Annotated in this window: 39 protein-coding genes, 1 tRNA gene and 1 pseudogene (1 of these 41 running past the window's edge); 26 read left to right on the forward strand and 15 right to left on the reverse strand. The window is 65.3% G+C overall.

The genetic code is table 11. From position 1 onward, the window contains the following. From HZF05_RS17645 to HZF05_RS17655, 3 genes are all read right to left on the reverse strand, one after another. Positions 1-2,619, reverse strand: partial view of an efflux RND transporter permease subunit gene (locus HZF05_RS17645; RefSeq protein ID WP_160363095.1) — the 5' portion only. 519 nt of this gene lie to the left of the window's left edge; only the first 2,619 of its 3,138 coding nucleotides appear in the window; its start codon is at positions 2,617-2,619; its stop codon lies beyond the left edge, outside the window. An 8-nt stretch (positions 2,620-2,627) separates the two neighbouring features. Next, on the reverse strand, positions 2,628-3,716 hold the full coding sequence (locus tag HZF05_RS17650) for an efflux RND transporter periplasmic adaptor subunit (protein WP_160363096.1): 1,089 nt from the start codon (positions 3,714-3,716) through the stop codon (positions 2,628-2,630). Between the two features lie 88 nt (positions 3,717-3,804). Then, a complete protein-coding gene (locus tag HZF05_RS17655; RefSeq protein WP_160363097.1) occupies positions 3,805-4,425 on the reverse strand; it encodes a TetR/AcrR family transcriptional regulator in 621 nt (206 codons plus the stop codon). An 84-nt stretch (positions 4,426-4,509) separates the two neighbouring features. Between HZF05_RS17655 and HZF05_RS17660 the strand changes: the two genes are divergently transcribed. Then, positions 4,510-5,967 (forward strand): efflux transporter outer membrane subunit, encoded by a 1,458-nt coding sequence (locus tag HZF05_RS17660; protein ID WP_160363098.1) that lies wholly within the window; start codon positions 4,510-4,512, stop codon positions 5,965-5,967. A gap of 85 nt (positions 5,968-6,052) precedes the next feature. Here the strand turns inward: HZF05_RS17660 and HZF05_RS17665 are convergent, their stop codons facing one another. After that, positions 6,053-7,306: a hypothetical protein gene (locus tag HZF05_RS17665; RefSeq protein ID WP_181638906.1), complete on the reverse strand. Its 1,254-nt coding sequence runs from the start codon at positions 7,304-7,306 to the stop codon at positions 6,053-6,055. 110 nt (positions 7,307-7,416) lie between these two features. Beyond that, a complete protein-coding gene (locus tag HZF05_RS17670; protein WP_160363100.1) occupies positions 7,417-7,875 on the reverse strand; it encodes a S41 family peptidase in 459 nt (152 codons plus the stop codon). Positions 7,876-8,286: 411 nt separating this feature from the next. On the opposite strand from HZF05_RS17670, the gene HZF05_RS17675 reads away from it, so the two are divergent. Next, positions 8,287-10,113: a hypothetical protein gene (locus tag HZF05_RS17675; protein ID WP_160363101.1), complete on the forward strand. Its 1,827-nt coding sequence runs from the start codon at positions 8,287-8,289 to the stop codon at positions 10,111-10,113. Between the two features lie 95 nt (positions 10,114-10,208). Further along, positions 10,209-10,553 (forward strand): hypothetical protein, encoded by a 345-nt coding sequence (locus HZF05_RS17680; RefSeq protein WP_160363102.1) that lies wholly within the window; start codon positions 10,209-10,211, stop codon positions 10,551-10,553. Positions 10,554-10,628: 75 nt separating this feature from the next. Here HZF05_RS17680 and HZF05_RS17685 read toward each other — a convergent pair. Continuing rightward, a tRNA-Arg gene (locus tag HZF05_RS17685) sits at positions 10,629-10,705 on the reverse strand. Positions 10,706-10,787: 82 nt separating this feature from the next. Between HZF05_RS17685 and HZF05_RS17690 the strand changes: the two genes are divergently transcribed. After that, on the forward strand, positions 10,788-11,300 hold the full coding sequence (locus HZF05_RS17690) for a hypothetical protein (RefSeq protein WP_160363103.1): 513 nt from the start codon (positions 10,788-10,790) through the stop codon (positions 11,298-11,300). On the opposite strand, the gene HZF05_RS17695 is transcribed toward HZF05_RS17690, so the two are convergent. Next, a complete protein-coding gene (locus HZF05_RS17695; RefSeq protein WP_160363104.1) occupies positions 11,297-11,935 on the reverse strand; it encodes a response regulator transcription factor in 639 nt (212 codons plus the stop codon). The genes HZF05_RS17690 and HZF05_RS17695 overlap by 4 nt on opposite strands. 274 nt (positions 11,936-12,209) lie before the next feature. On the opposite strand from HZF05_RS17695, the gene HZF05_RS17700 reads away from it, so the two are divergent. Then, positions 12,210-12,623 carry a BLUF domain-containing protein gene (locus tag HZF05_RS17700; RefSeq protein WP_343046915.1) on the forward strand — a complete coding sequence of 138 codons (414 nt, stop codon included), beginning with the start codon at positions 12,210-12,212 and terminating at the stop codon, positions 12,621-12,623. A 29-nt stretch (positions 12,624-12,652) separates the two neighbouring features. Here HZF05_RS17700 and HZF05_RS22340 read toward each other — a convergent pair whose 3' ends face one another. Continuing rightward, the gene (locus HZF05_RS22340; protein ID WP_220129887.1) at positions 12,653-12,949 is read right to left on the reverse strand and encodes a UTRA domain-containing protein; all 297 of its coding nucleotides are present in this window, start codon (positions 12,947-12,949) and stop codon (positions 12,653-12,655) included. A gap of 42 nt (positions 12,950-12,991) precedes the next feature. Here HZF05_RS22340 and HZF05_RS17710 point away from each other — a divergent pair, with 42 nt between their 5' ends. The 5 genes from HZF05_RS17710 to HZF05_RS17730 all read left to right on the forward strand — a co-directional run bounded on the left by HZF05_RS17710 (position 12,992) and on the right by HZF05_RS17730 (position 18,463). Further along, a complete protein-coding gene (locus HZF05_RS17710) occupies positions 12,992-13,507 on the forward strand; it encodes a hypothetical protein (protein ID WP_220129888.1) in 516 nt (171 codons plus the stop codon). After that, positions 13,450-14,442 (forward strand): autotransporter domain-containing protein, encoded by a 993-nt coding sequence (locus tag HZF05_RS17715; RefSeq protein WP_160363107.1) that lies wholly within the window; start codon positions 13,450-13,452, stop codon positions 14,440-14,442. The genes HZF05_RS17710 and HZF05_RS17715 overlap by 58 nt, the downstream gene beginning before the upstream one ends. Positions 14,443-14,566: 124 nt before the next feature. Beyond that, complete coding sequence (locus HZF05_RS17720) at positions 14,567-16,192, forward strand: DUF6065 family protein (protein ID WP_160363108.1); 1,626 nt, start codon at positions 14,567-14,569, stop codon at positions 16,190-16,192. A 64-nt stretch (positions 16,193-16,256) separates the two neighbouring features. Next, on the forward strand, positions 16,257-17,840 hold the full coding sequence (locus tag HZF05_RS17725) for a SulP family inorganic anion transporter (protein WP_160363109.1): 1,584 nt from the start codon (positions 16,257-16,259) through the stop codon (positions 17,838-17,840). Between the two features lie 2 nt (positions 17,841-17,842). After that, positions 17,843-18,463: a ParB-like protein gene (locus HZF05_RS17730; protein WP_160363110.1), complete on the forward strand. Its 621-nt coding sequence runs from the start codon at positions 17,843-17,845 to the stop codon at positions 18,461-18,463. 16 nt (positions 18,464-18,479) lie between these two features. Here the strand turns inward: HZF05_RS17730 and HZF05_RS17735 are convergent, their stop codons facing one another. Next, positions 18,480-18,746, reverse strand: a complete 267-nt coding sequence (locus HZF05_RS17735; RefSeq protein WP_160363111.1) for a hypothetical protein — start codon at positions 18,744-18,746, stop codon at positions 18,480-18,482. A gap of 273 nt (positions 18,747-19,019) precedes the next feature. Here HZF05_RS17735 and HZF05_RS17740 point away from each other — a divergent pair, with 273 nt between their 5' ends. Both HZF05_RS17740 and HZF05_RS17745 read left to right on the forward strand, forming a co-directional pair. Next, positions 19,020-19,397: a hypothetical protein gene (locus HZF05_RS17740; RefSeq protein WP_160363112.1), complete on the forward strand. Its 378-nt coding sequence runs from the start codon at positions 19,020-19,022 to the stop codon at positions 19,395-19,397. Positions 19,398-19,697: 300 nt separating this feature from the next. Then, entirely contained in the window at positions 19,698-21,791 is a 2,094-nt protein-coding gene (locus HZF05_RS17745; RefSeq protein ID WP_160363113.1) for a catalase, read from the forward strand. 101 nt (positions 21,792-21,892) lie between these two features. Here the strand turns inward: HZF05_RS17745 and HZF05_RS17750 are convergent, their stop codons facing one another. After that, a complete protein-coding gene (locus tag HZF05_RS17750) occupies positions 21,893-22,423 on the reverse strand; it encodes a DUF1543 domain-containing protein (RefSeq protein ID WP_160363114.1) in 531 nt (176 codons plus the stop codon). Then, on the reverse strand, positions 22,420-24,093 hold the full coding sequence (locus HZF05_RS17755; RefSeq protein ID WP_160363115.1) for an FAD/NAD(P)-binding protein: 1,674 nt from the start codon (positions 24,091-24,093) through the stop codon (positions 22,420-22,422). Before HZF05_RS17755 ends, HZF05_RS17750 begins: the two co-directional genes overlap by 4 nt. Positions 24,094-24,329: 236 nt before the next feature. Here HZF05_RS17755 and HZF05_RS17760 point away from each other — a divergent pair, with 236 nt between their 5' ends. Together HZF05_RS17760 and HZF05_RS17765 are read left to right on the forward strand one after the other, a co-directional pair. After that, positions 24,330-24,884, forward strand: coding sequence for an inorganic diphosphatase (locus tag HZF05_RS17760; protein ID WP_160363116.1), 555 nt, complete (start codon positions 24,330-24,332; stop codon positions 24,882-24,884). After that, positions 24,881-25,219 (forward strand): low affinity iron permease family protein, encoded by a 339-nt coding sequence (locus tag HZF05_RS17765; RefSeq protein WP_160363117.1) that lies wholly within the window; start codon positions 24,881-24,883, stop codon positions 25,217-25,219. The genes HZF05_RS17760 and HZF05_RS17765 overlap by 4 nt, the downstream gene beginning before the upstream one ends. Before the next feature lie 25 nt (positions 25,220-25,244). Here HZF05_RS17765 and HZF05_RS17770 read toward each other — a convergent pair whose 3' ends face one another. After that, a complete protein-coding gene (locus tag HZF05_RS17770; protein WP_160363118.1) occupies positions 25,245-26,027 on the reverse strand; it encodes an N-formylglutamate amidohydrolase in 783 nt (260 codons plus the stop codon). On the opposite strand from HZF05_RS17770, the gene HZF05_RS17775 reads away from it, so the two are divergent. The 4 genes from HZF05_RS17775 (at position 26,026) to HZF05_RS17790 (ending at position 30,629) form a co-directional block, all read left to right on the forward strand. Next, a complete protein-coding gene (locus HZF05_RS17775) occupies positions 26,026-26,961 on the forward strand; it encodes a transglutaminase family protein (protein WP_160363119.1) in 936 nt (311 codons plus the stop codon). The genes HZF05_RS17770 and HZF05_RS17775 overlap by 2 nt on opposite strands. After that, positions 26,961-27,773, forward strand: a complete 813-nt coding sequence (locus HZF05_RS17780) for a transglutaminase-like domain-containing protein (RefSeq protein WP_160363120.1) — start codon at positions 26,961-26,963, stop codon at positions 27,771-27,773. The genes HZF05_RS17775 and HZF05_RS17780 overlap by 1 nt, the downstream gene beginning before the upstream one ends. 15 nt (positions 27,774-27,788) lie before the next feature. Beyond that, complete coding sequence (locus HZF05_RS17785; RefSeq protein ID WP_160363121.1) at positions 27,789-29,768, forward strand: M3 family metallopeptidase; 1,980 nt, start codon at positions 27,789-27,791, stop codon at positions 29,766-29,768. Positions 29,769-29,855: 87 nt separating this feature from the next. Then, the gene (locus HZF05_RS17790; protein WP_343046916.1) at positions 29,856-30,629 is read left to right on the forward strand and encodes a DedA family protein; all 774 of its coding nucleotides are present in this window, start codon (positions 29,856-29,858) and stop codon (positions 30,627-30,629) included. 59 nt (positions 30,630-30,688) lie between these two features. Here the strand turns inward: HZF05_RS17790 and HZF05_RS17795 are convergent, their stop codons facing one another. Continuing rightward, positions 30,689-31,120, reverse strand: a complete 432-nt coding sequence (locus tag HZF05_RS17795) for a DUF488 domain-containing protein (RefSeq protein WP_160363122.1) — start codon at positions 31,118-31,120, stop codon at positions 30,689-30,691. 124 nt (positions 31,121-31,244) lie between these two features. Then, positions 31,245-31,484: a hypothetical protein gene (locus HZF05_RS17800; RefSeq protein ID WP_160363123.1), complete on the reverse strand. Its 240-nt coding sequence runs from the start codon at positions 31,482-31,484 to the stop codon at positions 31,245-31,247. Between the two features lie 488 nt (positions 31,485-31,972). Between HZF05_RS17800 and HZF05_RS17805 the strand changes: the two genes are divergently transcribed. The 8 genes from HZF05_RS17805 to HZF05_RS17840 all read left to right on the forward strand — a co-directional run bounded on the left by HZF05_RS17805 (position 31,973) and on the right by HZF05_RS17840 (position 41,778). Further along, complete coding sequence (locus tag HZF05_RS17805; protein WP_160363124.1) at positions 31,973-36,037, forward strand: hypothetical protein; 4,065 nt, start codon at positions 31,973-31,975, stop codon at positions 36,035-36,037. Positions 36,038-36,093: 56 nt separating this feature from the next. Next, a complete protein-coding gene (locus HZF05_RS17810; protein ID WP_160363125.1) occupies positions 36,094-37,149 on the forward strand; it encodes a TIGR03032 family protein in 1,056 nt (351 codons plus the stop codon). 139 nt (positions 37,150-37,288) lie between these two features. Further along, positions 37,289-37,849, forward strand: coding sequence for a fasciclin domain-containing protein (locus tag HZF05_RS17815; RefSeq protein WP_181638907.1), 561 nt, complete (start codon positions 37,289-37,291; stop codon positions 37,847-37,849). A 156-nt stretch (positions 37,850-38,005) separates the two neighbouring features. Next, positions 38,006-38,413, forward strand: coding sequence for a hypothetical protein (locus tag HZF05_RS17820; RefSeq protein ID WP_181638908.1), 408 nt, complete (start codon positions 38,006-38,008; stop codon positions 38,411-38,413). A 104-nt stretch (positions 38,414-38,517) separates the two neighbouring features. Beyond that, positions 38,518-38,970 (forward strand): PA2169 family four-helix-bundle protein, encoded by a 453-nt coding sequence (locus tag HZF05_RS17825; RefSeq protein WP_160363126.1) that lies wholly within the window; start codon positions 38,518-38,520, stop codon positions 38,968-38,970. 402 nt (positions 38,971-39,372) lie between these two features. Then, positions 39,373-39,654: a sigma factor gene (locus HZF05_RS22205; protein ID WP_160363127.1), complete on the forward strand. Its 282-nt coding sequence runs from the start codon at positions 39,373-39,375 to the stop codon at positions 39,652-39,654. A 90-nt stretch (positions 39,655-39,744) separates the two neighbouring features. Further along, positions 39,745-40,386: a hypothetical protein gene (locus HZF05_RS17835; RefSeq protein WP_160363128.1), complete on the forward strand. Its 642-nt coding sequence runs from the start codon at positions 39,745-39,747 to the stop codon at positions 40,384-40,386. 6 nt (positions 40,387-40,392) lie between these two features. Beyond that, positions 40,393-41,778, forward strand: a complete 1,386-nt coding sequence (locus HZF05_RS17840; RefSeq protein WP_343046917.1) for an MFS transporter — start codon at positions 40,393-40,395, stop codon at positions 41,776-41,778. Positions 41,779-41,805: 27 nt separating this feature from the next. Here HZF05_RS17840 and HZF05_RS17845 read toward each other — a convergent pair. After that, positions 41,806-42,057: pseudogene (locus tag HZF05_RS17845) on the reverse strand (polyphosphate kinase 2); the annotation flags it as partial.

The following is a 42,057-nucleotide window of genomic DNA, read 5'->3' on the forward strand; positions in this document are numbered from 1 at the left end:
GACGGCGGCGAGCGCGACATTGGCCTTGCCCGCTTCCTCCAGTGCGGCGCCGGTCTCGATCTTGTAGCCGGGCGGCAGCGCGGCGACGATCGGCTGGATGCTCTTGATGACCTGGTTGGAAATGTCCGGCGGCTGGAACTGCTCGCCGATATCGCCACGCACCGTGATCGTCACGTAGCGATCGCGGCGGTGCATGATCGGGTCCTCCATGCGGACCACGGCGTTGCCGATCTGATCGAGCGGCACGCGCTGGCCGGCGCTTCCAGTCAGGGTGAAGGCGCCGAGCCTGGCCGGGTCGAGGCGATCGGGACCGGCGCTGCGCGCCACCACCTCGACCGATCGGATATCTTCGCGCACCTGCGTCACCGGCACGCCGGTCAGCAGGAACTGGAGCTGCTGCGCGGCGTCCTGGGACGACAGGCCGATCGCGCGCAACCGGTCCTGATCGAGCACGAAATGCACCGTCGGCACGCGCTCGCCCCAGTCCGTGTTCACCTGCCGCATCGACGTGTTCTTCAGCATCACCTGGCGGACCTGCCCGGCGATGGCGCGGACCTTGTCCTCGTTCGGCCCCATCACGCGGAAGGCGACGGGGAACGGCGAATAGGGACCGAAGACGAGCTGCGTCACGCGAATGCGGGCGGCGGGCACCAGCCCCTCGGCCACCGCCTCGCGGGCGCGATGCTTGAGCGCCTCGCGATCCTTCTCGCTGGGCGTCAGCACGACGATCTTGGCAAAGGACGGATCGGGCAGTTCGGGCGCGAAGGGCAAATAGAAGCGCGGCGGCCCCTGCCCGATGTAGCTGGTGACGATCTTCGATTCCGGCTGCTTGCGCAGCCACGCCTCGACCTTCTCCGTGGCGGCGCTGGTCGCCTCGATGCTGGTGCCCTCGGGCATTTGCACCTCGACCAGCACTTCGGGCCGATCCGAGATCGGGAAGAATTGCTGCTTCACGAAACCCATGAAGAACAGCGCGACGAAGAACAGCGAGAGGACGGCCAGCGCCACCTTCTTCTTGTTGTCGACGATCCAGGACAGGCCGGACCGGAGCCGCTCGTAGCGCGGCGTGCCGTAGATCGCCGCGTGCCCGCCCTCGATCGGCTTGAAATCGGGCAGCAGCTTGACGCCCAGATACGGCGTGAAGGCGACCGCCACGACCCACGAGGTCAACAGCGCGAAACCGACGACCCAGAAGATGTTGCCGGCATATTCGCCCGCGCTCGACTTGGCAAAACCTACCGGCATCAAGCCGATCGTCGTGACCAAAGTGCCCGCGAGCATCGGTGCCGCCGTGTGGCCCCACGCATAGGTGGCGGCGGAGACACGATCATACCCCTCCTCCATCTTCACCACGATCGTCTCGATGATGATGATCGCGTCGTCGACCAACAGGCCGAGCGAAAGGATCAGCGCGCCCAGCGTGATGCGATCGAAGTCGCGCCCCGTCGCCAACATGATGACGAACACGCCCGCCAGCGTCAGCGGCACGGCCATCGCCACCACGATGCCCGTGCGCCAGCCGAGACTGATGAGGCTCACCGCGATCACCACCGCCAAAGCCACGAAGAACTTCAGCATGAACTCGCCATAGGCTTCCTGGATGTTCACCGCCTGATCGGTGACCTTGGTGAAGCTCATGCCGAGCGGCATTTCCGAAGAGATCGCCTTCGCCTCCTTGTCCAGATCCTTGCCGAGCTGGAGGCCGTTGTAGCGCTCCTTCATGATGACGCCGAGCTCGAGCGCGGGCTGGCCCTGGTTGCGGATCAGGAAGGTGGCGGGATCCTCGTAGCCGCGCTTCACTTCGGCGATGTCCGACAGCTTCAGCGTGTGGCCCCCCGAAACGATGGGCGTGTCCTTGATCTTCTGGAGATCGTCAAACGCACCGTCGAGGCGGACCTGCACCTGCGGCCCGCGCGTGTCGATCGATCCGGCCGCCGTCAGCATGTTCTGGCTGGCGAGCGCCGCGAACACGCCGCGCGCCGACACGCCAAGTGTGGCGAGGCGTTCGTAGGAGAATTCGACGTAGATCTTCTCGGGCCGCTCGCCGATGACGTTGACCTTCTTGACGCCGGGAACGTGGAGCAGCCGCTGACGCAATTCCTCCGCCTGGCGGACCAGCAGGCGCTCCGGCTCGCCCTCACCCTTCAGCGCGTAGAGCGCGAAGGTGACGTCGCCATATTCGTCGTTGATGAAAGGCCCCTGCACGCCCTGCGGCAGCTTGAGCGCCTCGTCGCCGAGCTTCTTGCGCGCCTGATAGAATTCCTCGGGCACGGCGGCCGGCGGCGTCGGATCTTTCAGCGTGACGGTGGTGATCGCGACGCCAGGTCGCGTGTAGGTTTCCGTTCGGTCATACCAGGTGAGCTCCTGCATCCGCTTCTCGAGCGGCTCGGCGACCTGGTCCTGCATCTCCTGCGCGGTGGCACCCGGCCATGCGGTGACGAAGGTCATCTGCTTGATGGTGAAATTGGGATCCTCGGCCCGCCCCATGTGAAGGAAGGCGTACAGCCCGGCCAGCGAGATCGCGATGATGAGGAACAGGGTGACCGAGCGCTCGCGAACCGCCAGCGTGGAGAGGTTGAAGCCCCCATTCGAGCTCTTGGGGCTGTCGGGCCGGCTCATCTGCTCGCTCATTGGCCCGCGACCTGATCGGAGGCGATGCGCACAGCCTCGCCCTGGTGGAGATAGTGGGCGCCCAGCGCCACGAAGCGCTCGCCCGGACGCAGACCGTCGGTGATGATCGCGGTCTCGTCGCCAAGGCTCGCCACCCTCACCGCCCGCCAGACGACATTGAGCGGGCTTCCGCCGACCACCCAGACGCCCGGACCATGGCCGTTGTCGAAGATCGCCGCCATCGGCACGTCCATCGCGCCCGCCGACTTCGCGTCGGGCACCGAAATCGTCACCGTCGCGCCGAGCGGTGCCTGTGCCGCTGCGCCTTCGAGGACATAGCGCGCGTCATAGGTACGGGTCTGGAGATCCGCCGCGTCGGAGAGCTGGCGCAGGCGCGCCGTACCGCTCGCCGAGGAATTGAACACGGATGCCGACGCGGTGGATCCGATCGCGGGACGGATTGTCTCCGGCAGGCTGATCGTCGCCTCGCGCGGCCCGGCATGGGCGAGCCGCACGACCGTCTGCCCCGCCGCCACGACCTGCCCTGGCTCGGCCAGCGTCTCGACCACTACCCCGTCGGCATCGGCGAGGAGAACCGAATATCCCGCCTGGTTCCGTGCGACACCGGCCTGTGCCTCGGCCGCATCGAGCTCAGCCCTGGCCGAGTCCGCCGCCGCCTTCATCTGATCATAGGCCGAGGCGGACACCGCCCCCGCTGAGACGAGATCGCGATAACGCTTCTCGTCGGCCGCCGTCTGCAACGCCTTCGCGCGCGCCGCCGCGACATTGCCCGCCTGCGCCACCGTGGCGAGCGCGAGATCGGTTCGGTCGATCCGCATGAGCGGCTGGCCCCTGCGGACGGTCTGGCCTGTATCGACCAGTCGCGCGACGATCTTGCCCGGAACGCGGAAACCGAGATCGCTCTGCACGCGCGCCGAGACAATACCGGTGAACGCGCGATCGGCCCGACCGGCGCTTCCGACCGTGGCGACGCGCACGAGCTGCGCGCCAACACGGGGATCGGCAGGCGGCTTCGAACAGGCCGTCAATGCGAGGGACAAGATGCCGAAGTTGACGATCGGCGCGGCGTGACGAAGGCGTGGCATGAGTCGCTCCCGCATTGGGCTTCGCTCATCTGTCCACGAGTGACCGATATGTCAATACGTCACAGGTTACTTTGCTCCCGTCATCCCGTCAGGGTGCAAGGCTGCGGAGGACGAGGCTCGCCACCTCGTTCGCACCTTCAGGTACGGCATCCAGATTATACTGAAGCATCGCCGGATTCATAAACGGCTGAAAGACCAGCATTGTGGCTCGCACCGCTTCATCGATCGGAGTTTTCCGCTCAAACTCCCCGGAAGCACGACCCTCAAGCACGATGCTCGTGACGATCTCAGCCATCTCATCGACATAGTTTACCGAGGACGGCCAGTTTTCGGCGCAGGAATAAGCCGCGATCTCATAAATTTTCTGATCGTTAAAGGCGATTTCGGTCGTGGAAACAGCAATAGTGTTCAAAAGGCGGCGCAGCTTCTCCGTCGCCGACTTGCTTTCCGTCAAGGCGTTCCGGACATCGGTCGTCACCGACGCTAGGCACTTGGAGCAGATCGCCTCGCCGATAGCCTGCTTCGATTCGAAGAACTTGTAGATATAGGCCTTCGAAAAACCGATTGCCTTGGCCAGATCGGCCACCGTCGTCTTGCCGTAACCATACCGGCTGAAATGCTCGTCGGCGGCAGCGATGATCTGGTCGCGGATGCTATGATCGGCGGGGCCACGCTGTCCGGCCGCCGTACTGGCTGGGAGATCACTCATCCCCACCATCTAGCGCAGCGACTGTCGATTGACAACGAGTGACCCAATCATATAATAGTCACTTATCTTGGGCTTGAGATCGATATGCGCGCACCTGCTCTGGCGACGGCACTCCTGGCATTCGGTTTGATCGGGGGCTGCGCGGTCGGCCCCGATTACCATCGACCAGTCCTCGCTGCTCCCGCAGCGTTCATCGGCACCCCGGCCGTCACCGACCGGATCGCGACGACGACTGCCTCGGCAGCCGACAGCGCATGGTGGTCGGGCTTCGGCGATCCGGTTCTCACCGGCCTCGTCAACAAGGCGCTGGCACAAAATCTCGACATCGCGCAGGCCGTGGCGCGCGTGGCGCAGGCCCGGGCGGGTCTTCACGGAGCCGACGCGGCGCTCCTTCCCTCCGGCGAGGTCACGGCGTCGGCCGCAGCGCTCAGGTTATCCAAGGACACGCTCCAGGGCCAGCAGCTCAGCGCCTTAGGCGTCAGCCGCAACCAGGAGGCCTATGGGGGCGATCTCGGCGCTAGCTGGGAGATCGACCTGTTCGGCGGCCTGCGCCGCGACCGCGAGGCGGCGTTCGACGAATATCAAGGCTCGCGTGCCGGCGTCGCCGCCGCGCGCCTCTCGATCGCCGCCGAGGTTGCCGACACCTATATCGCGATCCGCGGACTGCAGGCGCGCATCGCGGTGGCGAACGAGCAGGTTGCCACTCAGCAGCAGCTCGTCGCTACGATCGGCCTGCAATACCGCAAGGGTGTCGCCGCCGAACTCCAGCTCCGCCAGGCGGAGGGGGCGCTCGCGCAGGTGAAGGGCACGGTACCCGAGCTACAGGTGGCGCTCGACGGCGCGCTCAATGCGCTCGATGTGCTGGCCGGCGAGCAACCCGGCACCGAACGCGCGCTACTCGCCGCCCCGGGCGCCATACCCGCCGCGCCGGCCATCACGGGCATCGGCAGCCCGGCCGATCTCCTGCAACGCCGGCCCGACCTGATCGTGGCAGAACGCAAGCTGGCCGCCTCGAACGCCCGGATCGGATCGGCCATCTCCGAATATTATCCGAAGATATCGCTGACCGGCCTGATCGGCTCCGCCGCAACCGGGCCGGCCAGTCTCTTCACCGGCGGCGCGTTCCAGGCGCAGGGCGCCGCGGGCCTGCGCTGGCGGCTGTTCGATTTCGGTCGCGTGGACGCCGAGATCAAGAACGCACGCGGTCGCAACGCCGAGGCGCTGGCCGCTTACCGGCTTTCGGTATTGCGCGCATCCGAGGATGTCGAGAACGCCTTCTCCGCGCTGGTGAACCGCGAGCAGCAGCAGCGCACGCTGGCCGATGGCGAAAACTCGCTCGCCCGTGCGCAGCAATCGTCCATGGCCGCCTACAAGGGCGGCGTCGTCAGCCTGATCGAGGTGCTGGATGCCGACACGCGGCTCCTCCAGACGCGCGATGCGCTTGCCCAGGCCCGCACGGAATCGGCCGAGGCAGCGGTTGCCTCCTTCCGGTCGCTTGGCGGTGGCTGGGGGAGCGTCCCAATCGATGATCACAAAAGCTAGCTGGCCGACGCGAGCGTTTGCAGACCAAAATTCGGGAACGGCTCAACGGCACGAGAATGACCGCCTTTGGGCGCGTAGTTGCCGGTTATCCTGCGGCCGCAGCATTCACGAATGCCGCTTTAAGCGAGCTGAGTTCCCGCTCTAGCTGATCGAAGCGAGCCGCAGTCTCGGCCTGGCGCGCTGTTCGATCCGCAGCAACGCGCAGCGCCTGCGCCAGCGAGGGAGCAAGGTCGGTAAGAAGCTCGCGTTCCTGACGGTCATAGAGGCTGGCGTCTGGGCGCGATCCGATCAGCAGCCAGCGTCCGTCGCTGCCAAGCGGAAGCCTTACAGGAAACAGCGCGTCGCTCCTGACCACTTCGAGGGTCCCTATCCGGTTCGGCCTCTCCGTCTGCGGCGGCATCACATCCGTCGTGGCGTCGACATTATGAACGGCTAGAATAGCCCCGTCCGCAATCACGGCGCCCCGCGCGGCGTGGAGACCGTGCGCCAGATGATCAAGGGCGGTACGCGCGACGGTCGCCGGATCCGCCGTCTCGCCAAGCTCGATCAGTAGCGGGGGCAGGTCATGACGAAGATGGATCAGGTTCTTGCGGAATCGATGCTCGACCCAGTGGCCGATGCGGTGGTGGAGCGGTGAGATCGCGACCGCCGCGAAGGCCGCGCCGAGCCCGCCGGCGAGCGCGCCCAAGCTCTCGCCGAAATAGGCCTCGCCGACGATCTCGATGATCTTCTCCGACCCTGCGAAGATCGCGAGCAGCGCCAGCGTGAGCGCGCCGTAGAGGATCGAGCGGCTGACCGCCGCCTGCGTGTCGTAGAGCCGGTAGCGCAACACCGAGAGCATGACGCCCATAGCGATGATCGTCAGCGACGCGGTGAGGCTGAGCGGCGTGAGGATCCAGCTCCGCAGCGTCACGCCAAAGCTCGCCTGGCCAGCGGGGCTGCCAAGGTATTTACTGTAAATCTGGCTCGGCCCGATCTGGATCGCGAATCCGATCACGAAACCGATCATCGCCCAGCGCCATTGCCGGCGACCGACAGGCGTCTCGCGACGGTAGCGGACGATCATAGCGATCAGGGCGAGGATGACGAAGCCGATGGTTCCATACGCGATAGCGGGCAACAGCTTGCCGGCCACGATGGTGCACGGGAAGGCAAGGATCGCCCACAACGTCCAGCGCGGCACGAAACGGCCGTTCGGGAACACGAACATCGTCGTCACCAGAGCGACGACGCCGATCGTGTTCATCACGCCGATCAGCCAGCCGGCATCGAAGCGGACCAGATAATAATAGCTGTAGGGGCTGACCGCAGCGAGGCCGAGCAACGCCATAGACAGCATCGCCGCCACCGCGTCGCGTCGCCGCGCGAACAGCAGGCAGGCGCCGACGATCAGGATGACGGGTTCGAGCAGGTTGGTCAGCGTTCCCAGCCAGGAAAGCGAGACGGGGGTCAGCCCGGTGCCGGCATGAGCGCATCGCCATGCTCGGTGCTGCGCGTCAGCGATACGATGCGCGGCTGATCTTTCCCGCGGCGAAGCAGGAGCCGGATCGGCCCGCGCGCGTCGAGCAGATGCGCCTTGATGCGCCAGTCCTGCACGTCACTGGTCGCACCTTGCGGCATGGGAATGCCATCGAAGGCGAGGATTCGGTCGCCGCGCCGCACGTCGGCGCGGCGCAGTTCATCGCCAGCAATCCTATCAATCAGCGCCCCGTCGCCAGGGTCGCGATTGATGCCGAGCGCATGCCACGAATAAGCATCACCGGCGCCATCCGCGACGCCGTACCAAGCGGCTCCCACTGCCAACCACAAGGCGATTGCCAACAGCGGCAGCCAGAGGATTGCATAGACTGTCGCCGCCGAGCCTCTGAGCGGCGGCAGCGCATCGGGTAAGCTGAACCGTCGCGCCACTGCCACCCTCTTCCTGTCCCCGCTACGCGTCCCTTCGCGCTTCGATCAGTGGCTACCGAAAGTGGGACAGGTTGAACAGCCGCGAGCGCAGGGACATGCAACACAGAGAGCGATAGACAGATCAATCACGCCGACCGGTCTGCGCACGGCGGCGACCGGCGAAAGAGCACGACTGAGAACATGAACGAACGGCGGCTTTCAGCGCTGCTCAACCCGGTTCGAAATGACCAGCATTGGGCGCCCCGCCGACTGGCTGTTTGTGAGCATACCGCTCAGCAGTGACACGGCTCTCCATCACCATCCGGCCGCGGAGTTTTGCTGTGCGCGAGGACATTTTCCGCCATCACAATCTAGCTGATTGCCTGCACGCCGACTTGGTCTAGATTTCGACGAGGCACGCGCGGGGGTGGCATGGAGTTACCGAAGGGACTGCCGCTGATCGGCGCGCGCCGGGCACGATGGATTCACGCCGCCTATTGGGTGTTGCTGGGCATCGTCCTGCTCTATGGAACACTGTGCGAGGCCGTCGAACTACTGAACAACTTCCGCGATCAGCCGGCCTCCGCTCATTACGCTTTTCTGATGAGCACGAACGAGGAAGCCCAACCTATTGTCGGCACCGCGTGGCCCGAAGCTGCCGCCGTCGGCGCGATCGAAGGCAGTCGGATCGAGGCCATCGACGGCGTGAGGATTTCTGGCGCGCTGCAGCTCGGCTCGCTTCTCGCTCGGCGATCCGGCCCGATCACTCTGCAGCTCGCCACCCCTGACGGGCATCAGACCAGCATCAGGCTCTCCCGGTTGGCCGATATCTCGGCACGGCCAATCCCCGGAATTGGCCTTACCACCTTTGGCCGGTCGCTATTTCAGCTTCGCCATCTGGTGATCGCGCTGTTCTTCCTGAGCACCTCAATTCTCCTCAAGCAGCGCCGGCCGCGCGACCCCGAGGCAATGCTGCTCGCCTTCGGCTTCCTCCTGCTGTGCTACAATCAGGTGTCCAACACGGATTTGTCGGTCGATGCCGGGATGTCATCCGGGCTTGCCATCTGGATCGACGAAAGCATCGACGTGATAGGGTTCTGGGCGATGCTGGTCGGCATCTGCGCGTTCCCCGATGGCCGCTTCGCGACGCGCTGGGCACGCCTCGCCTGGATGGTGCCGACTATCTATGTCCTCGCCAACATGGCGTCTCGATTTGCGCTTTGGCAGTCGGAGCTTTCGGCGGCCGCGCTGGATATTCCAATCTTTACGGTCATCTCGATTGCGTTGCTGTTTCGGTATCGCGCCACGCCGTCCGGTATGCAGCGCCAACAGATCAAGTGGGCGCTACTCGGCGGCGCGGTGATGGTGATGTCAGCCGCAGTGCACACAGTGGTGGCCGAACCTGCCATAGCATCCCGGCTCGCGCCCGACGCAGCCTATATGATCGGCCGTCTCGCAGAGAATGTCCTGACTGTTGCCTTCCCTGTCGGGCTGATCGTGTCGGTGCTGCGGTATCGACTGTACGACGCTGACACGGTGATCTCGCGATCGGCGGGCTATGCGGTGCTCACTGCTTCGCTGGTTGCGGTGTTCGCCTGCACGGAGCAATTGACATCCTCGCTAGGGCAGGATGTGCTTGGAAACCGGCTGGGCGATCTTGCCGGCGGGCTGGGTGCCGCAGTGGCAGCAGTGATGATCGCGCCGCTCCACAGCCGCATCGGCGCCTGGGCCGAGCGGCGCTTTCGTAAAGCCTTGCTCCATCTGCGCCATGATCTGCCGCTGCTAGTAGCAGATTTGCGCGAGACGGCGACCGTGGCCGAGCTTGGCGATGCGATTTTAAAGCGTTGCGAGCGCGCGCTGCATGCTCAAAGTGGCGCGTTATTGATCGGTGAGCATCTGATCGACCATTACGGTATCGAGGGAAACGCGGCACATGATTGGCTTAACGGTTGGGTTGCGCCGGTCGATCATCATCTTGCCATGCATCGAGACGATCCGCTTTTCCCCCTCCACCTGCCGCTCGCCGCAGACGGAGTGGGCCTGGTCGGTTGGCTTTTTCTTGGGCCACGTCCGGACGGTAGCCTTTATGGGCGCGACGAACGCACAGCGCTCGCGGAGATCGCCGACCCTATCGCCCGGGCGCTGGCCATTTCCGGGCGACGGATAGCCTATCAGGCGTCCGTAGCCGCACGGTTTGATCGGCTCGAAAAGTGGGCTGCGGCAGACCCTCGGTTCGGTAGAGAATTCGGTTCTGCGTAAAACCTCTGCGTCGGAGAGTCAGATCTGAACGGGCGCTACCGCACCGAACGCTGGCCATTCCCGGCTGGAACCTGTTCGCGCTGATCTGCGGTGAGATGAACATCGTGGAAAGTCGCAGTAAGCCAGGTTTCGTTTCAGCAAAGAGCGAGGCGAGCATCATGGCAGCCGATGTCGTGATCAATCCGACCCACGATCGGATGGGTAACGCTGGCAAGCTCGGCGCCAAGCGCCGTCTCCTCTCACGTGCCTTAGAATACCGAAATCGCGTCTATGTCAGCTGCTCGAACTGGGAGGTCTGCGGCGACAGCAAGCGTGGCGGCATCCAGAACGTCACCGACACTCTGCACACGATTTACACATCCGGCACGCCAGTTTCAGGCGCACAGATAGCCGATGGCAGCTTCGGCTTTGCCTACCGCAGTTGGAGCCTATCTCTCTAGCGATGCAGCCTGATTACTGGATCGAGAGCAGCCGCCCGTTGCAGACCACATTTTACTCTAAGCCATCGAAAACAATGGCGCGCCCGGAACGATTCGAACGTCCGACCCTCAGATTCGTAGTCTGATGCTCTATCCAGCTGAGCTACGGGCGCGTTGTGGAGGCGCTCTTAGAAGGCGATCCGGGGGAGTGCAACCCCATTGCTACGATAAAAGCACACTTCTAGACGGGGCGGCATGGATCGCACCGTTTACCCATCTTTCCGCGCGACGATCGCAGCCACCTTCGTCGCTGCGCTGGCGGGCTGTTCGGCCCCATCGGGCAGCTATCCCTCGCTGGCGCCCCGCCCGATCGAACAGGTATCGCTCGCCGAGCCCAGCCACCCCGCCCCACCGGCCACCGTCGCCGATCCCGCCGCCGTCCAGCATTATGCACCGCTGATCGAGCAGGCGCGCACGGCTGACGCGGATTTCCGGCGGGTGCTCGAAGAGGAGCGCGGGGCGCTTGGGCGCGGACGCGGTGCAGCCGAGGGCAGCGACGCGTGGGTCGCCGCGCAGGTGTCGCTTTCGCGCATCGAGACGGCGCGCGGTCCCGTCGCCAAGGCGCTCGCCGATCTGGACGTGGCGCGCAGCGGTCTCGATCCCCAGACGGACACCGGCGCGATGGTCGCGATCGGACAGGCCTTCGATCAGGTTCAGCGGATATCGGACGACGAGCAGGCCGCCGTGCGGCTGGCGACCGGCGGCTAGGCCGCAGCCTCCTCGTCATCGACGCTGGTCAGCCCCGCCAGCAGGCACAGTCGCATCAGCCCGGGCAGACTGTCCGTGTCGAGCTTGCGCATCACGTTGGCGCGATGCATCTCCACGGTACGGATCCCGATGCCGATGACGCCGCCAATCTCGCGGCTCGACAGGCCACCGAGCATGCCGTGCAGCACCTCGCGCTCGCGGGGCGTCAGCCGCCCGCTCCGGAGCACCGCCTCGCGGACGCGTAATTCGTGGCGGATCCGCGCGGGCAGTTCGGCAAAGGCCTGATCCAGCATTGCCAGCAGCACGGCATCATCGAACGGATGCTCGAGGACGTCGACGGCACCGGCCTGTATCGCGCGGACCGCAGAGCGGACGCTGGCCGCCTGGTCGATCACGATCACCGGCATTTCCGCGCGAAGCTCGCCCAACCGCCGGAGCAGAACCATTCCGTCTTCGTCAGGCAGGCGGGTATCGAGCAGCACGCAGCCCGGCTCGATATAGTCGGTCGCTTCCATGGTGTCGGCGGCGTTCGCGAATGCGTGGGTACGGTATCCCGCGGCACGCAGGGCGCGCGCCAGCGAGCGGCGATATTCCAGGTCTCCGCCGACAAGATAGACGGTCCGCGCGGTCTTCATGGCAAATGCTTCCGCTTGCGCCGGCGGACGATGCCTCCGGCATGGATCGAATCATGGCGCATCTTGGCGATCTTGTCCTCCCCTTTCAGATAACCGTACGTGACGCTTCGGTAACGATATCGCCGCCTAGGCAGGCAATGCTTCCGGAAGTTTGGCCGCTATTACCGCGGTACCACGGTAGCATGCACCGCACTGCGCCGGCATGTGGCCGGAGGGGGATAGGCGGACGCCTCTAAAGTCTTGATCTGGATAAAGGTTAATTTATCACGGAGACGTGCAGGGTTCCACCGTCGCTATCCACCGCTGGCTCTACGTGAGCCTCTGCCGCCTCCCGGCGCCCTGGCAGGAAAACGCGGTGACCGACATCGTGACCACTTCGCGCGCGCGTAACGCCGCTCTTGGCGTCACCGGGGCGCTGCTGTTCACCGGGCAGCGCTTCGCCCAATATCTCGAAGGGGCGGAGACGGAGCTTGCGAGGCTCCGGGCCAGCATCGAGCGGGACGCACGCCATGCCGAGATCCGAACGATCCTGGACGGTCACCGGCCGGAACGGCTGTTCGACGACTGGACGCTGGCTTATGCCGGCCCGTCGCGCTTCGTGTCCGGGCAGGTGGAGGCGGCGCTGGACGATGCTGGATCGGCCGACACCCTCATCCAGGTGCTGCGCGAGTTCGCGACGCCCTCCTGAGGCAAGGATTCCAGCCTGAGGCGATAGGCTTAGGCATCGCCCCGGAACATGCCCTCGACATATTCCACCATCATGCCGGCTCGCACGTGGCTGCGCCGCTTGATCAGCAGGCGGGACACCGGCGCATCGAACCCGAAGACCTCGCATTCGGACGGCGACGGCATCGTCGCCTCGATCGCTTGGTCGCAATAGGCAAGGCCCAGCCCGCCCTGCGCCAATTGGCCGTAGATCGATCCGAGCGGATCGTAGTCGGCGACCTTCGGCGCGGCATCGAGGCTGTACCAGGCCGATTCCAGCGCCAGCGGCACCCCATCCCCGGATCGCACGCGGACCGCAGGAAGCGAGCCAGTGACGGCAGGCCGAACAGCGTGGACAGCACCACCGCTGCGATCTTCGTGCAGAACCGGCAATATGGCGGGGATCTGACGATCAAGGCCGTCAACGTCACCGGCATCCAGACGCAGATGTATGGCAAGGGCGCGCTCTCGATCGAGGCCACGGGCAAGATCGCGGCCCATCGCAGCAGCGGCCAGACCAGCGTCGGCATCCGCGCCAATTCACAGGCGGCGAACGGCGGGATGAAGGTCACCGTCGACAAGGGCGCGAGCGTCGAGGGCGATACCGGCGGCATCATCGTCCAGTCGGCCGGCGGCGGCGGGATCACCATCAACAATGCAGGTTCCGTCTCGATCACCAACGCCTCGGCGGGTCGCTTCGCCGGCCGGCCGGGCGCAATCGATGCGAAACTGACCGGCGATGGGGACATCAACATCACGTCCAGCGGAACAGTGACAGACGCATCGCTCAACCATTGGGTATCTATGCCGTGCATACCGGCCCCAACAGCGGCTCGCAGGAAAACGGCGACGTCACCGTCGACGTGACGGGCACCGTGACGGGCGGCGGCGGAGTCTACGTCAACAACCGGGGCAACAGCCAGGCGACCATCACGATCGATGGCACGGCGTCCGGCAATGGCTCCCACAATTATTTCGACGGCGTCCGCGTGCTCGATGCCGGCACCAAGGGACCGACCAAGCTGACCATCACCAAGAACGGCACGGTCAACGGCGGCATCACCTACAACATGGCGCTCACCCCCGGTGAGACGGTGCGCGGCTGGTTCACCGTCGACGGCCAGCGGCTCGGCGCCAATGCACGCGGCGACACCCCGCATTTCCGCACGCGCGGCTATTCGCTGCAGGGCGGGATCGACGCGACCGTGGGCGAGACAGGCCGGATCGGCGCCGCCTTCGGCTATGGCCAGAACCATTATCGGGACAACGAGGGCGGCACCGGCCACGACACGTCTTTCCGGGCGAGCCTCGTCGCCTCGCAGCCGGTCGGCCCGATCGGCCTGTCCGCCATCGTCAGCTACGCGCATGACCGCGAGACGACCGAGCGCGAGACCGGCATCGGCCACGCCTACGCGAAGCACAACGTCAACCAGTTCCTCGCCGGCGCCCAAGCCGTCGCGCCCTTCACCTGGCACGGCGTGATCGCGACACCGGCGGTCGGCGTGCTCGTCTCGCGGATCAGCGGCGGCGACTTCGTCGAGCAGGGCAGCATCCCCGCCGCCTTCCGCGTCGCCGTCGATTACCGGACGCGGTCCTTCGTATCGCCCTACGGCACGTTCCAGCTTGCCTATCCGATGACCGATACGGGCGGGACGGTCTGGACCCCCGATGTCGAGATCGGATACCGCCGCAGCGACGTCGCGAAGGGCGGCGCGGTGGTGCTGACCGCCGCAGACGGCACCGTCTTCGACGACAACCGCGTCGATCTCGCCCGCAGCAACATCCTGCCGGCGCGAGCCTGACGGCGCACAAGGGCCAGTGGACCGGCTTCGTCAAATATCGCGGCCAGTTCGCGGACGGCTGGACAGACAACAGCGCGACGGTAGGATTCCGCCTGGCCTTCTAGGGTCGCCGGGCGGGACGCGCATGGAGATCGACTGTTTCATCTATGACGGATGGCGCCCGCGCATCCGCGCCGCCTCGCCCCGGCGCGACTGGATGGACGACACGCCCGAGAGCTTCGCCTATCGCTGCCTGCCGCTCGGCATCGCCAACGCGCATGGCTGGGAGATCGCCAACGCCGTCGGCTTCTCGGCGCGCTGGACGGGCGGGAGCGGCACCGATGCGGTGGAGATCCGGCTCGACGAGGGCGACGTGTCCTCGGTCGACGTGCCGGTCTCGCTGTTCGGCCAGGGGACGATCACCTTCCACATCGCCGGCCTGTTCCGCACCTCGCCCGGCTGGAACCTGTGGGTGGGCGGCGCGCCCAACGAGGCGAAGGACGGGATCGCCGCGCTCTCCGGCCTGATCGAGACGGACTGGTCGCCCTACAGCTTCACGATGAACTGGCGCTTCACACGGCCCGATCACTGGGTGCGGTTCGAGCCGGGCGAGACGATCTGCTTCTTCTTCCCCGTCCAGCGCGGCGTGGTGGAGGCCGTGCAGCCGCGTGTCCGCCCCATCGAGGAGGCACCCGAGCTCAAGCAGCAGTTCGAGGAATGGAGCCGCTCACGCGATGCCTTCCACGAACGGATGCGCGAGGCACCACCCAGCCAACCCTCCGAGAAATGGCAGAAGCTCTATTATCGAGGCGTCTGCCCGGCGGGAGAGACGGGTACGCCCGATCACCAGTCCAAGATCCGGGTACGCGATTTCGAGGGCCAGCCCGGCGGTCCGGCGCCCGCCGCGCCGAAGATCGCTCCAGCGGTGCCCCCGGCACCGCCCTTGGATCCACAGCTTGCCCGGCGCGACTGGATGCTGCGCGTGCAGGAAGGGCATCGCGCGCTCTCGCCGCGCACGGCGGGGCTGCGGCGCCTCCATCGGGTCGATCCCGACGACTTCCTCGATCATCATTATTCCGCGCACCGCCCCGCGTTGCTGACCGGAGAGATGGCGGACTGGCCGGCGCTCGATCGCTGGACGCCGGCCTATCTCGCCGCGCGCGTCGGCGGCGCGCCGATCGACTATCAGGGCGCGCGGCTGGGCGACGCTCGCTTCGAGCTGGACAAGGATGCGCATCGCCGATCGATGCCGTTCGATCGCTTCATCGCCGAGATTTCGCGGCCCGGTGCTGGAAACGACAGCTACCTCACCGCCTATAATTCAGCCGCCAACCGTACGGCGCTCGCCCCGCTCCATGCCGAGCTCGGCCGTATCGATACGTTGCTCGCCCACGGCCCTGCGGCGGACGAGGCGATGCTGTGGATCGGCCCCGCCGGCACCTTCACGCCGCTCCACCACGACCTCACCAACAACCTGCTGGCGCAGATCGTCGGCCGCAAACGCGTGCTGCTCGTGCCGCCGAGCGAGGCGGGCAAGCTCCGCAATCGCGAGCATGTGTTCAGCGCGATCGGCGATCTCACCGATCCGGCGACGCTGGCGCAGCATCCCGACCTGCGCGACATGCCGCTCTACGACGTGCTGCTCGAACCTGGGAGCATGCTTTTCATCCCCATTGGCTGGTGGCACCAGGTGACCGCGCTCGATTTCTCGGTGAGCGCCACCTACACGAACTTCCGCTGGCGCAACGACTGGCATGCCGGCTTCGTCTGAGCCGGATCACGCGCGCTAAATTCCGCGATTTCCACCCGCCGCCGGTTTGGCTAGCATCGCCCCGGTGAAGAGTGCCGATCTCGTCGCGGGGCTGTCGGTCGCCGGACTGATGCTGCCGGAGGCGGTGGCCTACGCCGACATCGCCGGACTGCCGCCGGGCCGCGCACTGTCGGCGGCGGTCGCGGGCTCGCTGGTCTATGCGCTGGCCGGGCGCTCGCGCTACGCCATCGTGTCGCCGACATCCTCTTCCGCCGCGATCCTCGCCGCCGCGCTCGCCGCGATGCCGGGGGATGCCGCCACGCGCGGCGCCATCGCGACCGTCGCGATCGCGATGGCAGGCGGGCTGTTCCTGATCGCGGGCGCGTTGCGGCTCGGCTCGCTGACCGGTTTCGTCGCCCGCCCCGTGCTGCGCGGCTTCGCCTTCGGGCTGGCGATCACGATCATCGCGAAGCAGTTGCCCTCGATCCTCGGCGTGGAGGTTTCGGGCCGCGACATCTTCCACCTGCTCTGGCGGCTGGTCCAGGCCGTCGCCCTTTGGAACCCGATCAGCGTCGCGACCGGAGCGATGGCCCTCACCGCCCTTCTCCTGCTTCGGCGGTTGCCCAAAGTGCCCGGCGCGATTTTGGTGCTCGCCGCCGGTATCGGCCTGTCCTGGCTGCTCGACCTGCAAGGCCACGGCGTCGCTACCGTCGGGATGATCCGGATCGACATGGGCTTGCCGACTCTCCCGGCGCTCTCCTTCGATCGGGTCGAGCGGCTCGCGCAGATGGTCGTGCCGCTCGCGCTGATCCTGTTCGCGGAGAGCTGGGGAACGATGCGCGCCCTCGCCCTGCGCCACGGCGATGCGATCGAGCCCGACCGGGAGCTTGCCGCGCTCGGCCTCGCCAACCTCGCATCGGCGCTCGTCCGGGGCATGCCGGTCGGCGCGGGCTTCTCGGCCGGGTCCGCCAGCGAGGCGGCGGGCGCGCAGAGCCGGGCGACCGCCGTGGTGGCGGCCCTCGCGCTCGCCTTGCTCGTCGCCGTCGCGACCCCGCTGATCGCCTATCTGCCGGAGCCGGTGCTGGCCGCCGTCGTGATCGCCGCTCTCACCCATGCGCTCGATCCCGCGCCGCTGATCCGGCTGTGGCGGATCGATCGGGATCAATATGTCGCGCTGGGCGCCGCGGCCGGCGTGATCCTGCTCGGCGTGCTGAACGGCATGCTCTTCGCGATCGGGCTTTCGCTGCTGGCGATGATCCGGCGGCTGGCCTCGCCGCAGCTGGTCGAGCTGGGTCGACTGGGCGACAGCCGCAACTATGTCGACGTAACGAGACATCCCGAGGCCGCGCGCATGCCGGGACTCGCCATCTGGCGCCCGGCCGAACCGCTCTTCTTCGCCAATGCCGAGCGCGTGCTGGGCAACGTCGAAGGGAATATCCGAGCCACCCCCGGCTCGAGCGGCGTCATCCTCAGCCTCGAGGAAAGCTTCGATATCGACAGCACCGCGCTCGACGCGCTGCTGGAATTCGATCAGCGCCTCGGCTTGCAACAGCGCCGCCTGTGGCTCGCCCGAGTCCACGATCGCGCCCGCGATCTGCTTCCCCCCAACCTCGCCGCGCGCTGCAGCTACAGCGTCGATGACGCCGTCCAGTCGATGAAGGAATCCTGAGGATGCTCGATCGCGAACCCCTTCTCCACCCCGTCGCGATCGACGATCTGCGCCCCACCCAGATGACGGTCGGCTATCGCGAGGTCGAGCGGAAGCGGCGCGAATGGCGGGCGCGGAAGGACAAGGACGGCGGCGACTATCTTGGCCGCCACATGATCCCGGTCGTCTCGGGGCCGAAGAAAAGGTACTGGATGATCGACAACCACCACCTCGCCCGCGCGCTCCACGAGGAGGGGGTCGGGAAGGTGCTGGTCCGCGTGATCGCCGATCTCGATCATCTCGATAAGAGCCTGTTCCTGACCTTCATGGACAATCGCAACTGGGTCCACCCGTTCGATGCCGAGGGGCGGCGGCACAAGCTCGGCAGGATTCCGCACCACGTTTCCGGCCTCGCCGACGATCCCTACCGCTCGCTGGCGGGGGAGCTGCGCCGGGCGGGCGGCTACGCCAAGGACGACACGCCCTTCTCCGAATTCCTGTGGGCGGACTTCCTGCGCCGCCATGTCTCGGTCGATACACTGGAGGAGGATTTCGCCAAGGCCGTCGAGCAGGCTCTCGCCATCGCGCGGACATCCCCGGCTGCCTATCTGCCCGGCTGGGCCGGACCGCACGACGACGGATAAGCGCTATCCGTCGGGATCAGATGGCGATGTGCCCGCCCGGATCAGCAGCGCGCAGGCCTTGATATGCGCGGCAAGCTCCAGCTCGAAACCAATCTTGACACCACCCGGGCCCATCGAACGCGACATGGACCTCGGGATGCAGCGTGATCGACAGATCGTGCTCGGCGAGCAACAGCGTGACCGGCCCGACCGAAGCGTCGCCGCGATGGCGCCGTGGCTCCAGCGCCCTGGGCCAGGCACCGGCGAGGCATTCGATCAGCGGGACGTCGAGCGAGTCGAGCACCGCCGCGATCCGGGCGAGGATTGCGAGCAGAACTGGGTTGCGCGCGATCCTCCGCAACACCGCTGGAGACGCGGATCGAGACCGTGCCAGCCATCATCCGGCTGACGACGAGCGATTACCTGTCCGCCATTGCCCGCGCTGATCTGTACAATGCCGTTTTCGACGGGCTGCTCGATTGGGCCCGTCCAGCTTGCCCTAGAAGTCAGGAACATACCCTGCTGCCGTTCGTCGGTCATCTGCGCACCCGCCTCTGCGGTCGCAAGGAGAACCCCCATGAAGATCATCACGCTTGCAGCCATCGGCGCACTGACGCTTGCCGCGCCGGTATTCGCGCAGATGCAGTCGCCCGATCCGTCCGACAGCGCGCATGGCGGCGCCCGAGGGCCGATGGGAGCGCAGCCGATCGACGAGCATCGGGGCGCCGACATGCGGGGCGGCCATGACGACAACGCCATGACCGGTCGCGAGGATATGATGGATCACGGCCGGATGGGCGACGATCATGACGGCGGGATGAAGCGTGCCGCCGACCGAGGATGGGGCGACGGCCGATCGGGATTCGATCACGACCGGGGCGATCACGGTCGGGGATACGGTGGTCATTGCAGGACGGTGTGGCATCACCACCATCGCGTCCGCCGCTGCTACTGATTCTGGAATTCAGGTGACCGGCCGCACCTTGTGCGGCCGGTCACCTCCGCCATGGCTTTGCATCAGGCAACGCGTAGTCGGCGATGGAGATAATTCTCGTCGAAACCGGCGATCCTGACGAGCTTCACCGCGGATGCGCATCCACTAGGGCCATCCGCTCCCTCTCGATGATCGCGACCTCGGATCTGTTGATGCACGGCCGGCGCCCGAGGGTTGACCTGCATCAGCAAATCGAGATTTTCCGGCACTTCCGCGCGTTCCGCGCGTCTTGCAGGCAAGCCCCAAGCCTTGGAGACGACAATGACCGACACGCGCTTCGACACCACACGCGGCCATGGCGGGGAAACACACCAGAAGATGCCGGAAGAGGGCTCTCACAACGAGGCGGACGCGCATCTGACGACCAATCAGGGCATCCGCGTCTCCAACAACCAGAATAGTCTCAAGTCCGGCGAGCGCGGCCCCGTGCTGCTCGAGGATTTCGTGCTGCGCGAGAAGATCTTCCACTTCGACCACGAGCGCATTCCCGAGCGAATCGTCCACGCCCGCGGTTCGGCCGCACACGGCACCTTCGAGGCGACCGACGACATCTCCGACATCTGCAAGGCGGCTTTGTTCACGAAGGGCACGAAAACGCCGGTATTCACGCGCTTCTCGACGGTGGCGGGCGGCGCCGGCTCGGTCGACACCCCGCGCGACGTGCGCGGCTTCGCGGTCAAGTTCTACACAACCGAGGGCAATTGGGATCTCGTCGGCAACAACATCCCGGTCTTCTTCATCCAGGATGCGATCAAGTTCCCCGATCTCGTCCATTCGGTGAAGATGGAGGCCGACCGCGCCTACCCGCAGGCGGGCTCCGCGCACGATACCTTCTGGGACTGGGCGAGCCTGATGCCCGAGACAACCCATATGCTGATGTGGGCGATGTCCGACCGCGCCATCCCGCGCTCGCTTCGCACCATCGAGGGTTTCGGCATCCATACCTTCCACATGGTCAATGCGGAGGGCAAGAGCACCTTCGTCAAATTCCACTGGAAGCCGAAGCTCGGCCTGCAATCGACCGTATGGGACGAGGCGTTGAAGCTGCAGGCCGCAGACAACGACTATCACCGCCGCGACCTTTATGAGGCGATCGACACTGGCGCCTATCCCGAATGGGAACTCGGCATCCAGGCGTTCGACCAGGCCTTTGCGGACAAGCTCGACTGGGACGTGCTCGACGCGACCAAGATCATCCCCGAGGAGATGATCCCTGTCCGCATCATCGGACGAATGACGCTCGACCGGAACCCGGACAACTTCTTCGCCGAGACCGAGCAGGTCGCTTACTGCCCCGCCAACGTCGTCCCCGGCATAGACTTCACCAACGACCCTCTGCTGCAGGGCCGCCTGTTCAGCTATCTCGACACGCAGAAGTCACGGCTCGGAACCGCCAACTTCCACCAGATCCCGATCAACGCGCCCAAATGCCCGGTGATGAATTTCCAGCGCGACGGGCAGATGCAGATGAACGTGCCCAAGGGCCGCGCCAATTACGAGCCCAACAGCCTTGCCGCGCACGGCGAGGAAGGCGGCCCTCGCGAATGCCCGATGACCGGCTTCACCACCGCCGCGGGGCGCGCCGGTCATGGCGAGGCCGGCGAAAAGCTGCGCATCCGCGCGGAGCTGTTCGCCGATCATTACAGCCATGCCCGCCTGTTCTGGATCTCGCAGACCGACAGCGAGCGGGCGCACATCGCTTCCTCCTTCGTGTTCGAGCTGTCGAAGGTCGGGCTGGAGCAGGTACAGCCGCGGCTGGTCGCGAACCTTCGCAATGTCGACGAGGCACTGGCCAAGCGGGTCGCGGACGGTCTCGGCATCGACCTGCCGGACAAGGCAGAGGCTGCGCGTGAGCCGATCGACATCGCCCCCTCCGACGCGCTGTCGATCCAGAAGAACATGAAAGGCACCCTGGAGGGCCGTCAGGTCGGCATCCTGATCGCCGACGGCTCCGACGCCAAGGAAATCGAGGCTGTGAAGGCGGCGGTCGAGAAGGCCGGCGGCAAGGCCGTGATCGTCGCCCCGAAGATCGGCGGGGCCAAGCTTGCAGGCGGCAAGACGCTCAAGGCGGACGGCCAGCTTGCCGGCTCGCCGTCACAGATCTTCGACGCCATCGCGATCATCCTGTCGGACGAAGGCGCGGCGGCCCTCTCGAAAGAAGGCGCCGCGATTCAGTTCATCATGGATGCCTTCGGCCACCTCAAGGCGATCGGCGCGACGGAGGCCGCCAAGCCGCTGCTCGACAAAGCGGGCGTGGAGCCCGACGACGGCGTCACCGGTCTGGACGGCGATTTCGTGAAAGCGGCGACCCGGCGCTTCTACGACCGCGAGCCTAAGATCAGAATGCTGGCCTGACGACCGGATTGTTCGGGAGGCCGGCCGGAATCGCTCGAATGCCAAATGAGCAGCCGGTCGGCCACCCATGAAGAAAGCCGGTTTCTACAGCTTGTCTCGACCTATACGCTCGTCTCCGCCTTCGCTTTTCCCTTCAGCGGTAGATATTCGCAGGTGAAGCGCAGCGGTCGGGCCTTGTCGCTGCGATTGAGATGGATGAACAGCCGCTGCTCGCTGGCCGCCTTGTCGAGTGCAAAGGCCTGCTCGGCTTCGTAGAGATCATCGCGATGCGCGGCATCCCAGTCCCTGACCGTTCGCAGAGCGCGGGACTTCGCCTGTGCGATGCTCTCGGCGACCACGAACATGTTGCGATGCTTTTCCGAAAAGTCGCTCGGGTCATACCCGCCGAGATTGACGTAGTAGAGCCGTTCGCTGGCCTCAAAGGGTTCTGCCCGTAGCGAGACGTCGTAGCCGTCGGCATGATCGATCTCGGCCCAGCAATCGATGTGGAGGCTGCCGGGCCTGCCCCACCATTGGCGCCGAAGCTCATCATGGGTCTCGCGGATCGAAGGGGCGACGACGAAGCGCATGTCGTGGACCTCGATGTTCGCACGTGCGACTTCGCCGCCGATATAGATTGCAAAGAGCTTCATACCGCCTCAGTTTCCGACTGGATCTCGTCCGGGGACGTTCCCAAGTCACGATCGAGCGCCTGAGCGAGTTGCTCGCCAACCACCTGCCCCATTTCGTGCGAGCTGGTGATGCCCTGGCTGAACGGGTGACGACCGAGGATGAAAGGCAAGCTCAGGCAGAATAGCCGATCGACCGGGATATCGTCGGCCACGGGGTGAAACTGATCGTCGATGGCGATGCCTCTCGGTGGCGTGTCATCCGCGATCGGCTCGTCGTGGACGATCCCCTGCTTTCGAAGCGAGGGAAAGGGAAAGTCTTTGGCCTCCAGCGGGCGCTGACCGGTCGCCTCGATGAAGGCTGGAAAATGTATGTGCCGATCGCCGAGATGAAGGGTCGCCCCGCCCTCGGCGCAATGACTGTCGATGCGATAATCGTCACCGAGCTCGAGGAGATCGAGCTTTCCTGCGCGATGCAGCGCCAGCATCCGCTCGATCGATTCATGCGGGACGGTCGCATAGTCGTCGATGAAGACCGGCTTCCAGAAACGCGAGAAGCGCGCGAATTCGCCATCGTCGAGGTGCGGTACGATGATTTCGATCACCTCGTGCATGCGCAGGATCGCATATCGCCAGGGGACCGTCGTCTCGGTTTCGAAGTTCCGCCTGGCTTCCTCCAGATTGCGCTGCGCCCAATCGAAGGGATCGGCGGCGATCCGCTCCGCGAAGAAGCGGTCGCAGAATTCCTCCATGTCGAGGTCCGCGAGGTCGATGCGCGCGGCATAGCCAGGGTCGGCTGCAGCCAGTTCCTGCTTGAAAAGTGCATAAGCCTCCCCGAGCAGATCACCGTCGTTCAACTCGATGAGGCTCTGCATCGCGTCTTTCGTGCAGATCGACAGTGGCTCGTAAGGGATCGGGTGGAAGAAGTCGGCCTCCGGCAGGAGCCCCTTGCGCGACATCATCGTCAGCCGGAAAGCTTTGCCATCAGGATTGGGCCGGTAGTGGAGATCGCCCTCGCCTGCCTCGAGAAAGGCGCCATGCTCGACGGCGACAGCGACAGCCGCATCGATGGCGGTGAGCGAGGTTCCGCGAATGCCGATGATGCAAGCCGGAATCCTGGCGAGCGCCGATGCGGGCCAGGGGCTCAGGAAATAGCCGGGTCGTACCTCGGGCTCGTCCGGCCATTGGTGTCCGGTCGCCATGACGACATGGTCGAAGCGCGCCTGGAATGCCTCGCCACGCTTCGGCTGTATCGACAGGTGGACGCCGTCGGTCCGGTTGACCGCATCGGCGACGCGGCAGCGAGTCCGGATGTCGACCGTCACGCCTTGCGCTCGCGCATGGTCGAGGATCGCCTCGAACTGATCCCGGAAATACTCGCCCAGCGCCAGCCGGGGGTAGAAGGCGCGATCGTCGATGTCGCGGTGATCGATTCCCGACGTCCGCAGGTGATCGGCTGGCTGCCGCCGCAGCCAGTCGACCAGGGTCTCCTCCAGGGGCGGCAGTTCGATGCTCGCGATGTTCGACAGCATCGCCGGATCGTTCCATCCGGGACGATAGGGCGTGCCCCGCCCGGCAACCGGCTGCTCCTCGAAGATCGTCAGCGTAAAGGGCCTGCGGGCGCGGTTCACCAGCGCATGCAGGGTGTAGATGGTCGTCGGGCCTGCGCCGACGAAGGCGACCGATGGATGCATATGCGCAGAATGCGCTGGTGGCCATTAGGTGCCGCGATCCTCCGGAGAGCGCCGCTTTGATGTTGGAATGCTGATCGATGTTTGGAAAAAGAAAGCGCGGGGTCGGCCGCCCGCTCTCACACTGTCGCAAGACGCCATATCCCTCGCATCGCGGGTCCGGTCCGGATCAAAACCAGCAACCGACCCGTTCGACCGGCGAGCAGGCACCGTGCCCGCCGCAGGAACAGGACGATCGAATGGATCTGGCAGCGATCGCGCATCGGCTGGACGCGGCGGAAGGGATCTGCCGGGTCGTGATCGAGACCCCGAAGGGAAGCCGTTCGAAATATACCTGGGACAGTTCGATCGAGGCGTTCGAGCTTTCGGCGCTCCTCCCCGCAGGCATGAGCTTTCCGCTCGATTTCGGGTTGGTGCCTTCGACGCTCGCCGATGACGGCGATCCTCTCGACATTTTCGTGATCGGCGACGAGCCTGCCGCTGTCGGATGCGTGATCGACGTCCATGTTCTCGGCGTCATCAAGGCCGAGCAGACCGAGCGCGGACGCACCTTCCGCAACGATCGCCTGATCGGGCGAGGCGCGCTGTCTGTTAGCTACGATCACGCCCGCCACGTCAGCGACCTCGGCAAGCCCTTCGTCGACCATCTCGGCCGATGGTTCTCCAATTACAATGCGCTGAAGGGCAAGGGTTTCGAGGTCATCGGCATCGGCGACTCCGCCGAGGCGATCCGGATCATTCTCGAAGCGACCCGGCGATGCGAGGCGTCGCGCAACGCGGGCACCGATCCATGATCCGCCCGCTCTATCGAGCCACCCGACACGTCTCCAATCTGATCGCGGATGCCGCGGGCCATCCGGCGGCCCAGCTTGGCGTGCTGGTGCTGTGCATCGGCTGGTGGGCGCTCGGCGGCAGCGAGACCGTGCTCGCCTCCTCCGTCTCGATCGGCAGTTTCGTGCTGACCCAGATGGTGCTGAACCAGCAGCGCCGGCGCGAGCTCGCGCTGCAGCTCAAGATCGACGAGCTCATATTGTCCAAGCGCGGGGCGCGCGACGAGGTTGCCGGAATCGAGAGCAAGACGGAGGCAGAGATCGAGGAAATTCGAGCGGGCCGAGAACCGGGAGAGTGATTTCCCCGCCCTGGCGCGAGTTGCGTCACGCGCTCTGGCAAGCGCGCAGGCATTCCGTCAGCACTTGGCTCCATCGAGCTACGCCACCATTCCGCGCAAGCTCGGATTGTGAAACCTCGAGCTCGACATAGGGCATGCTCCTGGAGAAAGCATGTCGGGGCACCGTATAGTCCGTATCGTCCATGACATACGGCTCATTGTCGCCGACGATGAGATGCTGCCGCGCCTCCAAAGTCCGCAGCATCGCGAGCGCAAAGCGGTCATTCGCCCCGTCGTGGAGGACGCCGATATGCCAAGGGCGATCGACGCCATCCATGCGCGGCGTGAAGCTGTGTAGGGAGACGAGGATCGTGTCCCTCCCCTTCGCCTCGATCGCATCCGCGATCGCGCGCTGATACGGCTCGTGGATTTCCCCGATCCTGCGGGCGCGATCCTCCGCGGTCAGACCGGCATTTCCCGATATGGTCGAGCCATCGCTCGTCTCCGGGAACGCATCCGCTCGATCGGGCGCCCGATTGCAGTCGATCACCAGCCGCGAATAATGCTGATGGATGAAGGTCGCATCCAGCATGCGGGCGAGTTCATCGCCGAGTTGGGCGGTGCCGATGTCCCACGCGATGTGACGATGGCGATCATCCTCCGTCAGGCCCATCGTGCCGAGCACGGTCGGGATTGCGTTTCCTGCATGATCGCCGATCAGCAGGAACGGTGAGTGTCCCTCCGGGTTTATGACAGTCACCGGCGAGGGATCGCCATCACCGAGCAAGCGCCTGATTTCGCTCGGATGCGTGGAGCGCTCGTCCGGCATGCCCATCCTCTCCATCCATCACGTCACGACCTATCGCTACACCCGTCCCGTGGCGTTCGGCGAGCATCGGCTGATGGTGCGGCCACGAGAGGGGCATGATCAACGGCTGATCGAGGCCGAGCTCAAGATCGACCCGCCGCCGACCGATCTACGTTGGCTCCACGACGTGTTCGGCAACTCGGTCGCGATCGCCCGGTTCGACAGGAGGTCCGACACGCTGCGCTTCGCAAGCCATGTCCGCCTCGAGCACATTCCAATGGAACCGGCCGCCGTCGAGGTGGAGGATTATGCGCGCTGCTATCCCTTCACCTATTCGTCCGAAGACATGCCCGACCTGCTCCGCTCGATCGAGCGTGGTCACCATGATCCCTATCGGGTGGTCGACGACTGGGCGGGGAAGTTCGTGCGCCGCGACGGCCAGACAGACACGCTGGCGATGCTGACCGGGATGACCCGCGCGATCCGGCGCGACCTGACCTACATCCCGCGCCACGAGAAGGGCACGCAGACACCGCTCGAAACGCTGCAGAAACGTCAGGGCACCTGCCGGGACTACGCGGTGCTGATGATCGAGGCGGCCCGCGCCCTCGGCCTCGCCGCCCGGTTCGTCTCCGGATACGTCTATGCGCCGAGCGCGCGCGAAGGCCGGGTCGGCGGCGGCAATACCCATGCCTGGGTGCGCATCTTCCTGCCCGGCTCGGGCTGGATCGAGTTCGATCCCACCAACGGCATCGTCGGCTCGGTCGGACTGGTCCGCGTCGCCATCGCTCGCGATCCCTATCAGGCGGTGCCCCTGTCCGGTACCTTCAGCGGCTTTCCGGGCAGCTATACCGGGATGGACGTTTCGGTCGAGATCGCCATGGACGGGCAGACCCCGCCCATCGCGGCGGCTGCCACCACCCTCAACCCCCACCTCCTGCAAGGTCGCGAATGATGCTGATCCGTACCGGTTACGATATCCGTTTCGAGGCCGATGCGCCGGTGCCGATGATGGCGCTGCTCAGCGTCCATCCGTCACGCCTGCGCGATCTCAGGACGACGCATCGGATCGTCACGACGCCCGACATCCCGGTCTACGACTTCCTCGATTCGTTCGGAAACACCTGCACGCGTCTCGTCGTGCCGGCAGGCGGGATCGACATCAGCTGCGATCTTCTCGTCGAGGATACGGGCGAGCCCGATCCGATCGCGGAGGATGCCGGGCAGTGGGCGATCGAGGATCTGCCGCACGAAGTCCTGCCCTTCCTGCTCGCCAGCCGCTATTGCGAGACCGAGCGGCTCGCCGACACGGCCTGGCAACTCTTCTCCGACATCGCACCCGGCTGGAAGCGGGTGCAGGCCATCGTCGAGTTCACCCACAATCATATCGAGTTCGGCTATCACCATGCCCGCCCGAGCAAGACGGCGTGGGACGCGCATCAGGAGCAGAAGGGTGTTTGCCGCGACTTCGCGCATCTCGCGGTCACCTTGTGCCGCTGCATGAACATCCCGGCGCGCTACTGCACCGGCTATCTCGGCGACATCGGCATTCCGCCGGTCGACGCACCGATGGATTTCTCGGCGTGGTTCGAGGTGTTTCTCGGCGGACGCTGGTACACGTTCGACGCGCGTCACAACCGGCCACGGATCGGGCGCATCCTGATGGCGCGTGGACGCGACGCGACGGACACTGCGTTGACCACCGCCTTCGGCCCGGCGCGGCTGGCGAAGTTCGAGGTACATACCGATGAAGTGGTGGGCGGCTGATCGAAGGGTTCGGACATGAGCAATCCGCTGCTCGAACGGTGGGACGGCCCCTTCGGTGCGCCGCCCTTCGACCGGATCGAGGCACGACACTTCCTTCCCGCGCTCGACGTGGTGATCGAGAAGCACGAGGCCGAGATCGAAGCGATCGCCGGTACGACGGACGTACCGTCCTTCGACAACGTGGTGGCCGCGATCGAGCGATCCGGGACCGCGCTCGCGCGCGCGCGGCGGGTCTTCTGGACCCTCTCCTCGGCGCAGGCCGACGAGAACCTCCGCGCGATCGAACCCGAGGTTTCGGCCCGGCTGACCCGCCACGCGACCCGGATCGACCATGATCCTCGCCTGTTCGCGCGCGTCGCGGCAGTCTGGCAGGCGCGCGAGGATCTGGGGCCGGAAGAACGCCGGCTCGTCGAGAACAGCTACCGGGGCTTCGTGGCGGGCGGAGCGCTGCTCGACCCGACCGCAAAGGCGCGCTTCGCCGAGATCGACATTCGCCTGGGCGAACTGTCGGTCCGCTTCGGTCACAATGTGATGGCGGCCAATGCGGACTGGTCGCTGCTCCTTACCGAAGACGACCTCGCAGGACTCCCGGAGGCTATCCGGTCGGCGGCTTCCCGTCGCGCCGAGCAGGCCGGGTCTCGGGGCTATCGCTTCACGCTCGACCGCGGCGACGTCGAGGACTTCCTTTCCTTCTCCGAGCGCCGCGATCTGCGCGAACAGGTCTGGCGGGCCTTCACCAGCCGCTGCGACGGCGGAGCCCACGACAATTGGCCGATCATCGACGAGATCGTCGCCCTCCGCCACGAGCGCGCTCGGCTGCTCGGCTTTGCAACCTATGCCGAGGCCAAGCTCGAAGACAGCATGGCCCGCTCGCCCGACGCCGCGATGGCGCTCCTCGAACGGGTGTGGACCAGCGCCCGCGAACAGGCGCTGCGAGAGAAAGCCGAACTCGATGCGCTGGCCGGCTTCGTCATCGAGGCGTGGGACTGGCGCTTCTACGCCGAGCAGCAACGGCGCGAGCATCTCGCGCTCGATGGCGGCGCGGTCAAACAACATCTGACGCTGGACAAGGTGCGTTCCGCTGCGTTCGAATGCGCGGGCCGCCTCTATGGGCTCCGCTTCTCGGCGCGAAGCGACATACCGGGCTGGCATCCCGACGTCCGCGCGTGGGCGGTCAGCGACGATCAGGGCGATGTCGGCCTGCTCTACACCGACTATATCGCGCGGCCCGAAAAGCACGGCGGCGCCTGGATGGGGTCGCTTCGGGTGCAGGAGCAGATTGACGGTCCCGTTCTGCCGATCATCTACACGGTCACCAACTTCGCCAAGCTGGACGCAGGCACCCGCCTGTCGCTCGACGAGGCCCGCACGCTCTTCCACGAATTCGGCCATGCACTCCACGCCCTGCTCTCCCGCGTGACCTACCCGAGCCTCGCGGGCACCGCCGTCGCGCGCGACTTCGTCGAATTCCCGTCAAAATTCATGGAGCACTGGATTCTTTCGCCCGAGATCCTTGGCGAATTCGGCGTACCTTCCGAGCTGATCGAGGCGATCGCCCGCGCCGAGCAGGCCGACCAGGGCTTCGCCACTGTTGAACTTGCCGGCGCGTCGATCGTCGACCTCGACATCCACAACCAGACGAGCGGCAGTACGGACGTTCGCAACATCGAACGCGCGACACTGCACCGCATCGGGATGCCCGATGCGATCGGCATCCGGCATCGGCTTCCCCATTTCACGCACGTCTTCGACGGTGGCTATGCGGCCGCTTATTACAGCTACCTCTGGTCCGAGGTGCTGGACGCCGATGCCTTCTCCGCCTTCGAGGATGCCGGGCTGTTCGATCCGGTCATGGCCGGCCGCTTCCGACAGGAAATCCTCGCCAGAGGCGACACCAGGGATGCGATGGCGAGTTTCGTTGCGTTCAGGGGACGCGAACCGAACGAGCATTTTCTACTGCGCGCCCGCGGGCTAGAGGATACGCCCGCCGCCTGAGCGAGGCTTCACCTGGAAATTCGGTCCGCACACCGACCCGACAGGGCACGCGTCGCCCTCCTCATGCCGGTTCCTCGCGCGAACGGCGTGGAGATCAGGACCGCGGCCAGGCTGATCGCAGCGATGAGGGTCAGCCAGATGCCCGCGATGGCCTGGCTGTGGCTCGCCCCGATCGCCCAGGTGACGATGAAAGGCGTGAAGCCGCCCACGGCGGTCGCCGATCGGGGCACAAGAAGCCGAATGCCGCTCCAAGCTCTTATCGCCCGCTTCGGCTTGGGTGCGGTCTTTCTAGGCGCCGACCTCGAAGGCGAGACGGCGGTGATCGCCGGCGGCATTCTCGCGCATCAGCATGTCCTGTCGTTGCCGGGCGTCGCCATTGCCGGCGCCTTGGGTTCCTTTTCCGCAGACCAGGCCTTTTTCCTTTTCGGCCGCCATTTCCGGGACCATCCGCGGGTCGAGAAGATGCTCGACAAGCCGGCCGCCGAACGTGCCCTCGATGCGCTCGAAAGGCATCCCGTCGCCTTCGTCCTCGGATTCCGTTTTCTCTATGGGTTGCGTACCGTCAGCCCGATCGCTGTAGGCACCTCCGACGTGCCGCAGGCTCGCTTCTCCGCCCTCAACGCGGTTGCGGCCATGCTGTGGTCGCTGCTGTTTACTGTGATCGGCTATGGCCTGGGAGGACCGTTGGGGCGCTATTTTAATCGCCCGAAATCGATCGTGCCATTCTTGGTCGCCAGTCTTCTCGTCCTCGGAGTCGGCCTTTTCGCTCTTCGCAAATTATGGAGCATGATCCGCGACAAGCGGCTCGCGCCTCGCAACGATCGTGACAGACGATCCGCCGATGACGGGCAGATTCGCTGAGCAGCCTTCCAGCTCTCGCCACCAGAAAGCGAAAAGGAGGGTTGGGATCCCTTTCATGGTCAGGCGAACAGATCCGTCCGCTTCACGCCCGGAAAGATTGCCTCGGCCAGTAGCGAGCGATGACAGGTCGCCGGGTCACGCTCGAAGCACAGCAAAGCGGTCGGCCGCTCGGCTGCCAACTCCTTGAGCATTTCGGATTGGACGATCGCTTCGGATAGTTCGAGTTGACCTGCATAGACCTTGGCCAGGCGATCGTGGTTGCCCTTGCGCGCAGCCTCGCGACCTTCGGGTGGTGTGCCGAGCGCCTTGAGCCCGACATAGTCGATGCCGGCTTCCCTGAGGCCGGCCGCTAAAACATTCTTGGAGAAGCCCGGCCGGCGGGAGAGTGGGACGGCGCGGATATCCGCCAGGAGCTTCACGCCCGCATCCTGCAATGCCGTCACGACTTCGGCTTGCGTGGCGCCTTCATAGCCGATCGTGAAAATTTCCATGACGGGAAGATGGGCGAGTGTCGGCTCTTCGCAAGCTTTCGGCCGCCCAGCTTGCCGAAGTGCGCGACGTGCCGAACGGAAACCATGGTGGGTGTCGATGCCGGTCGGCGACCGGCATCCGAACTCATTTGGGCGGTGTTGTATTCGTACTCGCCGTCGTCCGGATCATCGTGCCGTGCGGCGTCTTGACGATCGTCCGGTGGCGGATGTGCGTGATCTGGCGATGCGGCTTGCCGTCATTGTGCGTCACGTTCTGAACATGGACCGTTTTGTGCGCAACCACGGCTGGCGGAGGCACATCCCGCGCCGTGACGGCGGAGCCGATGCCGACGAGTGCTATCAGGCCGGGCGACAATGCTTTCACGATTGTCTCCTCCGACGCCTCAGGCTGCGGCGAAAGACCGGCAGCCATGGTGTGACAGCAATTGCCGGGAGGTGTGGGAGTTCCGTCACGCCTAAACGACGATCGACGATCATCGATCACGTGGTCGTCGATCGTCCCGGATTGCCGCATTAGGCGGGCATCCTGAACACCGGGCGTATGGCGAGGCTCCTTCACTTGCTGCCGTGTCGAGTAACTGGCGCCTGTCTCAGCAGCTGCGATCGCCAGCAGCCAATTGACAATTTCAAGTCAAAATGCAGCTTCCGAACAACTTAAGTTATAAATCTATGTTAATAACATAGTTACGGTATCGTAATAACATTTTCGCTGTACGTACATCTGTGAAAATGGATGCACGTCGTCTAAAAAATATAGTTCTTTTGGGTATTTAAATAATGAACTAGCTGTGCGCCACCGCCACGGTATCTGCGCCTGAAAATGCGGAGCCGATGTCGCTGGGAGGTACACATATGGCTTTTGATCGCGTCGCTGCCCGTCGGTTCTCGTCTTCACCCTCGATGCTGAAAGCGAGCACGGCCCTTGGTTCGCTCCTTGTCATCGCCGCATTTTCGGCTCCTGCGTATGCCGCCGATGAATGCGGTACCGCCGCCAACGGCACGGTCGTCTGCACCGCTGCGGGCAATCCCTATGCGGGCGGCATCAGCTATACCCCGGCCGGCGATCTGCACCTCACCACAGACAGCGACGTTGCCGCGACCAACACGGTCAGCGTGAACGGCACGGGCGCGACCCACATCACCAACAACGGCACGATCACGACGACCGGGTCCGGCACGGCCTTCACACCGGGTGCACAAGGCATATTCGCCCGCGGATCGAGCGTCACGGTGGATGGCACCGGCATGATCACCACCGGCGGCCTCAACGCGCGCGGCATCGACGCCGCGACGACGGGCGCCGGCGCGGTGACGATCAACGTCGGCGACATCACGACGACGGGCACCGGCGGTGGTGGCCCCGGCTTCTTCCCGAACAGCTCGGCGATCTTCGCGAACACCGATGCCGCCGCGATCGACGTGACCGCCGGAAATCTCAAGACGGCCGGCGACTTCGCCTCGGGCATCCAGGCGATCACGAACAGCGGCGATATCGCCGTCAACACCGGCGCGATCACGACCACCGGCAACAACGCCAGCGGCGTGAACGCGCAGACCTACGGCACCGGCACGGCGATTGTCACCTCGACGGGCACGATCGATACCGCCGGCCAGGCCGCCTACGGCGTGGTCATTTCGGCGCGGAATGGGACCGCAACGGCCCATGTCGGCGACATCAACACGACGGGTTTCGATTCGACTGCGCTCGACGTCCAGGGCGGCACTGCGGCCAACGCGACCTTCGGCTCGCTCAGCACCACGCAGTCGTTCAGCCAGGATGTGATCGCGCAGGCTACCGGGGACGTCACGGTGTCCGGCACCAACGCGAGCACCGCCGCCGTCGATTCTGGCGCCGTTTACGCCATCTCGGATACGGGCAACGCCAGCGTCACCACGACCGGAACCGTGGCCACGACCGGGGCATCGTCGCTCGGCATCTATGCCGGCTCCAACACCGGCAATGCCACCGTCGTCGCCAACAACGTCTCGACGGCCGGCAACAATTCGCAGGCGATCTTCGCGAAGGGCGCTAACGCTTCGGTGACGGTCAGCGGCAATGTCTCCACGCAGGGCACGCGGGCCTATTCCAATACCAACGCCACCGCGGTCACCGCGATCGCCACCGACGGCACCGCGACCGTCATCAACAACGGCACGATCAGCACGGCGGGCAACGGCAGCACCGGCATCTACGCTAACGGCACCGCCGGCGTGGCGATCAGCGGCACCGGCTCCGTCTCGACGAGCGGCGACTATGCGGATGCGATCTTCGCGACCAGCGCGGAAGGCCCCGTCAACGTCACGCAGGGCGACATATCGACGACCGGGCAGATATCGCGCGGCGTCGTCGCCTCGGCGCCCAACGGCGACGTCACCGTCAATGTCGGCAACGTCAGCACGTCAGGCACGCAGAGCGGACCGTTCTTCTTCTCGCCCGCCGCGACCGGCATCCTCGCGACGAGCGGCACCGGCAATGTCGCCGTCACCGCCGCCGACGTCTCGACCCGGGGCGGCTACGCCAACGGCATCACGGCGCGCTCGAACGGCGGCGATGTCGCGGTGACGGCGCACGACGTCTCGACCAGCGGCGCCAATGCCAACGGCGTCTTCGGCTACAGCACGGGCGCCGGTAACGTGGTGATCACGACGACGGGTACGGTGGCGGCGACAGGCGGCGCCGGGATCGTCAACTATGGCGTTTACGGCAATGTCGAGGGCGGCACCGGCAACGTCTCGATCAATTCGAACGTCGTCAACGTCAGCGGCGGAAACGCCATCGCGATCGCCGCCAAGACCTCGCTCGGCGATGCCGATGTGAAATTCGGTAGCGTTTCGTCCACCGGCGGCGGTTTCAACAGCGGCGGCGTGAGGGCGCGCAGCTACGGCGGCGGTGCCGTCACGGTGTCGGGCGCGAATGCCTCGACGACGGGCGACTTCTCTTATGGCGTGTTCGCTTATTCCAACAGCGAGCGGGCGACTGGCACCGACAACAATGGCGCGGTCTCGGTGACGACGACGGGTGCCGTGACGACCACCGGTACCGACTCGGTCGGCATCGGCGCCTTCGCGCAGAACGGTGCCGCGAACGTCACCGCCAACACGGTGTCGACCACGGGCGATGGCGCGATCGGCATCATCGCGAGCAGCGTCGCCGGCCCGGCGAGCGTGACCGCCAACGGCGCGATCTCGGCGACCGGCGCGCCCGCCGCGATCCAGATCTTCGGCGGCACGACAGCGAACCTGACGCTCGGCGCGGGCGGCTTGCTGACCGCCGCCGGGCATGGAGCGGAGCTCACGTCGGTCACCGGATCGACCATCAACAACGGCGGCACGATCACGGGCGACGGCACTGCGCCTATCCTCACCGCGACGGGCGGTGCGCTGATCTTCAACAACACCGGCAGGTTCACGGGCATCGTTGGCTTCACCGCCGGCAACGACGTGGTCAACAACAGCGGCACCTACAACGCCGTGTTCGACCAGGACTTCGGCGCCGGAACAGACACCTTCAACAATTCCGGCACCTTCCGGGTGCTACCGAACGCGGCCACGGCCGGCACGGTTCATCTGACCGGATTGGAGGCGTTCAACAATTCGGGCCTGGTCGATCTGCGCAACGGCCACGCCGGTGACATGCTCGACACATCGAGCACCTTCGCGGGATCGGGCGGGAGCACGCTCGGCATCGATCTCGCCTCCAACGGCACGAGCGCGGCGTCGCTGGCCGACCAGGTGCATGCGACGGGGGCGATCACCGGGTCGACCGCGCTGCTGGTCAACCAGGTGGGCGCCAACGGCGCGGTGCTCAACTCGGGCACGGTCTTCGCCACGGGTGGCGCCGGCTCCTCGCCGACCGCGTTCACGATCTCCAGTGCGTCGATCAACCAGGGTTTCATCCACAACGGCGTAGCCTTTAATCCTGCGACCAACACCTACAGCCTCGTCGCGACTCCGGGTGACGCGGTCTTCCGCGCTCTCAAGATCAACGAAGGCGCACAACAGCTCTGGTACAAGTCGGCTGAGGCTTGGTCGTCGCACATGAGCGACCTGCGCGACGCGAAGTTCGCGGGTGGCGGCGCCGATGGCGGGCGCATCTGGGGCCAGATCTACGGATCGACAGTCACGCGCAACGGCTCGCAGAACGTCTCGGCCTTCGGGCAGAGCCGGGCCGTAAACCTATCCTACAGGCAGGATGCATATGGCGCCCAGCTCGGAATGGATCTCGGATCGCATGACATGGGATCGGGCAATTTCGTCTTCGGCGTGACCGGCGGCTACGTGAATTCCGACCTGACCTTCAGCCATTCGGCCGATCGCGTGAACTACTCGGTCGCCAATCTCGGCGTATATGCGAGCTATGTGTCGGGCAGTCTCTTCGCCAACGTGCTCGGCAAGTACGACTATCTGTGGATCAATTCGAAGAGTCCGCTCGCCGGTTATACCGACAAGTTCCATGGCATGAGCTACGGCGCACAGGGTGAAGTGGGCTTCCGCCTCGGCGGCGACAGTTTCTACGCCGAGCCGGTTGCGACTATCGCGTATGTCCGCACCAACCTGAAGGATATCCACGCGCTCGGCCAGACGCTCAACTTCGAGGATCTCGATGGCCTGCGCGGCAAGGCCGGCATCCGTGTCGGCAGCAAGATGGACATGGGCGGTGGTGCTGTCGCGGTGATCTACGCGCAGGGCAATTACGTCCACGAGTTCAAGGGCAAGGATGGCCTGGACTTCGTCAGCGGCGGCCAGTCGCTCGCCTACAACAATCAGAAGATCGGCGATTATGGCGAGGGCAAGATCGGCTTCAACGTCACCACGGCGGCCGGCGTGACCGGCTTCGTCGAGGGCTTCGGCGATTACGCCAAGCATGGCGACTACAAGGGCGGCGGCGGCCGCGCCGGGATCCGCGTCAAGTTCTGATCGCCGATGCGGATGCAAATGTCTAAGGCGGCTTTCCCCAACGGGAGAGCCGTCTAGTGGCCAGCCTATCCAATCCAGTGCAGGGCGATACCAGCATCACCGTCTCGCGGGGCCTCGCCGGCTGGCTCGAAGCCAACCGGACGAGCCTCGCCTTCACATCCTACCAGACGGGCCAGCTCTTTCTGGTCGGGGTGCTGCCCAACGGCAGCATCTCATTCAACCAGCAGAATTTCAGCCGAGCGATGGGGCTATGCGGCGATGGCGATCGATTGTGGGTCGGGTCCCTTTTCCAGCTCTGGCGACTGGAGGATATGCTGCGCGAAGGCGAGCTCGCCAACGGCTCGTTCGATGCCTGCTTCGTGCCCCGAGAGGCGCACACAACCGGCGACATCGACATCCATGAGATCGGCATTCTCGCCGACGGCCGGCCCGTCTTCGTCAACACCAAATATAGCTGCCTGGCGACCACCGATCCAGTGCACAGCTTCCGCCCGCTGTGGCGCCCCGACTTCATTTCAAAGCTCGCAGGAGAGGATCGCTGCCACCTGAACGGTCTCGCCATGGCCGACGGCGCCCCTGCCTATGTCACGGCGGTCAGCCAGACCGATGTGCTGAGCGGATGGCGTGCACGACGCGAGCATGGCGGCGTCGTCATCGAGGTGGCGACCGGCCGGATCGTCACCGACGAGCTTTCCATGCCGCACAGCCCGCGGCTGGTCGACGGCAGGCTTTACGCGCTGGATTCCGGCCGCGGCCAGCTCATCGCCGTCGATCCCGAAACGGGTCGACGCCAAGACATCGCCTTCTGCCCGGGGTTCCTGCGGGGGCTCGCAATCCATAACGGGCACGCGATCGTTACGGCGTCGAAGCCGCGCGACGGCAGCTTCAAGGAGCTCGCGCTGCAGGCCGAGATCGAAAAGCGCGATGGCGAAGCATGGTGCGGCGTGTTCGTGGTCAACCTGCGGCATGGCGACATCGTCGAATGGATCAAGCTCGACGGCGCGATCGCGGAATTGTTCGACCTCGTTGCGCTTCCGGAGCTGCGATGCCCGATGTCACTCGGCATTTCGACTGTAGAAATCCAGAACACGATTACGTTCGAAAATTCTTGATTCCTCGTCTGCCGTGAAACGCTTGATCGAAAGCTTTTGAGTCAGATGTTTTTTATTTTAGATATCTACATCCGGATCGTGGAGGGCCGCGTATCTTTACCGTAGCGATCCTTCGCTACGAAATACGAGGACGATAGCGATGCTGAAATCGAAGATGCGCGCCGCAGTTGCGGCGTTCGCAATGCTGGGTGCTGCGCCCGTGCTGACGACCGCCGCCTTCGCCAATCCGATGGTGGGCGGAGCCGCGATGTATCCGACCAAGACGATCGTCGACAACGCGATGAATTCCAAGGACCACACCACGCTCGTGGCTGCGGTGAAGGCCGCCGGCCTCGTCGACACGCTGTCTGGCCCCGGCCCGTTCACGGTCTTCGCGCCGACCAACGAGGCGTTCGCCAAGCTGCCGGCCGGCACGGTCGACACACTGGTGAGGCCCGAGAACAAGGACATGCTCACCAAGATCCTGACCTATCATGTCGTCTCCGGTCGCATGACGTCCAAGGACATCGCAGCGGCCATCAAGGCGGGCGGCGGTACGGCGACCCTCACCACCGTCCAGGGCGAACCGCTGACCGCGACGATGAAGATGGGCAAATTGGTCCTGACCGATGCCAAGGGCGGCATGTCCACGGTCACCATCAAGGACGTCATGCAATCCAACGGCGTGATTCACGTCGTCGATACCGTGCTGATGCCGTGAACGAACAGCCGGGCGGACAACCGTCCGGCTCCGCATCCGCCCCGGTTCTCGCTCGGCCAACCCGCGATATCGAAATCCTCCATTGTGCAGAAGACCACGGGTCCATCGCCCCCGTTCGCTCGTTGATGCGGCACACCTAAGTTTCTGGAGGTCATCATGGCCGACAACGCGAGCCGATACCCGGCCAACGACGACGCACGTCCCATCACGCTGATTCGGGAAGCGCATGATGGCGATACGCACCATGCTCTGGAGGCGAACCCATCAGACCCGGAGGCGATGGCGGACATCGCGAATGATGAAAGCTTTCCGGCGTCCGATCCCCCTTCCCACTCTGCGCCTAACCAGCGCGAGGCTGCAGTGTCGTCCGGCTATGATGAAGACGTCGAACGATTGCGAACGGAGGGGCACGTCCAGACGTCTGCGCACGACGAAACCACTACGCATGTCGCGGAGACAGACGCGAGCGGCGGCACGAAGCTCGGAACGATGCGGTACGTTCTTGGCGCGTCGCTCGTGATTGTCATCGCGGCTCTCGCTCTGCTCCTGATCCTGAACCGCTAGCGCCGACCCCAGAGCCCTGACGAATCAGGGCGCTTCCACACCGTTTCCTTCCTTGCCGCGACGATGCGGCATCACCGCTTTTCACCCTATCTAGGAGGCGACAGATGAACACCGGCCATGACACCAAGACGCTGAATACGCTGATCGAGACAGTCATCGACAGTGCGGATGGCTACACCGCTGCCGCTAAAGCTGCAGACGGATCGCAATTCACTCCGATCTTCAACCGTCGCGGCGAAGAACGTCGCCGGCTGACCCTGCAGCTACAGGACGAAGTGCGCTCACTCGGTGGCACTCCCGAAGACGATGGCACGCTGCTTGCCGGTGCGCACCGCATGTTCCTCAATCTGCGGAACAGCATGTCCAGCGACGACGTGACGATCATCGACCAGGTCGAGGCCGGCGAGGATCACATCAAGCACAAATTCGAGGACGCACTCGCCGATGGCGATGTCAGCCAACCCGTTCAGCTTGTAATCGAGCAGGCTTATGCCTTGATCAAGGAAGGCCATGACGAGATCCGGGACCTGAAGCACTCGCTTCACGCTCAGCGATAAATCGGGCGAAATCGTCTCCGGCAGATATTCGAGCCTGCCCGGACGCTGCGTGTTCCCCCTTATTCATCGAATACGGCGCGCCGGTGGCGGTCACCATGTGGCGTCCGCATCCTGAGCCACGCGGATTATCGAGGGGTGACATCATGCGGACGACAAGATCGACGGTGGCTTTTGCCCATCCATTTCAGGTGGCTCCGGATGGCGAGACATTCCCAGCGGGTAGCTATGATCTTGAAACCGATGAGGAGGCCTTCGAGGGCAATGGTCCGACCGTTTACGCCAGAGTGGCCACGCTTCTCTTCGTGAAAACGGGTGCCACAACGTCGATGCACACCGTCGATCCGACAATGCTTGCCGACGCCTTGATACTCGATCTCGTCGAGCTACGAAGCTCGTCTCGCTATGATGCGCATGGGCTCGACGATTTCCGACTTGAACGCGGCGAGCCTCGCCGACGCGCTTCGCCGTGTCGCCGCCGGCGACCAGGCGACGTTCGAGGACGTTTATCTCTCGGTATGGCGGCGGGCCGGAACGTTCGACGCGGCGAAGGGTAGCGCGATGGCGTGGCTCATCACGCTCGCGCGCAATCGCGCCGTCGACCGCCTGCGTAGCGGCGGCAAGGTCGCCACCACGCCAATCAAACTCGCCAACGAAGTGCCCGATCCTGCCCCGGCTGCCTCTTGAAAAGACCTGTCCGCCTGTTGAATCCCCAACAGACCAATTGCACGAACGGTCCACCCTACTTCGCCGCCGAGAACCCGCTATGAGGTGACCATGGTGCGCAAGCAGAAGCTCAAGGTCTACCGGACAACGATCGGCTTTCACGACGCCTACGTCGCGGCGCCCAGCCAGAAGGCGGCGCTCAAAGCCTGGGGCGTCGATGTCGATCTTTTCGCGCGCGGCGTTGCGGAGGCGGTCGACGACGAGAAACTCAGCGAAGCGCCGCTCAAGGATCCCGGAACCGTCGTCCGCGTACCGAGAGGATCAAGCGAGGAGCACATGGCTGCTCTGCCCAAGGCCAAACCGGCCCGACGCAAGGCAGCGCCCACCCCGGACGACGAGGGGCCGCCGCCGCGGCGAAGCGCGAAATCGGAGCCGAAAACGCCGGCGCGGCGCACTTTCGGGCGGAACGAGGAGGCGCCCGAACCTCGGAACGAGGAGCCGGCGCCGAAGCCCAAGGCCCGGTCGAAGCCAAGACCGTCACGCGCCCGGCTCGAAAACGCCGAGAAGGCGCTTGAGCGCTCGGAGGCCGAACACCGGGAAGCGATCGACCGAATCCGCGAGCAGGAGAAGGCTCTCCAGACCAGCCGCCGCGATCTCGAGAGCCGCCACGAGGCAGAGTTCGCGAAGCTAGAGGCGAGGATCGCCAAGGCCCGGGCGGGCTACGGCGCGGCGCTCGAGAAGTGGCGAGGCTGAGCCTCCGTGACGGACCGCACCCCCAGGCATCCCAGCTGGACCCTCGTCGCGACGATGTGCGCGTCAAGCCTCGCCTTCATCGACGGCTCGGTCACCAACGTCGCATTGTCCTCGATCGAGCACAGCTTCGGCGGCAGCTCCGCCGATCTCCAGTGGACCATCAACGCCTACGCGCTGCCGCTGTCGGCACTGCTCCTCCTCGGCGGCGCTGCCGGTGACCACTTCGGACGGAAGCGGATGCTCGTCGCCGGGATCGTCCTCTTCGCCATCGCATCCCTCGCCTGCGCCGCCGCGCCGAGCCTGCCGCGCCTGCTCGCCGCGCGCGGCGCACAGGGCATCGGGGCGGCCATGCTCATGCCGAACAGCCTCGCCATCCTCGGCAACGCTTTTTCCGGGGAGGCGCGCGGCCGGGCCATCGGCACCTGGGCCTCGGCCGGTGCGATCGCCGCCGCCGTCGGACCGCCGCTCGGAGGCTGGCTGGTCGCGGCCGTCAGCTGGCGGGCCATCTTCGCGATCAACCTTCCGGTCTCGCTGGCCGCGATCTTCATCGCGCTCCGCTATGTCGACGAGAGCGCCGAAGGCGAGCAGCCGCTCGACTGGTGGGGTGCCACGGCCGCCACCCTCGCGCTCGGCGCGCTCACCTGGGCGCTGACGATCTGGTCCAGCCATCACGTCGCGACTGCGCCTGTAATAACCGGTGCGGTCGCCGGGCTGCTGCTGCTCGCCGGGTTCGTGCTCGTCGAGCACCGCCGTGGAGAGCGCGCGATGATGCCGCTCTCGATGTTCGCGTCGAAACCCTTCCTCGGGCTGACCGTGCTGACCTTCCTGCTCTACGGTGCGCTGGGCGGCCTGCTCGTGCTGCTACCCTACACGCTGATCGTCGGCGGCGGCTATTCGCCTCTTCAGGCCGGCCTGTCGTTACTGCCCTTCTCGATCGTTATCGGGACGATGTCGCGCCTCATGGGCCGGCTGACGGAGAGGATCGGCCCGCGATGGCCGCTCACTCTCGGACCGATCGTCACGGCCGCGGGCTTCGCGCTGATGACGCGGCTTGATCCACATGCCGGCTACTGGATCGGCGTCGCGCCCGGCATGGTTCTCGTCGCGCTCGGCATGGCAGGCGCAGTGGCGCCGCTGACCACCGCCGTTCTGTCATCTGTCGACGACCGGCACACCGGCACCGCGTCCGGCTTCAACAGCGCGATCTCACGGACCGGCGGGCTCATCGCGACGGCGCTTTCGGGCGCCGTCATCGCTAATCAGGCCGGTGAACTCGTTCCCGCCTTCCACGGCGCGGCAGTGGTTGCAGCAGCGGCGGCGTTCGCCTCGGGCGTCGCCGCCTTCATGACCCTGCCGAGCATCCTGGGCGACCGCGGACCGGAAGGTCGCTAGACGGATCGCCTCGGGGGCCGAGGCACGTCACTTCGCCAGCCGGCCGTCCTCGATCGCGGACGTCTCGAAGGTGAAGAGGATGTCGGGATCGGGGCCGTCGATCTTCGAAGCGATGTCCGCCGGCGCGATCTCCTTCACCAGATGCCGCATCACGGCGAGCCGCGCCGGCTTCTTGTGATCGGCGCGAACGCAGACCCAGGGTGCCAGCGGCGTGTGGGTGCGCTCGAGCATCGTGTCGCGCGCCTTCGAATAGGCCTTCCACCTGACCTGCGCGACTTG

Origin of the sequence: Sphingomonas chungangi (assembly GCF_013778325.1) — a bacterium.
Taxonomy (GTDB): Bacteria; Pseudomonadota; Alphaproteobacteria; order Sphingomonadales; family Sphingomonadaceae; genus Solisphingomonas; species Solisphingomonas chungangi.

Coding starts and splice junctions, on each gene's coding strand:
- HZF05_RS17795 (WP_160363122.1), bottom strand. CDS start 31,120: ATGGAAATTTTCACGATCGGCTATGAAGGCGCCACGCAAGCCGAAGTC.
- HZF05_RS17660 (WP_160363098.1), top strand. CDS start 4,510: ATGCGCGCACCTGCTCTGGCGACGGCACTCCTGGCATTCGGTTTGATC.
- HZF05_RS17695 (WP_160363104.1), bottom strand. CDS start 11,935: ATGAAGACCGCGCGGACCGTCTATCTTGTCGGCGGAGACCTGGAATAT.
- HZF05_RS17675 (WP_160363101.1), top strand. CDS start 8,287: ATGGAGTTACCGAAGGGACTGCCGCTGATCGGCGCGCGCCGGGCACGA.
- HZF05_RS17785 (WP_160363121.1), top strand. CDS start 27,789: ATGAGCAATCCGCTGCTCGAACGGTGGGACGGCCCCTTCGGTGCGCCG.
- HZF05_RS17820 (WP_181638908.1), top strand. CDS start 38,006: ATGGCCGACAACGCGAGCCGATACCCGGCCAACGACGACGCACGTCCC.
- HZF05_RS17780 (WP_160363120.1), top strand. CDS start 26,961: ATGCTGATCCGTACCGGTTACGATATCCGTTTCGAGGCCGATGCGCCG.
- HZF05_RS17805 (WP_160363124.1), top strand. CDS start 31,973: ATGGCTTTTGATCGCGTCGCTGCCCGTCGGTTCTCGTCTTCACCCTCG.
- HZF05_RS17825 (WP_160363126.1), top strand. CDS start 38,518: ATGAACACCGGCCATGACACCAAGACGCTGAATACGCTGATCGAGACA.
- HZF05_RS17750 (WP_160363114.1), bottom strand. CDS start 22,423: ATGAAGCTCTTTGCAATCTATATCGGCGGCGAAGTCGCACGTGCGAAC.
- HZF05_RS17655 (WP_160363097.1), bottom strand. CDS start 4,425: ATGAGTGATCTCCCAGCCAGTACGGCGGCCGGACAGCGTGGCCCCGCC.
- HZF05_RS17745 (WP_160363113.1), top strand. CDS start 19,698: ATGACCGACACGCGCTTCGACACCACACGCGGCCATGGCGGGGAAACA.
- HZF05_RS17665 (WP_181638906.1), bottom strand. CDS start 7,306: ATGCTGTCTATGGCGTTGCTCGGCCTCGCTGCGGTCAGCCCCTACAGC.
- HZF05_RS17690 (WP_160363103.1), top strand. CDS start 10,788: ATGGATCGCACCGTTTACCCATCTTTCCGCGCGACGATCGCAGCCACC.
- HZF05_RS17765 (WP_160363117.1), top strand. CDS start 24,881: ATGATCCGCCCGCTCTATCGAGCCACCCGACACGTCTCCAATCTGATC.
- HZF05_RS17835 (WP_160363128.1), top strand. CDS start 39,745: ATGGTGCGCAAGCAGAAGCTCAAGGTCTACCGGACAACGATCGGCTTT.
- HZF05_RS17720 (WP_160363108.1), top strand. CDS start 14,567: ATGGAGATCGACTGTTTCATCTATGACGGATGGCGCCCGCGCATCCGC.
- HZF05_RS17815 (WP_181638907.1), top strand. CDS start 37,289: ATGCTGAAATCGAAGATGCGCGCCGCAGTTGCGGCGTTCGCAATGCTG.
- HZF05_RS17775 (WP_160363119.1), top strand. CDS start 26,026: ATGCCCATCCTCTCCATCCATCACGTCACGACCTATCGCTACACCCGT.
- HZF05_RS17760 (WP_160363116.1), top strand. CDS start 24,330: ATGGATCTGGCAGCGATCGCGCATCGGCTGGACGCGGCGGAAGGGATC.
- HZF05_RS17730 (WP_160363110.1), top strand. CDS start 17,843: ATGCTCGATCGCGAACCCCTTCTCCACCCCGTCGCGATCGACGATCTG.
- HZF05_RS22205 (WP_160363127.1), top strand. CDS start 39,373: ATGATGCGCATGGGCTCGACGATTTCCGACTTGAACGCGGCGAGCCTC.
- HZF05_RS17770 (WP_160363118.1), bottom strand. CDS start 26,027: ATGCCGGACGAGCGCTCCACGCATCCGAGCGAAATCAGGCGCTTGCTC.
- HZF05_RS17680 (WP_160363102.1), top strand. CDS start 10,209: ATGAACATCGTGGAAAGTCGCAGTAAGCCAGGTTTCGTTTCAGCAAAG.
- HZF05_RS17650 (WP_160363096.1), bottom strand. CDS start 3,716: ATGCCACGCCTTCGTCACGCCGCGCCGATCGTCAACTTCGGCATCTTG.
- HZF05_RS17755 (WP_160363115.1), bottom strand. CDS start 24,093: ATGCATCCATCGGTCGCCTTCGTCGGCGCAGGCCCGACGACCATCTAC.
- HZF05_RS17740 (WP_160363112.1), top strand. CDS start 19,020: ATGAAGATCATCACGCTTGCAGCCATCGGCGCACTGACGCTTGCCGCG.